This is a genomic window from Vibrio sp. St2, from assembly GCF_947311885.1.
Taxonomy (GTDB): Bacteria; Pseudomonadota; Gammaproteobacteria; order Enterobacterales; family Vibrionaceae; genus Vibrio; species Vibrio coralliilyticus.
The window spans coordinates 1-43185 of the sequence record NZ_CAMZNA010000019.1; the positions used below are offsets into that span (position 1 = coordinate 1).

A 43185-nucleotide genomic window follows, 5' to 3' on the forward strand; every position below is an offset into this window, starting at 1 on the left:
GTGAATAGCGCAGCTTGGTAGCGCATCTGGTTTGGGACCAGAGGGTCGGGGGTTCGAATCCCTCTTCACCGACCACTATTAGATAGAACCCCAGTCGAAAGACTGGGGTTTTTTCGTTTCTGTTCTATCCATATTTTCACGTCTAATCTCTTTGATTGAGAAATCCTCTCGCCTCTCCATTTCTGTCATGCATCAAAACATCGACAACCACTAATGCTTTCTTATTTATTGAAGGGCAAATATGGAGATTGCGTTCTTAGATTAAAAGCGGGGCTCTCGCTTCTGAGAGCATCATCATTCCATATTGAGCGGGTGGCGTTTGCTATCCGGCGGACATAAAGAAGATATTGGTTTCTTGCATCCGGATACAAGCGTTTGAATAAGTGCAGTTATGGTTCTCTTTATGCTTACTGTGTCACCTTGAACACTCAGTTTCTTGGTCGTGACACTCTTTCTACCAACAGTCATATATTCTACGTATGCACTAAATAGTTAAGCAGAAATTCCACCTATGCTCGATCTGATTATTGATCATTAATCATGGCAATTTTTGCTATTGATTTACTATTTATCTGAACTAAAGTTTTATTATTGTCGATTTGTATGGTCTAAATTACTAACTATTTAGTTAATTATAGTGGTATGTTTTTATTTTGTTAAATGACTCCATTGTGTTTTTTGTGAATTTTTATTCTTGATTATTTATAACGTCAAGGCCTAAGTCATAACTGGTGGTGCTTATAAATAAGGGTTTTTAGAGGGTATTGGCAACAGGTTTGACCAACCGATGATATAACCTAATTGCATATTTATTTTCATAAGCTGCTTGATATTTGTTCAAAATCGACTTTTTATACTATGTTTGTTGCTTTTCTGTGAATTTTTTGCCAAATTGATGACCTTATAAATTGCCAGAACGGTGTACCCAATTTTATCTAAATTGATTGGGTGGACAGGCTGGCTTGAATGGATTCACTTTTCAGACAGGGCAGAAAACTGCCAAAGCAGTAGAGGTCTGGTAATGTCACTTTTAGAAGTTAAAAATCTTCGAATCGAATACCCATCACGCCACGGTGTGCATGCAGCAGTTAAATCTCTATCGTTCAACATCGAACGAGGAGAAATTGTGGGCGTTGTGGGTGAGTCTGGTGCTGGTAAATCGACAGTCGGTAATGCCGTCATTGATTTGTTGAGCCCACCTGGTCGCATCGCCAGTGGTGATGTTTACTTAGACGGTGAGCTGATCTCAGGCTTATCGGCAGAAGAAATGCGCCAGGTTCGAGGCTCAAAAATTGGATTTATCTTCCAGGATCCAATGACCTCACTTAACCCGCTTTTTACTGTCGAACAGCAGTTGAAAGAAACCATTCATGCCAACATGAAGGTGACGGATGAAGAAGCGTATCAGCGCGCTCTATCTCTGATGCAGCAAGTGGGTATCCCTCAACCGGAAAACCGTCTCAAGCAGTTCCCACACCAATTCTCTGGCGGTATGCGCCAACGTGTGGTGATTGCGATTGCACTGGCTGGTGAGCCGGATCTGATCATTGCCGATGAACCTACGACGGCACTGGATGTATCCATTCAGGACCAAATCCTGAGTTTGATTCGCGAATTGTGTATTAAGAACAACGTGGGTTGTATGTTGGTAACGCACGACATGGGCGTGGTTTCTAACGTAACAGACCGTGTTGCGGTAATGTACCGAGGCGACCTAGTTGAATTTGGTAATACAGCCAAAGTGCTTGGCGACCCAGATCATCCATATACTCGCAGCCTGATTTCTGCGGTACCGCGTTCCGATGTAAAACTCGATCGCTTCCCACTCGTGAGCTATATAGAAGAAGCGCACGAAATGGAACCGTTGGATGTGAAGAATCACTGGTTAGGTCAAAGTCAGGATCACCGTGATTACACAGGCTCATTATTGACAGTAGAGAACGTCAATCTTCGCTTTACCACCAAGGATTCATTGTTTGAAAGCCGCCGTGAGTATGTACAGGCATCGAATAATGTCAGTTTTGAAGTCTTCGAAGGGGAAACCTTTGGCTTGGTAGGCGAATCGGGTTCGGGTAAGTCAACCATTGCACGTGTGATTGCGGGTTTGTATCAGCCAAACTCGGGTAAGGTGACCTTTGAGGGTATTGATCTAACGTCTCTGAAGTCAGAGAAAGAACGTCGCCCTCTACGCCGTCAAATGCAGATGGTGTTCCAGAACCCATACACTTCAATGAACCCGCGGATGAAGATCTTCGATATCATCGCTGAGCCAATTCGTTTCCACAAGCTTACTAGCAATGAAAACGAAACGCGCCAGATCGTGCACGATCTTCTTGATCACGTTGGTCTGGGCAAGATGGCGGGTGTGAAGTACCCACACGAATTCTCAGGTGGTCAGCGTCAGCGTATTTCGATTGCGCGTGCACTGGCAACCCGTCCACGTCTTCTGATTTGTGATGAACCGACATCAGCGCTTGATGTATCGGTACAGGCACAGATTCTGAACTTATTAAAAGATTTACAAGATGAGTTAAATCTAACCATGCTGTTTATCAGTCACGATTTACCCGTAATTCGCCAAATGTGTGATCGAGTGGGTGTGATGCAAATGGGCACGCTACTGGAAGTGGCGCCGACCGAACAGCTCTTTAGATCACCTCAGCACGAATACAGTCAACAACTGATTTCATTAATGCCTGAATTTACAGGCTTAAGAGAAGAAGTAAAAACGGCGTAAGTCGTAGACATTACCCGATGCATTTGGGTGACAAAAACAGAAGCAAATACAACAACTAGGGATGAATCCCGCATAAGGAGTTATGCAATGAAAACCATGAAAAGCAAACTAGCAGTGGCTTTAATGGCAGCTGGCTTAAGCTTTAGCGCAGCAGCGGCAGATATTACAGTAGCTTATGATGCTGACCCAGTGTCTTTGGATCCGCATGAGCAGCTATCTGGCGGTACACTGCAAATGTCTCACATGGTGTTTGATCCACTAGTTCGTTACACACAAAAGTTAGATTTTGAACCTCGCCTAGCAGAGAAATGGGAACGTGTAGATGACACAACTTTCCGCTTCCAGCTTCGTAAAGGCGTGAAGTTCCACTCTGGTAACGAACTGACGGCTGATGACGTAGTTTGGACGTTTGACCGTCTGAAAGACTCTCCTGACTTTAAAGCGATCTTCGAACCATACGAGAAGATGGTAAAAGTAGACGACTACACGGTTGAGCTAGTATCGAAAGGTGCTTACCCGCTGGTTCTACAAACCGCAACGTACATCTTCCCAATGGACAGCAAGTTCTACTCTGGTAAGACCGAAGATGGCAAAGACAAAGCGGAAGTGGTGAAGCACGGTAACTCGTTCGCTTCAACTAACGTATCTGGTACTGGTCCATTTATCGTCACTCAGCGCGAGCAAGGCGTAAAAGTGACGTTCGAGCGCTTTGGCGATTACTGGGATAAAGACACGGGTAACGTAGACAAGCTAACGCTAGTGCCAATTAAAGAAGACGCAACACGTGTTGCAGCACTTCTTTCTGGTGACGTTGATATGATTGCACCGGTTGCACCAAACGATCACAAACGTGTGAAAGGTGCGAAGAACGTAGACCTAGTGACACTACCTGGTACTCGTATCATCACATTCCAAATGAACCAAAACAGCAACGAAGCACTGAAAGACGTTCGTGTTCGTCAGGCGATTGTTCATGCGATCAACAACGAAGGCATCGTGAAGAAGATCATGAAAGGCTTCGCAACGGTTGCTGGTCAGCAAGGTCCTGAAGGCTACGCTGGCTATGAAGCGGATCTCGTACCACGTTACGACCTGAAGAAAGCGAAAGAGCTAATGAAGGAAGCGGGTTACGAAAACGGCTTCACGCTAACAATGATGGCGCCAAACAACCGCTATGTAAACGACGCGAAAATTGCTCAGGCTGCGGCGGCAATGCTGTCTAAGATCGGTATCAAAGTAGATCTGAAGACCATGCCTAAAGCACAATACTGGCCAGAGTTCGATAAGTGTGCGGCTGACATGCTGATGATCGGTTGGCACTCAGATACAGAAGATTCTGCGAACTTCTCTGAGTTCCTAACGATGACACGTGACGAAACAACAGGTAAAGGCCAGTACAACTGTGGTCATTACTCTAACGCTGAAGTTGATAAGCTGGTTAACGCATCTAACGTAGAGACGGATCCAGCGAAGCGTGCAGAAATGCTACAGAAAGTAGAAGCAACGCTGTACAACGAAGCGGCGTTTGTTCCTCTACACTGGCAGAACCTTGCTTGGGGTGCAAAATCTAACGTTGATATCGCGCCAATCGTGAACGCGATGAACTTCCCTTACTTCGGTGACTTGGTGGTGAAATAACCCCCTCACAGAATTAAGTAGGATTATTGGCACCCTTATCGGGTGCCAAAACTTAATTTTTTGGTGCTTAGCTTTGTTTCAGTCGGGTTAGGTGCCATTTTTCAGACTGAAAATGCGACCGGAGTACTTCTGGTTTAGCAGACTGAAATCTACGGAAAGTTAAAGGGGCAAGGAATGTTTTCGTTTCTGGTCAAGCGCCTGTTTCAGGCACTGATAGTGATGTTTGTGATCAGTTTGGTGGCGTTTGCCATTCAGGATAATCTGGGTGACCCATTGCGTGAGCTTGTTGGTCAGTCGGTTTCTGAAGCGGAGCGTCAAGCTCTGCGTGATGAGCTCGGCCTTAACGATCCCTTCATTACTAAATACACTCGCTTTGTTGGCGCTGCGCTGCAAGGTGACTTAGGTACTTCTTATTTCTTCAAGCGCCCTGCGGTTGAAGTGATTCTTGATAAGCTGGTTGCGACACTAGAGCTAGTGTTTGGCGCCACGGTTATCATCATCGTTTGCTCGATACCCCTCGGCGTTTACTCCGCGATTCACCCGAAAAGTATATTTACCAAAGTGGTGATGGCGTTCAGTAGTGTCGGGATTTCCATACCGGTCTTTTTGACCGCGATTATGCTGATGTATGTCTTCTCAATTGAGCTCGGCTGGCTGCCGTCCTATGGGCGGGGAGAAACCGCCAATGTGCTCGGCTGGGAATCCGGCTATTTTACTCTTGATGGCTTAGCGCATTTGATTCTGCCGTGTATTGCACTGGCGTCTATCATGCTGCCGCTTTTCATCCGTCTGGTGCGTTCAGAAATGCTGGAAGTGCTGAGTTCGGAGTACATCAAATTCGGTAAGGCGAAAGGCCTAGCGCTGAACAAGATCTACTACCAGCACGCACTGAAAAACACCATGCTGCCAGTGCTGACTGTTGGTGGTGTGCAAATCGGTACTATGGTGGCCTACACCATTCTGACCGAAACGGTTTTCCAATGGCCAGGTACTGGTTTCCTTTTCCTTGAAGCAATCAACCGTGTAGACACGCCGTTGATCACCGCCTACGTTATTTTCGTTGGCCTGATCTTTGTTGTGACGAACACTATCGTTGACTTGCTATACGGCATTATCAACCCGACCGTTAACCTGACAGGCAAAGGAGCATAATCATGAGTCAGACAGCAACTGCTCCGTCTCATTGGGAGCGTTTTAAACAATCGGACTTCCTCTACTATTTCAAACGTGACAAAGTGGCGATGGCCAGCTTTACCGTGTTCATGTTATTCCTGGTGATGGCGATTGCCGCACCAATACTGTCACCGACAGACCCGTATGATCTGGCATCCATTGATATCATGGACTCAGAGTTGCCACCATCTTGGATGGAAGACGGCGACGAGCGTTTTGTTCTGGGGACCGACGAACAGGGTCGTGACATTCTATCGACCATTCTGTACGGCTCGCGCCTGTCATTGACCATCGGTTTTCTGGCGGTTGGCCTACAGTTAGTGTTAGGTATCGTCATCGGCTTGTCTGCGGGCTACTTTGGTGGTCGTGTAGATAGCTTCCTAATGCGTTTTGCCGATGTACAGCTTTCGTTCTCTACCATGATGGTTGCCATCATCGTATCGGCCATATTCAAAGCCAGCTTTGGCAGTGACTTTTACAGTCAATATGCCGTTGTGATGCTAGTGGTGATCATTGGTGTCGCAGAATGGCCGCAATACGCGCGGACTATTCGTGCCTCGGTACTGGCTGAGAAGAAAAAAGAATACGTGGAAGCGGCACGTGTGATGGGCTTTAAAGCACCACGCATCATGTTCCGCCACATTCTGCCGAACTGTTTGTCGCCTATCTTGGTGATCTCGACGGTTCAGGTGGCAAATGCCATCATGTCTGAAGCGGCACTTTCTTTCCTTGGTTTAGGTCTTCCGGTCGACCAGCCATCATTGGGTGCTCTGATCAGCATTGGCTTTAACTACATCTTCTCCGGTGCATGGTGGATTACTGCTTTCCCAGGTGTGGTTTTGGTGACATTAGTACTGGTTATCAATCTTTTGGGTGACTGGTTGCGAGATGTATTTAACCCGAAAATTTACAAAGGGTGATCCAAGCCTAAGATTTGATTATAAATATCTCACTACACTAAGAGCCGTAACATGTTACGGCTCTTTTTTTGCATCGACATTTTCTCAACAGTGAGCCGTCAATAATGTCACTATATCGATCACGATATGGACATCGAATTAAAGGTTTGAATTAAGAGTATGGGAATGAGAATGGCCGTTAAATCTAAGCGACCTTTAGTAACACTCATGAGCCTCGCAATATTGGCTTTGCCAATGTTGTCAGCTCCGACATATGCTGAAGAATTTTTGTGTGATGCAACTCAGGCGTCTAGCGACACCTTGCCTGTGCTGGATGCAGCTTGCCCGATAGGCAAAGGGATGTGGGGAAAACAGAAGCCAAAAGGTCAGGCGTCTTATTTCTGGATCCAGTGTGGTGTGTACGGCAAACCTCTGGCTTTGCCTGAAGCGAAGAAAATCTATCAACACATCAATTCGGATGTGTGGGCAAAACCGGAAGGTAAAGCCTATCGCTGTCTGATTGGTCCATACACAGACTTTGCCGAAGCAAAACAAGATCTGGCTAAAGTGAAGAAGCTGCCAGAGTATAAAGAGGCCTTCGTCCGTGAAGTGGTGAAAGGAGCGCCGACGGCAAAAGTCGCACCAGTGACGAAGCCTGCAGCCAAGCCTAAAGTGGCACAACAGCAGACAACAGTGATACCGGCACCAAGCCGACCTGAACCTAAGGTGGTGCCAAAAGCAGAGCCTAAGCAAAAGCAGGATAAAAGCGTGTCGATTCGTCAACACACCACCATCAATGGGGTCGAGTACAAGGTGCCATACGCTCTATTTGGCAACGACCAGTTCTATATGGAACATGAATTGCCATGGAATCGCATGGACTATGAAATGGCGTATAAGACCTGTTACCGAATGGGAATGCGTCTGGCAACAGCAAAAGAGTGGCAATCTTTGTTGGATGCGAAGGTGATGTCACGAGACAAGTGGCCAATGCACTTACCGTACTGGGGCGCAGAGCGTACTGGACTGTTTTATAGCGGTAAGGTCAATCAGTTGAAAGGCACATCGCTGTTGAATGTCATGTGCGTAAAGTAATCGAAAAACCAGTGGCTCTGCTACTGGTTTTTTTCTTCAGCTTCTTTGAGTAAGTCGAGGTACTTTTTCTCAACAAAGTCTTTCTCTTTGGTAATGTGGTGCAGCTGCTGTTGCACCGCTTCCAGCTGAGCTTTGACTTCTCCGACGTCACCTTTCTCTGCGGCTTTTTTCTTGTAGGTGTCTATGATGCCAAGCAGTTGCTGTCTTTCATGCTGGTATTCTTTCTCTAGTTTATTAAAACCGCCCGCCTCACTGATCTGGACATATTCCTGCTCCAACTGTTCAAACTGTTTCTCTAGCTGCTCTTTCTCCTGTTGCAGGCTTTCGACGGTATCTGACTGTTTAAGAAGTTTATTTTTAGCGGTTCTCAATCCCTTGATGCTGCGGCTGAGGTCGCCTTTGAGCTTTTTAATCAACTGATGCGATTTACTCAACTTCTGGTTGAGTTCTTCAATGGATTCCTGATCTTGAGCGCTTAACCCCCCGTCATTAGCGGATTTTATTTGTGATACCTGCGCTTCCAGCGCCTGCTGGATAATAATGAGGTCATTGAGAGTGTCGCTGTTCTCAGCGGTGTAATTCAGCGCACTATCGACCGATTGCTGGCACAGTTCGTAGGTATTGCGGTCCATATCTTTGCCATGAACGACCTCTCGAGCGAAGTGGCGAAACTCGCGAAGTATCAACAATAGAATCACAAACCATACCAACAAAATGAATAACCCCATGTCGACCGCCAGGGCAATGAGATTTTCTGTGGTGAGAAGAGGCGCTAAATCCATGAACTCATTCCATGTTTTTGAATCCTAATAGAGTGTAAGTTTAGTTGTCATAACAAATTGTGCCTATAATTTAGACAGTCCCCAGCAAGAGTAGAATGCGATTTGTGAAGATTCTGATTGTCGATGACAGTAAAGCCACATTAGAAATCGTCAGGCGAGCCTTGGAAAATTTTGGCTACCGCCGCTTGTCTATTCAGAAAACCGACAGTGCACTTGATGCTCTTGAACAGGTTAAACAATGGCAGCCAGAGATCGTCCTAACCGACTGGTACATGCCAGACATGACGGGGCTGACCTTAATTGAGGAAATCAAAAAGCTTGAACTGGGCGTCAAGATGGGCATGATTACTACGGTTGACGACCAACTGCAGCTTAATCAAGCCAAAGCGGCAGGCGCGAGTTTTGTTTTGTCCAAGCCCTTTGATGACAAAGAGCTGCACCGCAAACTCTTACCACTGGTGCAAGGAGCTGAAGAGAGCGAAAGGGCGCTGGAAAACATCAACGATGTGCAGAAAGAGCTCGCTCTGCCTAAGTTGTCTCAGCTCGAAAAGCTGATGAAACGTGAAATCAGCGATCGCCTAGTGCTGAACAATATCCGTCAACAATCTTTTGATGAGAGTAAAATCCCGTGCCTGCTTGCCGTGTACGAGGATGGCGAAACGCAAAGGCCGCGCGCGGTGGCTATTCTCGACATCTATGCGATTTGTGTATTCTCGCGCAGCAATTCCGCAATCAGTAAGCAAGACCTGCAAAGAGCGATTCATAGCAAGCTGGTAAGCAAAGACATTCTCGATACCTGCCAGCGAGTGCTCGACAAGTCTTCCCTTGCGTTTCTCGACAGTAACTCACGAAAAAGCCTGCGACTGAAAAACGTCAGTTTCATCCCATCCGCGTTTGAAAAGCTCGAAGCTTTGTACAGTAAAGAAGCTGACAAGAGGGTCGACTTCTCCTGTCAGCTGGAAGATATGGCGCAGGGTAAAGTGACCCTGATTGGCTTTTAGTTTATGAGTCAGTGTTGAGTTGGGTGGTTGACATAAACTGGGTTGGAGTAGAACCACAAGTCCTTCCACGCCATGGTTGCAATGTCTGATTGGTCTTTGTGAAGATCAGAGATTGGATTACCTTGAGCATCCACGTATTTATCGGTGCCTTTCGGAGTATTTGAGCCACGTAAGCGCAGGTAATAAGGGTTCTCTTGTGCTGGAACGGTAAAGCTCAGTGATACTGTGTTTCCTTCTCTTGACCAGCTTTCGGTTCCGCTTTCGAAGCTCTGAATGACTTTGGCCAGATCTGTGTATGGCTGGTTATACATTTCATCACCGGGTAGTAATACCTGATTGGTAATGGTGCCTATAATGACATCGACGAACTCGACGTTAACCGCGTCACCATTATTATTCGTTTCTGGCATAGTAAATTGAATATTCACTGTGGCTGGCTGAGTGTGATCGATCGCTTGAACTTCGCCCATCTCAGCTTTGCGGCCGTCTTGGGTTACATGGAAATCGAGTTGTGTAATCAGATCACCATGTGTCGCAAAAGATTTGCCGCTTTTTATTGCATTGATAATGCCTTGAGGTGATTCTTCAGTCAGGTACAAGTGCGTTTTACTGTACTCACCAGGCCAAAAATCTTTCAGCATGCTGTGAAAGTCACTTCCGACGAAAATCGAAAACCTATGACCTTCTGACAGCAAAGCATCCCAGACACCGCCAACTTTTGCTGTCATATAATCGAAGCCTCCATAGGTTGTGCCATGGTAGGCTTTATATTCCTTGCCTTGGATATCGGTCATCATGATTGGTAGGGTCATTTCATAAGAGCCGCGAGCAGCTGGATTACGCTGATGTCCAGGCGCGCCTTCCATGCCTGCAAACACATTCGGTCCGGTTGCCAGCATCTCGCGGATAATCTCAATACGATACTCGTGCTTGCGCGATGGGTGGTTTAGGGTAAAAAAGCTATTGGTTGGATGGTTTTGTTGTAGGTAAGCCACGCCATCCAGCATGTTTTGCTTGTCTGCTCCACCCTCAGATTGATCGCTTGGGTTACCCTTGAAGTATTGGTTATGGAAACTATTGAGCTCAGTGGAGGTATGGTAGCCTTCATCGATAAATAGCGTGGTGTGCTCATCTACGTACGGTGCAGTCCATTCCATCCCTTTTAATAGCAGCTTATCGCTAGCCAGCTCTTGTTGACGATAATTGTTCAGATGCTCCAGCATTATATTGGAGTTAAAGGCGTACTCGCGTTCGTGTTTGGCGTGTTCAAAGTTGTCTTTGGCATAGTCGTGGTTGTGTGGCTCTTGTTGATTGTTCCAATCTACGATAAACGAACCTTGCCGCGCCATTCGCCACATATTATCTGATGAGATTTCAAAGCTCTTAAAGCCTCCGTGGTCGGTGGAAATCAGGTAGTCCATACCGTATTTGTTATAGCCGATGTCCAGCACGGAGGTAATCAAGTTATGGCCATCTGATGCCGTCGAGTGAATGTGCATGTCACCCGTCACCCAGCGTCCAGTTGGTGTCGTTTCAGTCTTAGCTGTTTCATCTTCACAGCCGGAAAGTAGGGCCAAGAGCAAAAGGAGGGCTGTGTTGTGTTTGTTGATTTTCATAGGAAGAAATCGCTAGCAGATCGTCAAAAGCCGCAGAGTCTATTGTCTGAATATGAAAGTTAGGTTGCGAATACATTTCAACGCTCAGACTCATTATGAATCATTCTAAACAGCGTACTGCCCAACGATAGGATAGGGTGGATGTACAGTAATTAATTATTGGTGGGAGTTATGGTGTGACGAAGTGGGTTGTTTAATGGTGATGTATTATTTGATGTAAATATCTTTATCTATTTGTTAAATAAAATGTTTTTAATATTTTCCTTGGAAGCTTTTGTGCATCTCAATGTGATTTTTCTGCTTTTACCTCAATTATTGATAACCCGTTTAATTCGGCCTTACTTTTTGTAGTAAAACAAAATGCATAGGGTATGATACGCATATTGTTTTTTGCTGATAATACTAACAAGTCATGGATGTACGTAACGCTGACATGGAAGCGATGTGCCATGTATTCAAACGCTATGTTGAGTACATGGGAGTCGATCAGACGGTGTCTTTCTCTCGAGTGGATACACAACTTGAGCAAGTAAAAACCGTGTCGACTAACTATTCATGGCATCTGGCTTATTGGGGCGACGAGCTGTATAAAAACCTCCATTCGCGTCTCAAGCCGGGCATTAACCTGTGGAACAGTCAAGGGGCCCACAATTTCCGTGAGTCAGCGAAAGCGAGCCATAACCGCGTCGATATAGTGACCAATCAGGGCTCACAGTACGACATCCTCTCCATCTCTTTGCCAATCACGCCGTTACCTTGCGATGTGGTCAGTCAGGCGATTGCGTTCCGTCCTAAGGTCAATCACCTTGCGCTTGAATGCTGGAGTGATAAAGAGATACAGATCCCGATTGATAGCTTGTCAGCCGCCAATTCAGTTCAGTCGAATTATGACGAAGAGAAGCCGTATGTGTTCGGCAATCTGACGCTGACACACGATGAACTCACCAGCGTGCGTTACTTTCTTGAGATGAAAACCTTTCAAGAGGCGGCTTTGCTTCGAGGTTGCCAAGAGGCGGAAGAAGCGCGGCGACTCTATATCATCAAATGCAAATTGGGCTGTGAATCTCAGCCAGATTCGGTCTTCTTTAGAAAACTGGTGGAACATGGAGTGACAGTCGCATGTCTGGACAGTTTCATCACGTATCGTTAACGGTCAGCGATTTAGTCGCCAGCCAAGATTTCTATGCATTGTTTGGTTACCAGCTTGAACGAAGTTATCGGGATGAGCAGGTCACCATTCATATATTGGAAAACCAAGGCTCGAGAATCGAGCTTTTTCATTTTTGTGGGGACGTTTCAGCCCCAGTTCCTGAATCATTGATCGCGTTAAAAAGAGTGGGCATCACCCATTTCGCTTTGCGTGTGAATGATCTTGAAGCCTTTCATAGAAAATTATCGGAAGTCACCAACATCACTACTATTTACAACGCTAGGCTAGGTAGTTTCCGTTACTTTTTCTGTTCAGACCCCGATGGAAATCAATTAGAACTTATAGAGGAGTAAAACAGAATGTCACTCACCTGGAAACAGCGCACCAGTGCTGTCCTTGGTAATGCCATGGAGTTTTATGATATCGCTGTATTCGCATCGATATCTATGTACATTTCCCAGCTATTTGCCACCCAAGGCATTGAACACTCAGAGCTGGTGGTGTGGGGCGTATTTGCCCTGAGATTTTTGATCCGACCTTTTGGCGGCGTTGTGATTGGCCGCTACGCCGACAAATACGGGCGTAAACGAGCACTGGTTTTTTGTAACCTTCTGACTGGCTTAGCTACGGTATCGATGGCATTTGTCCCAGTCGACACGGTCGGGCAGTACGTTGTGGTTGTGTTCTTGTTCTTCCAAATGATTCAAGCGTTTAGCTTTGGTGGCGAATACCCAACCCTAATCAATTACCTTCTCTACGATGCGAAGAAATCAGAACGCTCACGTGTGAGCAGCTTGATTGTTGCGAGTTCTATTGTCGGTGTCATCATTTCTCTTCTTATCGTTGCAGGCTTAGAGCATTACTTAACGGCAGAAGAAATGAGCGCTTGGGGCTGGCGAGTACCGTTGTTAGTAGGTGTCGCGAACATCATCGTAAGCTTGTATTTGCGTCTTTCTCTGCCTGAATTGCCTAAAGCTGAAGCGGTAGCAAGTAAGTCGAGCCGTCAGATCATTGCCAAAGTATTTTGTATTTCCATTCTTGGTGCGGTGGTGTTCTATGTTCAGAACCTAGCGAGCGGTATCTTGGGTAAAGCGATGGGTATTGAGAACCTCGCACTGATCAACTCGTCAGTGCTGGTGGTATTGCTGTTCGTATTTTCGTTTGTCATCGACAAACGTTCTTCACCACAACAAGCATTTAAAGTCGGAGCTTTGTTTATGCTGTTTGCAGCGGTCCCTTTGTTTGCGCTGCTTGGTTCCAGCGAATTTATCTGGCAAGTGTTAGCAGTGTTGGGTATCAGTACGTTGGCAGCGATTATTTTAGGTAACTTGGCCGCGCTGTTATGGCAGCAATCTGCTAACCAAACCACCAGCTTAGGTATTGGTTATAACATTGCATTGTCTATCTTTGGTGGCCTAACACCACTGATCGTGACAGAAGCAATGCTGCTTAGCTCCGCCTATGTGGGTGTCTATGTTGCGATCGCGACATTACCGGGGTTAGCAGTGCTGTATCGCTTTACGGCCACCGCTCATCAGGAACCTGTGCAGTCGTCGTAACACGTTGAGACGTTTATTTATCTAATACGAAAGGCTCTAGGCATCTGCTTAGAGCCTTTGTTTTAGGTGATAGTCTTGTGTTCTCGAATTGTCTTACACTTGTTAGCTTACTGAAATATATCAAAAATCATCAAAGTAAATTTGACTCTCTTTGAGCTTTATTCCGTGTCTTTCCTTGTAATTCCGTTCTCTTCGAGCAGGTAACTCATTAACTTTTCGTTCCGCTTTTCACTTTTGGTGAGAGGCTCGCTGTGTAAATAAGGAAGGGAATACAAATGAGAAGAGAAACGAACGGTAAGAATCCTCGCGTTTGGGGGAGTATAGCTGTATTGGCCATGGCTCTAGTTGGGTGTGATGAACAGGAGTTCGAGTTTTCTGCGCAAGTCTATAGCCCTATTAGTGGCCTTGCTGCGGGTGACTACGCTGAGTCGGGTGAAATCTACGACTACAATACACTTGCCGTATTCGATGAGAAAAACAAACCTGGAGATGAAAACAAACCAAGATTCGCCATGGTTGAACGTCATGGTTCCAACGCCAGTATTATTCCAATCGACCAAAGCCAAGTCTCATGGCCCCTAGAGCAGAAGCGTGGCAATGATATTGAAGCCATTTGCCAACTCAATGAGACATATTATTTGGCTGCTGAAAGCAGTTTTTACAAGGGTGATTATGGCAGATTGTTTTTATTAGAAAGAGAGCCGTCTCAGGGTGGTTTAAGTACAGGGCTGCGTTTGGTCGCTACTTATTCTCAATCCTCAAACCCAGATGAGCTCGACGGTATTTCTTTTGAAGGTTTGGCATGTGCACCGTCTAACGACGATGATGACTCTTACAATATCCTGCTAGGCGATAGAAATTCAGGCGGGCTGTATTGGGAAAACATTCGTCCCTTACAAGATATAGCTGCTACTGGTGTGATCCCTTTAGTATTAAAAAAAGTGGGAGTTATTACCGCCCCCTCATCATGGTCTACAAGCCGAGATATCTCCGATCTCTATTTTAGTTCTTCCTCACATCGACTATTTGGTGTGGCGTCGTATGATCCTGAAGATAAAGCATTGGATTCGAAACAAAATGCGCAACCTCATTCAATGATGTATCGGACGAGTCACTCTTTTCATCTCGAGGACATGGCATTTATGCAAAGTATGGCGAGTAGCGGAGGTAACGAGTCGCTGCTTATTGAGCCAGTCCATTCATTTCCTAATCATAAGGTTGAAGGTATCACGGCTTTTGGAGCGACTGATGGTATGTTCTATGGGTCAGATGATGACACAACAATCAATGAATACGGCTTAGTAAGCGTAGAGTAAGTATTTACTTACATCCTGGGGCCAAATAAAAAGCAGGCCATTGGCCTGCTTTGTCGTTTGGTTATCACTAGTCAGTGATTAACGCATAGTCACGAACTCTTCAGAGCCCGTTGGGTGGATAGCCACCACAGAGTCGAAGTCTGCTTTGGTTGCGCCCATCTTCATTGCAACGCCGAAGCCTTGGATCATTTCATCTACCGTGAAGCCGATACCGTGTAGGCCGACTACGGTTTCTTCTTCACCGGCACAGACTAGTTTCATCTTACATGGTTGACGATGCTTAGTGACCGCTGTGTACATTGCGGTAAAGCCTGACGTGTAGACTTTAATGTTGTCTTTGCCGTACTTCTCTTCAGCTTCTTGGGTTGTCAGGCCGATAGTACCGATTGGCGGGTGGCTGAATACCACCGTTGGTACTAGGTTGTAGTCCATCTTAGCGTCAGGTTTGTTGTTAAACAGGCGCTCAGATAGCTGACGACCCGCTTTAACTGCCACTGGCGTTAGCTCGATACCGCCTTCCATGATGTCGCCGACACAGTAGATACCAGACACGTTGGTCTGCTGGTATTCATCGACTTTGATATAACCGCGGTCATTAGTTTCAACACCCGTTGATGCTAGGTTGATAGCATCGGTTGCTGGATGACGACCAATAGCCCAGATCAGCGTATCGACGTTTTGAGTATTGCCGTTTTCTAGGTGAAGCGTCAGGCTGCCATCGGCTTCCTTAACCACTTCTTTTGGCACTGAGTGGGTGTGTAGTGTTGGGCCTTCCGCTTCCATCACTTCAACCAGAGTCTCGATGATCATTGGATCAAAGCTGCGTAGCGGTGATTCTTTACGACAGAATAGGTGAGTGTCTGTGCCAAGAGCGCTAAGTACGCCGGCAATTTCAACGGCGATGTAACCAGCACCAATAACCGCTACGCGTTTTGGTTGCTCGCTCAGCTCGAAGAAACCGTTTGAATCGATACCGTGCTCTGCACCTGGGATGTTAGGAATCGTTGGACGACCACCTACAGCGATTAGGATGTGATCTGCGGTGTAGTGCTCACCGTTAACTTCAACGGTTTTCTCGTCAACAAACTTAGCGAAGCCTTTAATAACATTGACTTTGTTGTTGCCAAGTACGCGATCGTAAGACTGGTGAATGCGACCGATGTATGCTTGGCGACTTTCAACCAGTTTGCTCCAGTCAAAGCCTTTCACGTCAACGTCAAAACCGTAGTCTTCAGCGTACAGGTTCATCGCTTCAGCCACCTGAGCACCATGCCACATGACTTTCTTCGGTACACAACCTACGTTTACACACGTGCCGCCTAGATCCTGAGCTTCAATCAGCGCAACTTTAGCACCATACATCGCTGCTCGGTTTGCTGAAGCAATACCACCACTACCGCCACCGATACAGATATAGTCAAAATGAGTCGCCATTACTTTCTCCAATTATTGCGGGATTAAGGCGCTGTGCGACATGTGTTGCCCAGTCGCAAGCTCCCTGCGAGTTTTAATTCATTGTCTTTGATATGGAGGATAGATCGGTTGAACTCAATCTACCCTGTTTAATTTTTCTTCGGCCTGCGCTGTACATTGAGCGCGAGTGTCCGTTATTCCGGTACAATCCAGTCTACTTTGAAATGACCGGTTGCAGGCGCAATTGCTTCTTTGAGGAAAGGCAGAATGGCGTTCATCTGGCTTTCCAGCTTCCATGGCGGATTAATCACAATCATGCCTGACGCGGTCATTCCGTGTTCATTGCTGTCCGCCGCAACACCCAGCTCAATTTGTAAGATCTTACGGATGCCAAGACCTTCAAGACCTTCAATCATGTCTTCAATGTCGCAGCGATTAACGACCGGATACCAAATAGCATAGATCCCCGTGGCCCAGCGTTTATAGCTCTGATAAATCGCTTGGACGACATCACGGTATTCTTTTGCCAGTTCGTAAGGTGGGTCAATCAGTACCAGACCACGACGCTCCTGCGGCGGTAAGCTCGCCTTCAAACGCTTGAAGCCATCTTCCTTATAGATGCTGACCTGACGGTCGCGATGAAACTCCTGCTCCAGTAACGGGTGGTCACTTGGGTGAAGTTCCGTTAATACCATGCGGTCCTGCGGACGCAAATGCGCGTGAGCGACACGCGGCGAGCCTGGGTAGTAACGCAGTTTGTCACCGTTGTTCAGTGTCTGAATCGATTCAAGGTAGCTTTGGATTTCTTCTGGAATCTCAGTTTGTTGCCAGACACGCGCGATACCGTGTTTGTATTCACCTGTCTTTTCTGACCATTCGTGGGTTAAGTCATAGCGACCCACTCCTGAGTGGGTATCATGGTAAACAAATGGCTTATCTTTTTGCTTGAGCGCGTTGAGGATAAGGCTTTGAACAATATGCTTAACCACGTCAGCATGGTTGCCTGCGTGGAAACTGTGGCGATAACTTAACAAAATGACACTCTCTAACTGGTGACAACACCGGGTAATTTAATAGCTGTAGTATACGTCACTATTGAAAATTGCTGAACCTACCTATATTTACTATTTAAGACGAACGAGAAATAACAAAGACGAACCCGTCAGTTCGCTTTTTGCCAATAAAAGGAATGCTTTATGTCTAATCCTCTTCTGAGCTTTACCGATTTGCCCCCGTTTTCTGAAATCAAACCTGAACATGTGAAACCAGCCGTTGAACAGGCGATTGCAGACTGCCGGGCGAAAATCGATCTGGTACTGGAAGGAAACAGCGACCCAAGCTGGGAAAGTGTCGTTGCACCGATTGAAGAAGTGGATGATCACCTAAGCCGCCTTTGGTCACCTGTGAGCCATATGAACTCGGTGATGAACAGTGATGAATTGCGTGAAGCGTATGAAAGCTGCTTACCTCTATTGTCCGAATACGGCACTTGGGTAGGGCAGCACAAAGGCTTGTTTGAAGCATACAAAGCGATTAAAGCGAGCAAGGCATTCGCTGGGCTGACTCAGGCACAGCAGAAAACCATCACAGACTCCCTGCGTGATTTCGAGTTGTCAGGCATCGGTTTGCCAGCCGACGAGCAGCACCGTTACGGTGAGATCAGCAAGCGTATGTCTGAGTTGGGTTCTAAGTTCTCCAACAATGTGTTGGACGCGACCATGGGTTGGACCAAACACGTTGAAGATGAAAAACAATTGGCAGGTATGCCGGAGTCTGCTCTGGCAGCAGCCAAAGCGGCGGCTGAATCCAAAGAGCTGGATGGTTACCTGCTAACGCTGGATATCCCATCTTACCTTCCTGTGATGACTTACTGTGACAATCAGGAATTACGTAAAGAGCTGTATGAAGCTTACGTCACCCGCGCCTCGGATCGTGGCCCGAAAGCGGGCGAGTGGGACAACAGTGAAATCATTAACGAGCAGTTGAAGCTGCGTTATGAAATCGCCCGTATGCTGGGTTTCAATACCTTCAGCGAGAAGTCTCTGGCGACTAAGATGGCAGAAAACCCATCGCAAGTGTTGGGCTTCCTCAATGACCTTGCCAACAAAGCCAAGCCGCAAGGCGAGCGTGAAGTTGAAGAGTTGCGCCAGTTTGCTAAGAGCGAGTTTGGTGTTGAAGAACTCAACCTTTGGGACATTGCTTACTACAGTGAAAAGCAGAAGCAGCACTTGTTCCAGATTTCTGACGAAGAGCTACGCCCTTACTTCCCAGAACAAAGAGCCGTCAGTGGCTTGTTTGAAGTCCTAAACCGCGTATTTGGTATGAGTGTCAAAGAGCGAGAAGGCGTTGATGTTTGGCATGAGTCAGTACGATTCTTTGATATCTTTGATGCCAACGATCAGCTTCGAGGCAGCTTCTACCTTGACCTGTATGCGCGTGAGCACAAGCGTGGTGGTGCATGGATGGACGAGTGCCGTGTGCGTCGTATCAATGCGAAAGGTGAGCTGCAATCGCCAGTGGCATATCTGACCTGTAACTTTAACAAGCCGGTTGGCGACAAGCCTGCGCTGTTTACTCACGATGAAGTCGTGACTTTATTCCATGAGTTTGGCCACGGTATTCACCACATGCTGACTCAGGTCGATACCGGGGCAGTTTCAGGCATTAACGGTGTACCGTGGGATGCGGTCGAGTTGCCAAGTCAGTTCCTAGAGAACTGGTGTTGGGAAGAAGAGGCGCTAGCGTTTATCTCTGGTCACTTCGAAACGGGCGAACCACTGCCAAAAGAAATGCTGGATAAGATGCTGGCAGCGAAGAACTTCCAGTCGGCGATGTTTATTCTTCGTCAACTCGAGTTCGGTTTGTTTGATTTCACGTTGCACACTGAGTTTGACCCTGAAATCGGTCCTCGCGTACTGGAAACACTGGCGGATGTGAAATCTAAAGTCGCTGTGTTGCCAAGTCTGGAGTGGAACCGATTCTCGCACAGCTTTAGCCATATCTTTGCTGGTGGCTACAGTGCAGGCTATTACAGCTACCTGTGGGCAGAAGTGCTTTCTTCAGATGCTTTCTCACGCTTTGAAGAAGAAGGCATTTTTAATACCGATACCGGTAAGAGCTTCCTAAACAACATTCTCGAAATGGGCGGCAGTGAAGAACCAATGGAGCTGTTCAAGCGATTCCGTGGTCGTGAGCCGCAAATCGATGCCTTGCTGCGTCATTCAGGGATTCGTGTTTAAGCACTGATATTTGAAACTAAAAACGCCCTCCAATTAGGAGGGCGTTTTCGTATGGGTTTTAGCCTTGTAACTTACTCTTAATCAACTTATCCAGAGAAACTAAGCCCGGTCCCCAGACTACGACGTTGAGAATCATCAAGCCCCATAGCTGATGGTCGTAGAAGCCTTTCTCCCATAGCAGCGGGTAGGAAACGACGGCAATGATATTGAATACGAACAAGATGGCCGCCATTGGACGGGTCAACAGGCCGAATGCTAAGAACGCAGGCAGAATAAGCTCGGCAGCGGTACCCATGTAAGCTGCCAGCTCCCAAGGCAAAATCGGCACCTGATATTCGTACTCAAATAGGTACAGAGTACTGTCCCAAGAAGCAATTTTAGTCAGGCCAGAATTGAAAAAGACCCAGGCAACCCAGAGTCGACAAAACAGTAGCAGCAGTGGCACAAAGACGCATTGGGCTTTGTCGACTAAGGCGTCGTAGCTCTCGATCATGTTTTTTATTGCGTTAGACATAGTAACAATCCTTATTCTTATTGGGCGAGAGAAAACCCAGAAATTAACTGGTTCTCCAGTAGTACTCCCAGACAAGGCAGGTGCGTTTCAGGGATTTCCCCTAGCGTGCAACCTGAGCTGAGATACTGAAGCAGTTCAAAAGGCAGCTGATCGAGCGACATAGTCCAACATTGACCGTCGGGTTGACTGATGATCACGCCATATTCGGCCTGATTGAGCGTCAGCTGTTCGAAATCATTATTCTCAATGGCCAGACGCAGCGAGTACACCGCGTAGGGCGAATGAAAAGGCAAAGTGCCGGGCGAAAGATGAAAATGGATGTAAGGCTGCTGCTGTTCTGCGACTTCCGCCAAGCGAGCAATTGGTAGAATAGCCTCTGGTGTTTTGACACCCCCTTGAAGCTGTTGAGAGACATCGATCTGCCATTCAAAACGTGCCACATCCGCCGCATAAGGTGCCGCTTCAACCACAGCAGGGAAAGCTTCTATGGTGGTCGCGAAATGTTCACCATAGTAAGTCACGTCACCAGAGTAAAGAGGGTGGTCGAGAACATGCTGACGAGCCAGTTGCTCAAAGCACTCTTCACCCACCAGTGCCAGTACCATAGGGTAAGTGGCCTGAAGTACTTCGCTTAAGCTGATGATGAAATTGTTGCGGTAAATCTGCATTCGCTCGTCGGCACTGAAAGTATCAGAGCAGATATCACAGGCATCACCCGTTGCTTGATAGTGTAGGGCACTGGCGAAGTTTTTTTGCAGCTCTGCTAGAGATTGAGTCATGACGCCTTTCTCCCCTGCAGAGCGTCAAACTGAATTAGCCTCTCACTGGCTTTATGACATTCTGCCAGTAACACGTCAGGCTGGGGAATATCCAGATCCCATTCAATCAGCGTATGGCGAGGGCCTTGAGTCGCCAGCCATTGTTCGTATAGTGTCCACACTTCATCAGAAACAGGCTGACTGTGGGTATCAATCCAGATTTCACCTTTTTCCAACTGCTTAATCGTAAAGCCTGCCAAATGAATTTCATCGACTTTATCGGCGGGAATCGCGTTGATGTAGGTCTGGCTATCGAAACCGTGGTTAAAGGCGGAAACGTGAATATTATTGAGATCGAGCAGCAGTCGGCAGTCGGTGCGTTTCTGTACCTCAGTCAGAAACTCCCATTCGACAATCGTAGAGTGAGCAAACTTCACATAGCTCGATGGGTTTTCTATCAGCATTGGGCGCTGAATATAATCCTGAACTTCGATGACATTGCGGCAAAACACCTCCAAAGCTTCTTCTGTATAAGGCAGTGGCAGAAGATCATTGAAATAGTGGCCGCCATTTTCGCTCCAACTGAGATGATCGGAGACCAAAAATGGGTTGACCTCATCAATGAGCGATTTGAGTTGTTTAAGGTGATTGGGATTGACTCTTTCAACGCTGCCCAGTGATAAACCAATGCCGTGACAGCTGATCTGGTAGTCATCCATCAGTTTGCGCAGGCTTTGTCTAGCTGGTGAGTAGGGCTGAAAGTAGTTTTCACTGTGGATCTCCAGCCAAGATAAGGCGGGCTTATTGTCAGTGAAATAATCGATATGAGGAGAGCGCAGTCCTACACCCACCTGGTCGTGGTAGTTGTCCTTATTCACGAACTCTTCCTATGCGAGTAAAACAAAAATAAAGGCGACCGGGTTGAGCCTAGGTCGCCTTATCCAATCTATTAAGAAGACTGAGTGCTACCGCCAGCTAGCTTGCCACATAGTCCTTTAGGAACGACTACGAAGGCATCTTTCTGGTTATCTTCTTTTGCAGTACCTGCACAAGAACTGGTTTTGGTTGCACAATCATTTTTACCTGCTTTTGAAACGCCGTAGCATTTCTCTTTCTCTGCAGCAACAGCAGGTGCTGCAGTGAGCATTGTGCCACCTAGAGCTAGTAGACCAGTAACAGCAGCAGTAACAGCAAGATTAGACTTTTTCATAGTAATTTCCTCAGACTTTTCCTTTCTTAGTGAATACCCAAGTAATCTCCGTCAAAACGGTTCTTTAGAGGTCACTTGGGTATTTTTCACAAGCTAATTCATCAACTTGCTTAATTAAAAGGATAGAAAAAGCGCAAATAAACTTTCAGAAAAATTATAAAAAAACGCCTTGTTATTGGTTTTGTTTATTTAAGGCTATGTTTTTTAAAGAAAATGCAACATAAAAAATTTGTGTTTTTTCTTCTGAAATAGGCAGGGTGTTTAGGTTATAATCGATTTTCATGTATAGATAACCAGTAGCTGAACTCATAATGGATCCTTCATTACTTCTTGACGGCCTTAACGATAAGCAGCGTGAAGCCGTTGCCGCTCCACTTGAAAATTTACTTGTCCTAGCGGGCGCGGGGAGTGGTAAAACCCGGGTGCTGGTGCACCGTATCGCGTGGCTGATGTCGGTGGAGCAGGCGTCTCCTTTTTCCATTATGTCGGTGACGTTTACCAATAAAGCCGCAGCAGAAATGCGAGGCCGTATTGAAGAGCTGATGATGGGCAGTGCTTCTGGGATGTGGAACGGCACCTTCCACGGTATCTGTCATCGTATTCTGCGCGCGCATTACCTTGATGCTAAGTTGCCGGAAGATTTTCAGATCATCGATACGGATGACCAGCAAAGACTGCTGCGTCGTCTCATCAAAGCGCAAAATCTGGATGAGAAGCAGTGGCCAGCACGTCAGGTAAGCTGGTGGATCAACGGCAAGAAAGACGAAGGTCTGCGTCCAAATCATATTGATGCTTACCACGATCCTGTGACCAAAACCTATCTGCAGCTCTATACGGCTTATCAGGAAGCGTGTGACCGAGCTGGTTTGGTCGATTTTGCCGAAATTCTTCTGCGTGCTCATGAGTTGTTGCGTGATAACAAATTTGTCCGCGAGCACTATCAGGCACGCTTTAAACATATCTTGGTCGATGAGTTCCAAGATACCAACAACATTCAGTACGCCTGGCTGCGAATGATGGCTGGTCCAGAATCACACGTGATGATTGTTGGAGACGATGACCAGTCTATATATGGCTGGCGCGGTGCTAAGATTGAAAACATTGAGAAGTTCACCCGCGAATTCCCAAGTGTAAATACCATTCGTCTGGAGCAAAACTACCGCTCGACCAAAACCATCCTTGAAGCGTCCAACACTCTGATTGCCAATAACACCGAGCGTATGGGTAAAGAGTTATGGACTGATGGCGTCGAAGGTGAGCCTATCTCGGTTTACTCTGCTTACAACGAGTTGGATGAAGCCCGCTTCGCGGTCAACAAGATTAAGGAATGGCAGGAAAAAGGTGGTGCACTGAATGATGCCGCCATGCTTTATCGTAACAACGCCCAGTCTCGTGTACTGGAAGAAGCGTTAATTCAGGCTGGCCTGCCATATCGTATCTACGGTGGTATGCGATTCTTCGAGCGTCAGGAAATCAAAGATGCGCTGAGTTATCTAAGATTGATGGCAAACCGCAATGACGACGCGGCGTTTGAGCGTGTGGTTAATACACCAACACGTGGGCTCGGAGACAAAACCTTAGAGACGATTCGTTTTGCAGCGCGGGATCGTGGTTGCACCATGTGGCAAGCGAGTGTTGCTTTGCTGGATGAGCAAGTTCTGGCTGGTCGAGCGGCGGGGGCGTTAAGCCGTTTCGTTGAGCTGGTCAGCGCGTTGGAAGATGATACCTGTGAAATGTCTCTGCATGAGCAGACGGACCACGTGATCAAATACTCCGGCTTGTTCGCTATGTACGAGCAGGAAAAAGGCGAAAAATCCAAAGCACGTATTGAGAACTTGGAAGAGCTGGTAACGGCAACGCGCCAGTTCGAAAAACCAGAAGAAGCGGAAGAGATGACCTTGCTTACGGCGTTCCTGACTCACGCTGCGCTTGAGGCGGGTGAAGGGCAGGCTGATGAGTTCGAAGATGCGGTGCAACTGATGACCTTGCACAGTGCAAAAGGCCTGGAGTTCCCACTGGTGTTTATGGTCGGGGTCGAAGAGGGAATGTTCCCTAGTCAGATGTCTGCTGAAGAAGCGGGGCGATTGGAAGAGGAACGTCGACTTTGCTATGTGGGGATGACGCGGGCGATGGAGAAACTCTACATCACTTATGCTGAGATGCGTCGCTTGTACGGTCAGGACAAGTATCATAAACCGTCGCGATTTATTCGTGAATTGCCAGAAGGCTGCTTAGATGAAGTGCGTATGAAAGCGCAGGTCAGTCGCCCGGCAAGCTCGGGGCGTTTCAGTCAGACTGTGGTCAAAGAGAGTTTCAATGAAACTGGCTTTAGCCTAGGTGCAAGGGTGATGCATCCAAAATTTGGTGAAGGGACGATCATCAATTTTGAAGGCAGTGGCCCACAGAGCCGAGTTCAGGTCGCATTCAATGGTGAAGGCATCAAATGGTTGGTGACGGCTTACGCTAAGTTGGAAAAGCTCTAATTTTATCTTGCTCACACTCTGACGGTTAAATTTTGCTCTTATGTCGAGCTTGTTTAAATAATAGGCAGGCAACGTCTGATAAGAGGAAATTGCTATGTCGTTCAAACAGTTGGCGAACCACCAACAAGATCTAACTGCTGAACTTAATGCCATTGCTCAGCAGTTTGGTCTTCACTCTCTATTGATCATGGAATCGACACCAGGAACCATGATTGTTTTTGCTGCTAACCAACAACCCATTTATCACGCCGGAGATGCAGGGCCTAAGAGTGTCCAGCCTGGCTGTCATGAGCTCTACTGCGAGCGGGTTGTGGATACCCAATCCCCTTTACTTGTCGCAGATGCGGTGGCAGATGAAGAGTGGCGAGGCAACGAAGATCTGGTGAAGTTTGGTTTAGGTGTCTATTACGGATTGCCTATCATGCATCGCGGTGAAGCGATTGGTACCGTGTGTGCACTGAATGACAAAGCGTTCGATTTTGCTGTGGGAGAGCCTAGTGCTATTGAGCGCTTAAATCTGCTTAAGAGTAAAATTGAGCAGTTGTTATAGAATGAAAAAGAGCGGTGATGAGCCGCTCTTTTGGATCTTGAGGGACTTAGATAGCAGCAAGTGCTGACTGGTAATCCGGTTCTTCAGTGATTTCGCTGACAAGCTGTGAATGAGTGATCAAGCCTTCTTCATTTAGGCAAACAACCGCTCGTGCTGTTAGGCCTGCCAATGGGCCTTCTGAAATAGCGACACCGTAGTCTTGAGCGAACTGTGGTGAACGGAACGTTGAGGCATGCTGAACCCCTTCAATACCTTCAATCTCGCAGAAGCGACCCGCGGCAAATGGCAAGTCTGCTGAGATACAAACTACCACTGTATTGTCTTTTCCTACTGCCTGCTCATTAAAGTGACGAACGCTCTGAGCACATACTGGCGTATCTATACTTGGGAAAATATTCAGGATGACTTTTTTGCCTTTCAGCGACGATAGCGTCAGCTCAGACAAATCGCCGGCTGTCAGAGCGAAGTCTGCTGCCTGAGTACCTTTTTGTGGAAATTCGCCTGATACCGGAACTGGGTTGCCCTGAAATGTTACCTTGTTCATTTTTTCTTCCTTATTGATAGTGTTTATCGTGATTGAACTTACATCACGACGTTAACCTAGCACGTGGTTGGTGGGGAACAAAAAAAATGTCAAAAGTTAGATGCGAGTATATCTTGATGAATTTTTAGAGACGCAGATAAAGAAAAACCCCGAGGGCTTGCGCCCATCGGGGTTATAGTCTTACTCGCAGCAATCCGGCTACTAGAAGTGCTCCATGCATCAAATCCTTGATAGTATGCTGATGTCCTTCAGCTTAGTCCATTCATCGCCATCCTAGCGGTGTCCTTGACCCTATCCTGGTCTGCTAACAATCCTCGTTAGCTCACTTCGCTTGTTCCTTGAGCGGTGTCCTTTTCATCATCCTGATGATAAGTCCTTTCCTCGTCCAGAGGTGTCCATTTCCCATCCTTAGTAGCAACCATCCTAGTTACTATTGAGTCCGTTCAATGTCCTATTCGCTATCCTTGCCGATTGTTCATCCTGAGCAACCGTATCTTCTTCCTGAAGATTACCAAATCCGTGGTAATTCCTGTTCCGTGTCAGCATCCTTCCGACAGGTTTAATATTACGTTTTTGACGGTTTTCAGCAATAGCACAGATTTTGACTTATTGAATAAAAGTTTGGTTAAAATTAGAACGTCTTCTTTTATTACAATGACATACGCGTCGTAAGTTGTAATCTTCTCACTAAAAAAGCTATTTTTGCTCACCAGCCTGTAAGAGATCTCGCACAAGCTGGTGAGCAGATCGACGCTATTGGCCGATAGCGGCACCTTCGCGTCTTGGGTCTGCGGCGCCTTCTAATTCATTATTTTTGAATAGAATTGCGTGTAAGCCAGAATTCAAGTCACGAATATTCACTTCGAAGCCCATTTTTTCCAGCTCCGATTTGAACTTTTCTGCACCTGTACCTTGCTCAATATCTAATGTACCGAAGCGATTTAGCAGGTGTGGCTGGTTGATGGCTTGTTGAATATCCATATCCCATTGCGTGTGAGCAATGATCGCTTGGGCAACATAACCGATGATGCGGCTGCCACCCGGAGAACCGATCGCCATGTAAGGTTTGTCGTCTTGCATGATGATGGTCGGTGCCATTGAGGAGCGAGGGCGTTTGCCCGGCTCTAAGCGGTTGGCGATAGGGTAGCCATCTTTGTGGGTACGGAACGAGAAGTCGGTCAGCTCGTTGTTGAGCAGGAACCCATTGGTCATCAAGCGTGAACCAAACGCGTTCTCAATCGTGGTGGTGATCGACACCACGTTGCCCTCTTTATCAACCACATTGAAATGGCTGGTGGATGGCAATTCGATGGATTCATCACGGCTTTGGCGCTGAGCGTAGTCCCAAGGTGGTGTGCCCGCCGGTGCTGACTCCAGTGCTTTCCCTGGCGTGATCAGTTTCGCGCGCTGCTTAAGGTAGTCTGAATTGATCAAACTTTGAGTTGGCATAGGGACAAAATCTTCATCGGCCATGTACATGCCGCGATCCGCAAAGGCTAAGCGTGAAGCATCGGCGATAACTTGCCAGGATTTGGCGTTTTCAGGACCCCAGTTTTTGAGATCAAATTGCTCTGTCATCGCCAGAATCTGACCCACGGTAAGGGCGCCAGAACTTGGTGGACCCATTCCGCAGATGTCGTAACTTTGATACGCGGAACAGACAGGTTGACGCTGTTTGATTTGGTAAGCATCGAAATCGGCTTGCGCTAGTACGCCCGGGTTGCCAGCGGCTGACTGAACGGTGTTGATAATATCGCTAGCAATCTTGCCTTGATAAAAGGCATCCGCACCACCTTTGGCGATGGCTTCGAGTGTCGCCGCGTATTCAGGGTTCTTAAGTAATGTGCCTTGCTGTTTGGCAGAGCCATCACTATTAAAGAAGTAGGCTTTTGTGGCAGGGAAACGCGACAGGCGCTCTGCATCTTTCTCAATTAAGGTTGCTAAACGAGGGCTAATGGTAAAACCGTTCTTAGCGACTTCGACCACAGGCTCAATGAGCTTTTTCCATTCAAGCTTGCCGTATTTCTGATGAGTATCCCACATCAGTTTTACGGTACCTGGCGTACCGACAGAACGGCCACCTACGACGGCATCGTAAAACTGCATCGGTTCGCCCTTCTCATCTTGGAAAAGGCGAGGGGTTGCGGCTAGAGGCGCAGTTTCACGGCCATCATAAGTCGTTAACTGCTGCTTTTTGGCATCCCAGTAAACCAGGAACGCGCCGCCACCAATCCCCGAGGATTGCGGTTCAACCAGACCCAGCATGAGCTGAGTGGTGACCATAGCATCGATAGCGTTACCGCCTTGCTTGAGGATATCAGCGCCCGCTTGTGTCGCGAGCGGGTTGGCGGCGGTGACCATCCAGTCTTTGGCCTTAACCAGTTGCTTTTGTTCTAAGCCACTACTGTGTTCTGGGGCAACTGAATCGGCAGCCTGATTCGCGGCAGCACCAACGGACGTTAATAATAGGCACGTCGTTAGGAAAGTACGTTTCCACTGCATCTTGTTCTCCTTGTTATTTATGCAGCGACAAGAGTGACAGTGGAGTAACTTTGAGTCTAAGGATTTGTTATGAAAATGTAATCTCGAATCAAATTTTAGACACTTGAGAGCAGGGCGGACAGGGATTGCCACAAAATGCTTAGGCCGATAAGTGTGAATAGGACGCCACAAAGGCTATCGATATATACGGCCAGAGAATGAATTTTTCTCTGCATACGTTGAGTTGATAAGGCCCAAGCAAGAAATGAGAACCATAGCAAAGAGAGCCCCCAAAGAATGACCAATGCCATTCCTTTACCGCTCAGTGACATGCTGGCTGGCACTAAGCTCGACATCAGGCTGACAAAGAATACCAACGCCTTTGGGTTGAGGATGTTAGTGGCGAAGCCGCGCGAAAAAGCCTGACGCTTGTTGCTCAGTAATAAGCTGGTTTGAGCGGGTGGCTCGTCGTTTTGTTTGTTATTACGTAGTGTTGACCAACTGGCCTTGAGTGCGCTGTAACCCAGATAGAACAAATAACTACCACCGGCGAGTTGCAGCACCGCGAATAAAGTCGGCTGCTGGTGAACAAGGTAGCTGACGCCCGTTAGGCTCAGTACAGAGTGAAGCAGAATGCCAAACGACAAGCCAAGCGCAATGTATAAGCCCGTCTGGCGACCGTAACGTGTTGCGTTTTGTACCACTAGCGCAAAATCCGGCCCAGGGCTCATTAAAGCGATAAAGTGGACAGTGGCTAACGTGGCAAGAATGGTCAGTTCGTTCATGGTAATACTCTTTGATAATTGATGACCGGATTGTGCCCTGTTCCAAAGCATAATAATTGTAAATTATTGGCACTGAACCTTAGAAGGGGGAACACCATAAGTGGCTTTAAACGCTTTGCTGAAATGGGCTTGGTCGTAGAAACCAATCTGGTGCGCCACTTCGGTACCGCAGACACCGCTTTTGAGCAGTTTAAACCCCTGCTCTAAGCGCAGGCGGCTCAGCCAGGCGTAAGGTGTCAGACCAACTTTGGCTTTGAAATGGCGCTGAAATTGCGTTGGGCTGAGGTCACACAGCTGGGAGAGTTGTTCAAGTCTGACCGGCTGCGCCAGATTCTCCATCAGATAGTCTTTTAACGTTGAGACTGACTGATTACCTAGCGGGACGATAGGCTTTTGCTCCAAAGCACCATAATGAGTGAAAAGCTGTTCAAAGCCTTCGTAAGGTAGGCAGTCTTTCGCCAGCTGACTGAGTTGGTTATCGGCTAACGCACTGTGCAGATGAGCGAGAGGATTGAAGATGCGCGAATCGGAGACAATCAACTGATTGAATTGGATCTGAGCCTTGCTTTGCTTCAACTCTGCTAATTCACTGAACCACTCCGGCTCGACGGAGAACACACGCACTTGATAGCCGCTGTCGAGCATAGAGCGCCCGTCATGCAGTTCATCCGGTGGCATGATGACGATTTGCCCGGCGCCAACATTGTGGCTCTGACCTTGATAATGGAATTTTTGCTGGCCGTGTGTGATCAACCCGATATGAAAATCAAGATGATAGTGGCGCTGAAAGGCAAACTTCTGATAGTTGGCTTCAATCAGGCTAATCTCTTTATTCTGTGTCGTGTGATAGTTGACCTGGTCCATAAAACAAAAAAGCTTGGTGAAATTTTCACCAAGCTTATATCGACTGTGTCACATTGTCTTGTAAAAAACGATCACTTTGCCGTTGCCGCTTTACGTGATTGCTTGCTGGTTTTAAGACCGTCGAAGCTAAAGACCACTAGCGCGCCCCAGATAAAGGCAAAGGTGATGGCCTTGTCTGTGGTAAAGGCCTCGCCGTACACCAGTACCGCCAGCAAGAACATCAGGCTTGGGCCAATGTACTGGAAAAAGCCCAGAGTTGAGAGCTTAAGGCGTGTAGCAGCTCCAGTGAAACATAGCAAAGGCAAAGTGGTGATGACGCCTGCGGAGATCAGCAGCAGATTCAGGTTCATTGGGTTAGCTGCAAAGTCGGAAGTCGGAGAATCGGCAATCCACAATAAATACACTGCTGCGGCAGGTAGCATTACCAGTGTTTCTATGAATAGGCCCGTTTGAGCATCTAGGCTGACTTTCTTACGTAATAGTCCGTAAAAACCAAATGTCAGTGCAAGCGCAATGGCGACGGTAGGCACAGAACCAAAAGCGATCAGCTGCACCATCACACCGCAAGCTGCAAGTGCCACAGCAAACCACTGCAATTTACGTAGCCGCTCACCTAAGAACAACATACCGAGCAACACATTAATCAGAGGGTTGATGTAGTAACCGAGACTGGCATCCAGCATGTGATTGGCATTTACCGCCCAGATAAAAATCAGCCAGTTCACTCCCACGAGTAGTGAGGTAGAAACCAGGAACAGCATTTTGGTTTTGGAGCGAATCACATCTCGTACACCACGCCAGCGACGACCTACATGCAGCAATACCGCTAATAGAACAAAAGACCACATCACTCGATGGCTGAGGATTTCAAACGGTGAAACCTCACTGATGGCTTTAAAATAGATCGGTGCAATGCCCCACATAGTGTAGGCACCTATGGCGAGAAGGACGCCTTGCCGTGCTCTTTGCTGTTCTTCTGGTGTCATTGACGTTTACTCAAAGGATGGATTTTTGCAAAAGGAAGCATCCAGTATACGAATGAGTCAGTTAATCACCTAGCAATTTGCGGTTTTATTCACATCCGATCACTACTACAATGTGCCCTTTGCATTTCCCCACTCTTTGCTCAATCGAGATATCAATGACCGCGACACTGCTTGCCGAACAATCTGATCCTTCACCGACTCCACAAAGCGTACTGGAGGATGTGTTTGGTTATCAGTCGTTTCGAGATGGTCAGCAAGAAGTCATTGAAGCAGCCGTAAACGGTCAGGATAGTTTGGTCATCATGCCGACTGGTGGCGGTAAATCACTCTGCTATCAGGTTCCGGCCTTAGTTCGTGGCGGTTTAACACTGGTGATTTCTCCTCTGATATCACTGATGAAAGATCAGGTCGATCAGCTTAAAGCAAATGGTGTTGCGGCAGAGTGTGTCAACTCTTCCATGCCACGCGATGAGTTGATTTCGGTCTATAACCGGATGCAGTCAGGCCAGTTGAAGCTAGTATATGTGTCACCTGAGCGCGTGCTGATGCGTGATTTTATCGAGCGTCTTGAAAGCCTGTCGCTGTCCATGATCGCTGTTGACGAAGCACACTGTATTTCTCAGTGGGGACATGATTTCAGACCTGAATACGCGTCGCTCGGCCAGATCAAACAGCACTTTCCTCATGTACCTTTTATGGCGCTGACGGCAACGGCCGATGATGCAACGCGTAATGACATCATGCATCGGCTGCAATTGAACGAGCCGCATATCCACTTAAGCAGTTTCGATCGCCCGAACATCCGTTACACCTTAGTTGAGAAACACAAACCAATTTCTCAGGTGATCCGTTTTCTCGACACGCAGAAAGGCAACTGCGGCATCATCTATTGTGGTAGCCGTAAGAAAGTTGAAATGGTGACGGAAAAACTGTGCAACAACCATATTCGTGCTGCCAGTTACCATGCAGGCTTAGATGCAGACGAGCGCGCTTATGTGCAAGAAGCGTTTCAGCGTGATGATATCCAAATTGTGGTCGCCACTGTGGCGTTTGGTATGGGGATCAACAAACCTAACGTGCGCTTTGTGGTTCACTTTGATATTCCGCGCAACATTGAATCCTACTATCAGGAAACTGGTCGTGCAGGTCGGGATGGCTTACCTGCGGAAGCGATGATGCTGTATGACCCAGCAGACATCAGTTGGCTAAGGCGGATGTTGGATGAAAAAGACGATGGGCCACAAAAGCAGGTTGAAGCGCATAAGCTCAATGCGATGAGTGCTTTTGCTGAAGCGCAGACGTGTCGTCGTCAGGTGCTGTTGAATTATTTTGGTGAGTATCGTGAGCAGCCTTGTGGCAACTGCGACATCTGTTTGGATCCGCCCAAGCATTTTGATGCCACTGAACAGGCACGTAAAGCGTTGTCTTGTGTCTACCGAGTTAATCAGAGCTTTGGTATGGGGTATGTGGTTGAAGTCCTGCGTGGAATGCAGAATATCCGCATCCGTGAAAATGGCCACGACAAGCTCACTACCTATGGTATCGGGCGTGAAAACAGCCACGACTACTGGGTGAGTATTTTCCGTCAGTTGATCCATAAAGGGATGCTGTTCCAGAACATTACTCGCAACTCGACCTTACAGCTTACCGAAGAAGCGCGCCCTCTATTGCGTGGAGATACTGCTCTTGAATTAGCCGTGCCTCGTCTGGACACCGCTGCGAGAGCCGCTAAGTCCGATAAACTCACCAGTAAAAACTACGACAAAAAGTTGTTTGCCAAGTTGCGTAAGTTACGCAAAGCGATTGCCGATGAAGATGGCTTACCACCGTACGTGGTGTTCAGTGATGCCACCTTGATTGATATGGCGGAAATTTTGCCAACCTCTTATGGTGAAATGCTAGCGGTCAATGGAGTAGGGCAACGTAAGTTAGAGAAATACGCGGATCCATTCTTAGATTTAATTCAGGAGCACATTACTCATCATGGTTGATTCAGTGCAGCAAACGGAATTTGGTTTACTTGAGTATCAAGCGCAAGAAGGGCGTATCATTATTCGAGCTCCGCGTTTTGATTTTGATAGTTTTCCTCAACTGGCCGATAAGCTGATAAAACTCCTCTCTGCGTCTGTGATTGAAAAGCAATGGGACGCCGACATTCATTCGTGGTTGATTGATTTTGAGGGGTGTCAGCTGTTTCTCAAGTCCGAACATTACAGTGAAAGCATCTGGTTAGAAGCGTTAGCCATCGAAGACAGCAAAGAAGAGCTAGACTACCTTGCGGGCTTGTTCCAACGCGGTTTTTAACTAAGTCAACGATTGCATAAAGTCTAGTTGTTGCGACTCATGTTGGTTAATGTATAATCGCCCGCCGCGGTATTTATCATATTTGAAGTTTCACTTGTTTAGATGGCTTGAGCCTCTGTTATTGGGACTTTGACTGTGCTGAATATCGAATCTAAATTCATTTAACATTATTGGTAAGAGTCTTTCCGTGGCTTGGAAGAGATTCGCTTTGGGTTCCCTCACCCCCAAACCAAACTAAAAAGGTATCGCATGAGTAACTTTACCCCTGCGCAGCAGCGCAAAGCCCTTTTCTTGTTAGTTCTGTTCCACCTGATCATTATTGCATCGAGTAATTATCTGGTTCAGCTTCCATTTACTATCTTTGGTTTTCACACCACGTGGGGCGCCTTCACTTTTCCGTTTATCTTTTTGGCGACCGACCTGACAGTACGAATTTTTGGTGCTCAGCTTGCGCGTAAGATCATTTTCTTGGTGATGTTACCGGCGCTGGCAGTATCCTATGGCTTATCAGTATTGTTCTTTGAAGGACAATTTCAGGGCTTCGCCCATTTAGGTGAGTTTAATCTGTTTGTTGCGCGTATTGCGATTGCGAGCTTTATGGCGTACTTGCTAGGGCAAATCCTAGATGTGCATGTATTTAATCGCTTGCGCCAGATGAAGCAGTGGTGGATTGCCCCAACGTGTTCTACTTTGTTTGGTAACGCGCTGGATACTATCGCTTTCTTTGCCATTGCATTCTACCAAAGCCCAGATCCATTTATGGCTGAGCACTGGACAGAAATCGCGCTGGTGGATTATGGATTCAAATTGGTGATCAGCTTAGGTCTGTTTGTGCCTATGTACGGCGTACTGCTGAATTACTTGGTTAAGAAGCTCACTGCCGTTAATCCTGACTTTAAAGTGATTGGCGCCAAGTAAGGTTCGCTCCTTGAAAACAAAAAAAAGCCCGACAAGTTATCTTGTCGGGCTTTTTATTTGTTCTTTAGTTAGCTGGCAATGATGCTCAAAGGCCAGCCAATGTCACTTTGACGGTTGGCTTCAATTTCTAACTCCGCCGCAGTTAGGGGGTTAGCTTTCAGCCATTGGTCAGCAACCGTCAGCGTGAGCTTATCGCCTTGTGATTGAAGCGCGATGTTCGGCTCCAAATCCGGATTGCGTCGATGAGTTAGCAAAACCGCGAGACGTAGCAAACGTAATACGCGTTTGGCGCTGTTACCTGACAGCGCATGTTGCTCTGGCAGAGAAGTCAGTTGTTCGCGATAACGACGTGATACTTCACCAAGGAAGTGCTTTTGTGCTCGTGTATAACCCGGTAAATCAAGGTTTTGTAGCAGGTAGGCACTGTGCTCGCCGCCTTTCTTGAAATCAATTGTCAGACCGATTTCATGCAGCTTCGCCGCTGTCTCTAGCAATACGCTGCCCTGAGCTTCTGTAATCCACTCGGCTTCACATTGCTCAAGCAATTTACTGGCTAAGGTTGCTACTTGTTGACCGTAAGCGGTATCAATCTGGTAGCGGGTTTGAACGCTGGCAATTGTGCGAGCACGAATGTCGTCTTGCTTGAGTTCATCGACCATTTCATATACTAGGCCTTCGCGCAGTGCGCCGCCTGCCAGTGTCATCGAATCAATTTCAAGCAGTTCAAAGATAGCGATTAGAATCGAAAGGCCGCTTGGGAAGACCAATGCGCGTTCCAGTGTTAGCCCTTCAATCTCTAGCTCTTCCAAATGATCCGCCAGCATAGCTTGTTTTTGCAGACGTTTGAGTTTGGCGTGAGTAATGACTTCGTCCATACCTTGCGCCAGCATAATTTCCTGCAAAGCCTGAACCGTACCAGAAGCACCGACACACACGTCCCAACCAATTTGAGTGTATTGCTCAAGGATAGGTCTCAGCGTATCTTTAGCGGCTTCTATTGCATTGTTAAAGTTGGTTACGGTGAGCTGACGGTCTTTAAAGTGACGCTCTAGCCAAGTAACACAACCCATTTTCAGGCTGGTCAGCGCTTTGGCTTCAAAACCTTCACCAATAATAAGCTCGGTACTGGCACCGCCAATATCGACCACCAAACGGCGACCGCTGCCGCCAGATGTATGGGCAACCCCTTTATAGATAGTAGCTGCTTCTTCTTCGCCACAGATGACTTCAATCTTGTGACCAAGAATCTGGTTCGCTTTCTCAAGAAAGATACCCACGTTGGTGGCAGTGCGCAGTGTTGCGGTGCCCACAATGCGGATATTTTGCGTTGGGATATCTTGAAGTCGCTCTGCAAATAGACTCAAGCAGTCCCATCCGCGTTGCATGGCTTCCTGGCTTAAAGCGTTGTTGTCGTCTAACCCTGCGGCAAGACGAACCTTACGTTTAATTTTTGCCATAGTCTGAACGCTGCCATCAATGTGACGCACAACGAGCATGTGAAAACTGTTCGACCCGAGGTCGATGGCAGCGTAGAGCGGGGAAGAAACTGCTTGGCTCATAGACGACTTAAGAATCCTTTTGGTGACGTTGACGAGAGCGGTTGTTGTTACGACGGTTGCCTGAGCGTGAGCCACCAGTATTGGTGCGACGTTGTTGCGGACGGTTAGAACGCATACGTAGCGGTGCTGGTAGATCTTCGATCAGTGCACTTGGGTCGTAATCTGAAACAGGAATGGTGTGCTCAATGTACTCTTCAATTGGCGGTAGGTTGATGGCGTAGTCTTCACAAGCAAAGCTGATGGAATGGCCACTTGCGCCTGCACGACCTGTACGACCGATGCGGTGTACGTAATCTTCGCAATCGTCAGGTAGGTCGAAGTTAAACACGTGAGTCACTTGAGGGATGTGAAGCCCACGAGCTGCTACGTCTGTTGCCACTAGCAGGTCAACCTCACCTTTAGTGAACTGCTCTAAGATGCGTTCGCGCTTCTTCTGCGGTACATCGCCAGTCAATAGGCCTACACGGTGACCATCAGCCGCTAGGTGACCCCATACGGATTCACACTTGTGTTTGGTATTGGCAAAGATGATCGCACGCTCTGGCCACTCTTCTTCGATAAGAGTCTGTAGTAGAGACATTTTGTGTTCGTTAGACGGGTAAAACAGCTCTTCCTGAATGCGGTGACCTGTTTTGACTTCTGGCTCCACCACAACGTGTTCTGGGTTGTGCATATGTTCGAAAGCCAGCTCTTGAACACGGTATGACAGAGTCGCAGAGAACAACATGTTCAAGCGCTCTTTTGGTTCTGGCATACGACGGAATAGGAAACGAATGTCTTTGATGAAACCAAGATCGAACATGCGATCCGCTTCATCAAGCACAACAGCCTGAATATTGTTCAGGTTGAAGACACGCTGCTTGTAAAAGTCGATGATGCGACCTGTGGTACCGATCAGCACGTCCACACCTTGCTCTAACTTAGCAAGTTGCTTGTCGTAGCTCTCGCCACCGTAAGCTAACGCAGCTTTAATGCCGGTTTCTGCAACCAGAGGTTCAGCATCATTGTAAATCTGAATGGCCAGCTCACGGGTCGGTGCCATGATAATCGCACGTGGTTGAGTCGGTTTGCGACCTTCGTGCTCTGGAGTGTTCAGCAGATGGTTAAAAGTAGCAGTCAAGAAAGCTAGGGTTTTTCCTGTCCCTGTTTGAGCCTGACCTGCAATGTCTTGGCCGGTGAGCAGTACCGGCAACGCCAAGGCTTGAATTGGGGTACAAAACTCGAACCCTTTTTTCTCCAAACCTTCAATAACTTGGGGGTGTAAACCCAAATCGGCGAACTTTTGCTCTGTGATATGCGTCTTTTTCATGGCTATAGAATATCAGCTTAAGCTTGCAATACGAAAGTAAATACATTCCAATAGGGCATCTAAATACTGGTTATCATCCAACCAGTTCCGAAAAAACACATTGGAGTGGAAGATGAGTGATAAGATTTTGCAGCTAACTGATGACGGTTTTGAAGCCGACGTACTAAACGCTGCAGGCCCGGTTCTTGTTGATTTTTGGGCAGAATGGTGTGGTCCTTGTAAGATGATTGCTCCTATCCTGGACGAAATCGCCGAAGAGTACGAAGGCAAACTCACTATCGGTAAACTGAATATCGACCAAAATGCAGGTACTCCACCTAAATTTGGTATTCGTGGTATCCCAACGTTACTACTTTTCAAAGATGGTGGCGTGGCAGCAACCAAAGTAGGCGCGCTGTCTAAGACTCAACTAAAAGAGTTTTTGGACGCTAACCTATAATTGAGTTGTTCTGATAAGACCGTGCATTCACTTCAATGCACGGTTTTGTTTTTGAAGCCTAACAAAATCTAGACTAGGCTAGTATTTAGTGCTAATTTATCGCACGTTAAATAAACAAGTTTCTCTTCTTGGTCGATCCTGTGACCAAAATTCATCTTAACTAAATAACAGATCCTATTTTGACTAAAAAAGTATCCACCACAATGAATCTAACAGAACTGAAGAACAGACCTGTGTCTGATCTTGTCAAACTTGGCGAAAGCTTAGGCCTTGAAAACCTGGCGCGTCTAAGAAAGCAAGACATTATCTTCGCCATCCTTAAAGCACACGCGAAAAGTGGTGAAGATATTTTTGGCGACGGGGTTCTGGAAATACTTCAAGACGGCTTTGGCTTCTTGCGCAGTGCAGACAGTTCTTACTTGGCAGGCCCAGATGACATCTATGTCTCTCCAAGTCAGATCCGTCGTTTCAACCTACGTACGGGTGATTCCATTGCAGGTAAGATTCGTCCACCGAAAGATGGCGAACGTTACTTTGCTCTGTTAAAAGTCAATACAGTTAATGATGACAAGCCAGACAACGCGCGTAACAAGATTCTATTTGAAAACTTGACGCCACTGCACGCAAACGAGCGTATGGTGATGGAGCGTGGTAACGGTTCGACTGAAGATATTACTGCACGTGTTCTTGACTTGGCTTCACCAATTGGTAAAGGTCAGCGTGGTCTGATTGTTGCTCCGCCAAAAGCGGGTAAAACAATGCTGCTGCAGAACATTGCTCAAAGCATTGCTTACAACCACCCAGAGTGCGAGCTAATGGTACTTCTTATCGACGAACGTCCAGAAGAAGTAACCGAGATGCAGCGCCTAGTTAAAGGTGAAGTGGTTGCGTCAACGTTTGATGAGCCAGCGTCTCGCCACGTACAAGTTGCTGAGATGGTTATTGAGAAAGCAAAACGTCTTGTTGAACACAAGAAAGACGTGGTTATCCTGCTTGACTCTATCACTCGTCTGGCACGTGCATACAACACAGTTGTTCCTTCATCAGGTAAAGTTCTGACTGGTGGTGTGGATGCAAACGCACTACATCGCCCTAAGCGCTTCTTCGGTGCGGCACGTAACGTAGAAGAAGGCGGTAGCCTGACGATTCTAGCAACAGCTCTAGTTGATACTGGTTCTAAGATGGACGAAGTTATCTACGAAGAGTTTAAAGGTACAGGTAACATGGAAATCCACCTGAACCGTAAGATCGCTGAGAAACGTGTTTTCCCTGCCATCGACTTCAACCGCTCGGGCACTCGTCGTGAAGAACTTCTGACTAAGAATGAAGAGCTTCAGAAGATGTGGATTCTGCGTAAGATTGTTCATCCAATGGGTGAGATCGATGCGATGGAGTTCCTTATCGATAAGCTAGCGATGACCAAGACCAACGATGAGTTCTTTGACGCCATGCGTCGCCAGTAAGAATTTGTGACTCCAAACGCCATCGACTTTGTCGGTGGCGTTTTTGTTTGCATTCTCATTTGATTGGCCTCACAATGAGCGAGAATGTTAAGAGGAGGTTAACATGCAACAAGGAATGTTGTCGTCGGTTCTCCTATGCACATCTTTATTGATTGGAGCACCAACGGTTGCTGCGAAGGAAATGCAGCCCGAAAAAGCTGAGCTGTTACTTCAGGATCAACAGATTCATCTGAAAGTCGCAGAACTGCTCCAATATGCTGTCGAAGATAATATCGACTCACTCAATTTCGCTCTCGAAAGACTGTCGCTTCCTCAACAAGAAGTGGCGCGTTTCCTACTGCTCAAAAAGATTGAAGATCAAAACGTCATCTTGACGCCAAAAATGGCTTTGTTCGTCGAGCACCAAAAAGCTATGGTTCCAACCTATCAGGTGTTGGAAAGAGGTGATGGCTACGAGTTTTCCATTCCTGCCTTTAACTATCCTGCCATCGCCAGTCGTTTACTGAAACATTGGCAGCAAGATCAGTCGACACTTGAGTTTGTGTTGAGCGCAGAACGCGGCGAGTTGGAGCTAAAGCAGTGGTTATCGGGTAGTGATTACCAAATCCAAGCGCGTGAAGCGTTACTGATTCGTGAGTTAGACAGTTTATCGCCAGAAGCGGTACAAGGTTTAGTGGTTCAACTTACTGGAGAGGCTGTGACCAGTTGGCTGCCATCTTCACAGGTGATGGTGCGTCTAGCACAAGTGAGTGAAAACCCTGATGTATACAAACTGCTTTGGCTGATGCGTGCCGATTTTCAAAGCCAATCCGAGCTTAGCCGTTTGGCAAAAGTAGGCGATAAATTCTCTGTGAATCAGATCATGCTCGCTTCTCATAACCCGAGTCTTAAAGAACAAGCCATTAAAGAGCTCACTCGTATCAAACCCATGACGGATGAGGTCAAAGCGTTTTTGATCGACCGAATGGCAATTCGTGATGAAGCTTCAATGGTAGCGACAGAGCTAGCGAATCAGGGCTACACCTCATGGCTAGAAGAGTTAGCTAGCCATAATCAAAAAGTACGCAGCAGCGCGATTTTGAACGTGTTATCACAATAAAAATAACCTTATAGAAAAGAGGGATCGGAAGATCCCTCTTTTTGTTATACTGCTTGGACTTTAATCAGTCACAGAAGACCTATGAGTTTTAAGGATTTACGCGACTTTATCGCTCACCTTGAGCAGGAAGGGAAGCTTAAACGCATTTCCGAGCCTGTCGATCCACATTATGAAATGACAGAGATTAGCGACCGTACTTTACGTGCAGGTGGCCCGGCATTGTTGTTTGAAAACCCCATTGGCTACGATGTGCCTGTGCTGACCAACTTGTTTGGCACTCCTGAGCGGGTAGCGATAGGTATGGGTCGTGAAGACGTCAAAGATCTGCGTGAAGTGGGCAAATTGTTGGCTTATCTCAAAGAGCCCGAACCACCACGTGGCTTTAAAGATGCGTTAGAGAAACTTCCTGTTTTTAGACAAGTCTTGAACATGCCTGCCAAAAGGCTACGTAAAGCTGCGTGTCAGGAGATTGTCTGGCAAGGTGACGAAGTTGATCTCGACAAAATCCCTGTGATGAGTTGTTGGCAAGATGATGTTGCGCCTCTGCTTACGTGGGGGCTGACTGTGACTCGAGGGCCACATAAAAAGCGCCAGAATCTTGGAATTTACCGCCAACAGAAAATTAGTAAGAACAAAATCATCATGCGCTGGCTGGCACACCGTGGTGGTGCCCTGGATCTGCGTGACTGGATGGAAACCAACCCGGGAGAGCCTTTCCCTGTTTCAGTCGCATTTGGTGCTGACCCAGCCACTATTTTAGGTGCAGTAACACCAGTGCCTGATACCTTATCCGAGTATGCGTTTGCGGGTTTGCTTCGCGGCAGCAAAACTGAAGTGGTTAAATCTGTAAGTAATAACCTTGAAGTGCCTGCCAGTGCAGAGATCGTGCTTGAGGGTTACATCGACCCGAATGAGTATGCGGACGAAGGGCCCTACGGTGACCACACTGGTTATTACAACGAAAAAGAAAAACACCACGTTTTTACCATTACGCATATCACCATGCGTAAGGACCCGATATATCACAGCACTTACACAGGACGTCCGCCAGATGAACCTGCTGTATTGGGTGTAGCGTTAAACGAAGTGTTTGTTCCGATCCTGCAAAAGCAGTTTCCCGAAATAGAAGATTTCTATTTGCCACCAGAAGGGTGTTCGTACCGCATGGCGGTAGTGACAATGAAAAAGCAATACCCAGGGCATGCTAAGCGAGTCATGATGGGGGTATGGTCTTTCCTTCGCCAGTTCATGTATACCAAGTTCGTTGTAGTGTGCGATGAAGGTGTTAATGCGCGCAGTTGGGATGATGTCGTGAAGGCCATGTGTGAGCATATGGAACCTGTTCGCGATACCTTAATGATTGACAACACGCCTATTGATTCTCTCGATTTCGCCTCACCAGTAGTGGGACTTGGCTCTAAGATGGGCTTGGATGCAACGATTAAATGGGATGCCGAAAAGGCTTCTGACCCAGAGTTAACATCCGCAAGCCAAGCAGCGATTACGGATGAGCAGTTACAACAACTTCGTCAGGCATTCCCGGAAATTGTTGATATTGCTTTACCAGAATCTGCTGGCGCCGATCGCTTCATGGTGGTCTCGATGAAGAAAACACACGCTATGCAATCGAAAGCGGTGCTTAATGGTGTGTGGGAGTTTCTCAAGCAGTATACGGATGCCAAGTTTGTTATTCTCTGCGATGATGACGTCGATGTGCACGATTGGAATGACATTATTTGGGCGATCACCACCAGAATGGATCCTAATCGTGACACCTTACAAATAGAAGCAAAAGAAGGTCGCAGTTCTAAGTTAGGTTTGGATGCGACCAACAAGTTTGAGGGAGAAGTCCAGCGAGAGTGGGGCATCCCAATCAAGAAAGATTCTCAGTTAGTTGCGCAGGTCGATGCAAAATGGAGTAAGCTGGGAATATTATGAGCCATTTGGTGACCTTGCAGCCGCAGAATATACAATTCGATGTGCAGGAAGGGGAAACGGTATTGGAAGCTGCTCTCAACAATAACATCAGCTTCCCAAACCGTTGCCAAGTGGGAGCGTGCGCAGCGTGTCTGTGTCGGAAAATAGAAGGTCGAGTCACTTACCAGCTTGAGCCAATGCTCACAGAGAAAGAGCAGCAACAAGGCTGGGTGTTTGCTTGTCAGGCCTTCGCAGAAAGTAATTTGGTACTTACTTTTGAGGAGTAAGTAAGAGGAATAACATGACCATCCAATGTAAAGTAAAGTCTATTGAGCCGTTAGCTTGTAATACCCATCGAATTCTGTTGCATCCAGAGACGCCAGTCAGCTTCAAAGCTGGTCAGTATCTAATGGTTGTGATGGGAGAAAAAGATAAACGTCCATTCTCTATTGCAAGCAGCCCTTGCCGTCATGAAGGCGAGCTAGAGCTTCACATTGGTGCAGCAGAGCATAACGCGTATGCTCTTGAAGTTGTCGAAGCGATGCAAAACGCATTGGAAAATGATGGTGACATCAGTATTGATGCGCCTCATGGCGATGCCTGGGTTAAAGAAGAGAGTGAACGTCCTCTACTTTTGATTGCTGGTGGTACAGGATTTAGTTACGTGCGTTCGATACTGGATCACTGCGTAGCTCAAAATAAAACCAATGAGATCCACCTTTACTGGGGTGGCCGAGATGAACGCCAGCTATATGCTAAGGATGAACTGGATGGTATCGCAGCACAGTTCAGCAACGTGCATTTTATTCCAGTAGTAGAAGAAGCGACTTCTGACTGGCAAGGCAAAGTTGGAAACGTGCTTCAAGCTGTTAGTGACGATTTTGATTCTCTTGCAGAATATGACATCTACATTGCTGGACGTTTTGAAATGGCGGGTGCGGCTCGTGAACAATTTACCCAGAACAAAGGTGCAAACAGCGACCGTATGTTTGCTGACGCGTACGCATTCATTTAAAACTGAATGAAATAGATAGATAAAAGAGGGCTTTTTGCCCTCTTTTTTGTTGTTTTGAACACATTTTCAACGAACGATGAGTTTTTTCAATTTTTTTTGAAAAAGGGCTTGCGCAATCAGAAGGACTCCCTATAATGCGCTTCCACTGACACGGCAGACGCCACAAGGCTTCAGCAGTGTTAGAGAGGTGAAAAGCTTCTGAGAAAATAAGTTTGAAAAAGTGTTTGACTCTTCAAATTATCTCGCTAGAATGCACCTCCGCTTTGAGAGAAAGTTTCTTGAAAAGCACAGCTCTTTAACAATATAAACCTATCAATCTGTGTGGGCACTCGTTGATGATAATCCAATTAGATACTTCGGTATCAAATT

At 47.0% G+C, this 43185-nt stretch carries 38 protein-coding genes; 22 read left to right on the top strand and 16 right to left on the bottom strand.

All coding sequences use genetic code 11. From position 1 onward, the window contains the following. Positions 1–1021 precede the first annotated feature (1021 nt). The 5 genes from QMA41_RS24575 (at position 1022) to QMA41_RS24595 (ending at position 7542) form a co-directional block, all read left to right on the top strand. Positions 1022–2737, top strand: a complete 1716-nt coding sequence (locus tag QMA41_RS24575; protein WP_038514362.1) for an ABC transporter ATP-binding protein — start codon at positions 1022–1024, stop codon at positions 2735–2737. A gap of 87 nt (positions 2738–2824) precedes the next feature. After that, positions 2825–4375, top strand: a complete 1551-nt coding sequence (locus QMA41_RS24580) for an ABC transporter substrate-binding protein (protein ID WP_064488959.1) — start codon at positions 2825–2827, stop codon at positions 4373–4375. Positions 4376–4549: 174 nt separating this feature from the next. Continuing rightward, the gene (locus tag QMA41_RS24585; protein ID WP_006957610.1) at positions 4550–5527 is read left to right on the top strand and encodes an ABC transporter permease; all 978 of its coding nucleotides are present in this window, start codon (positions 4550–4552) and stop codon (positions 5525–5527) included. Between the two features lie 2 nt (positions 5528–5529). After that, a complete protein-coding gene (locus QMA41_RS24590) occupies positions 5530–6468 on the top strand; it encodes an ABC transporter permease (RefSeq protein WP_019277613.1) in 939 nt (312 codons plus the stop codon). Between the two features lie 171 nt (positions 6469–6639). Continuing rightward, entirely contained in the window at positions 6640–7542 is a 903-nt protein-coding gene (locus tag QMA41_RS24595; RefSeq protein WP_281630819.1) for an SPOR domain-containing protein, read from the top strand. 20 nt (positions 7543–7562) lie between these two features. Here the strand turns inward: QMA41_RS24595 and QMA41_RS24600 are convergent, their stop codons facing one another. After that, entirely contained in the window at positions 7563–8324 is a 762-nt protein-coding gene (locus QMA41_RS24600; RefSeq protein WP_019277611.1) for a hypothetical protein, read from the bottom strand. 104 nt (positions 8325–8428) lie between these two features. Between QMA41_RS24600 and QMA41_RS24605 the strand changes: the two genes are divergently transcribed. Next, the gene (locus tag QMA41_RS24605; RefSeq protein WP_281630835.1) at positions 8429–9325 is read left to right on the top strand and encodes a response regulator; all 897 of its coding nucleotides are present in this window, start codon (positions 8429–8431) and stop codon (positions 9323–9325) included. 8 nt (positions 9326–9333) lie between these two features. Here the strand turns inward: QMA41_RS24605 and QMA41_RS24610 are convergent, their stop codons facing one another. Then, on the bottom strand, positions 9334–10941 hold the full coding sequence (locus tag QMA41_RS24610; protein WP_281630820.1) for a hypothetical protein: 1608 nt from the start codon (positions 10939–10941) through the stop codon (positions 9334–9336). Positions 10942–11353: 412 nt separating this feature from the next. Here QMA41_RS24610 and QMA41_RS24615 point away from each other — a divergent pair, with 412 nt between their 5' ends. The 4 genes from QMA41_RS24615 to QMA41_RS24630 all read left to right on the top strand — a co-directional run bounded on the left by QMA41_RS24615 (position 11354) and on the right by QMA41_RS24630 (position 14966). Then, a complete protein-coding gene (locus QMA41_RS24615) occupies positions 11354–12091 on the top strand; it encodes a hypothetical protein (RefSeq protein ID WP_281630821.1) in 738 nt (245 codons plus the stop codon). Further along, positions 12061–12444 carry a VOC family protein gene (locus QMA41_RS24620; protein WP_281630822.1) on the top strand — a complete coding sequence of 128 codons (384 nt, stop codon included), beginning with the start codon at positions 12061–12063 and terminating at the stop codon, positions 12442–12444. Before QMA41_RS24615 ends, QMA41_RS24620 begins: the two co-directional genes overlap by 31 nt. A gap of 6 nt (positions 12445–12450) precedes the next feature. Next, a complete protein-coding gene (locus QMA41_RS24625; RefSeq protein WP_281630823.1) occupies positions 12451–13650 on the top strand; it encodes an MFS transporter in 1200 nt (399 codons plus the stop codon). Between the two features lie 275 nt (positions 13651–13925). Further along, positions 13926–14966: a hypothetical protein gene (locus QMA41_RS24630; RefSeq protein WP_281630824.1), complete on the top strand. Its 1041-nt coding sequence runs from the start codon at positions 13926–13928 to the stop codon at positions 14964–14966. 78 nt (positions 14967–15044) lie between these two features. Here QMA41_RS24630 and gorA read toward each other — a convergent pair whose 3' ends face one another. Next, complete coding sequence (gorA, locus tag QMA41_RS24635; protein ID WP_171750218.1) at positions 15045–16400, bottom strand: glutathione-disulfide reductase; 1356 nt, start codon at positions 16398–16400, stop codon at positions 15045–15047. A gap of 173 nt (positions 16401–16573) precedes the next feature. Further along, positions 16574–17413, bottom strand: coding sequence for a 23S rRNA (adenine(2030)-N(6))-methyltransferase RlmJ (locus tag QMA41_RS24640; protein WP_281630825.1), 840 nt, complete (start codon positions 17411–17413; stop codon positions 16574–16576). Between the two features lie 162 nt (positions 17414–17575). Here QMA41_RS24640 and prlC point away from each other — a divergent pair, with 162 nt between their 5' ends. Continuing rightward, positions 17576–19618 carry an oligopeptidase A gene (gene prlC / locus QMA41_RS24645; RefSeq protein WP_281630826.1) on the top strand — a complete coding sequence of 681 codons (2043 nt, stop codon included), beginning with the start codon at positions 17576–17578 and terminating at the stop codon, positions 19616–19618. A 58-nt stretch (positions 19619–19676) separates the two neighbouring features. Here the strand turns inward: prlC and QMA41_RS24650 are convergent, their stop codons facing one another. From QMA41_RS24650 to QMA41_RS24670, 5 genes are all read right to left on the bottom strand, one after another. Beyond that, positions 19677–20132 carry a DoxX family protein gene (locus QMA41_RS24650; RefSeq protein ID WP_021458614.1) on the bottom strand — a complete coding sequence of 152 codons (456 nt, stop codon included), beginning with the start codon at positions 20130–20132 and terminating at the stop codon, positions 19677–19679. A gap of 17 nt (positions 20133–20149) precedes the next feature. Then, positions 20150–20911: a DNA-binding domain-containing protein gene (locus QMA41_RS24655; protein ID WP_038514389.1), complete on the bottom strand. Its 762-nt coding sequence runs from the start codon at positions 20909–20911 to the stop codon at positions 20150–20152. Next, on the bottom strand, positions 20908–21768 hold the full coding sequence (locus QMA41_RS24660) for a DUF692 domain-containing protein (RefSeq protein WP_038514392.1): 861 nt from the start codon (positions 21766–21768) through the stop codon (positions 20908–20910). Before QMA41_RS24660 ends, QMA41_RS24655 begins: the two co-directional genes overlap by 4 nt. A 71-nt stretch (positions 21769–21839) precedes the next feature. Beyond that, complete coding sequence (locus tag QMA41_RS24665; RefSeq protein WP_006957632.1) at positions 21840–22100, bottom strand: DUF2282 domain-containing protein; 261 nt, start codon at positions 22098–22100, stop codon at positions 21840–21842. Positions 22101–22272: 172 nt separating this feature from the next. Beyond that, complete coding sequence (locus QMA41_RS24670) at positions 22273–22410, bottom strand: hypothetical protein (protein WP_171346512.1); 138 nt, start codon at positions 22408–22410, stop codon at positions 22273–22275. Between QMA41_RS24670 and uvrD the strand changes: the two genes are divergently transcribed. Further along, positions 22409–24583: a DNA helicase II gene (gene uvrD / locus QMA41_RS24675; protein ID WP_029236297.1), complete on the top strand. Its 2175-nt coding sequence runs from the start codon at positions 22409–22411 to the stop codon at positions 24581–24583. The genes QMA41_RS24670 and uvrD overlap by 2 nt on opposite strands. Before the next feature lie 94 nt (positions 24584–24677). Further along, entirely contained in the window at positions 24678–25133 is a 456-nt protein-coding gene (locus QMA41_RS24680) for a GAF domain-containing protein (protein WP_281630827.1), read from the top strand. Positions 25134–25179: 46 nt separating this feature from the next. Here the strand turns inward: QMA41_RS24680 and tpx are convergent, their stop codons facing one another. The 5 genes from tpx to rarD form a co-directional block, all read right to left on the bottom strand. Next, a complete protein-coding gene (gene tpx / locus QMA41_RS24685; RefSeq protein ID WP_281630828.1) occupies positions 25180–25677 on the bottom strand; it encodes a thiol peroxidase in 498 nt (165 codons plus the stop codon). Positions 25678–26430: 753 nt separating this feature from the next. Next, the gene (gene ggt / locus QMA41_RS24690; protein ID WP_281630829.1) at positions 26431–28179 is read right to left on the bottom strand and encodes a gamma-glutamyltransferase; all 1749 of its coding nucleotides are present in this window, start codon (positions 28177–28179) and stop codon (positions 26431–26433) included. 95 nt (positions 28180–28274) lie between these two features. After that, a complete protein-coding gene (locus tag QMA41_RS24695) occupies positions 28275–28943 on the bottom strand; it encodes a LysE family translocator (RefSeq protein ID WP_045987460.1) in 669 nt (222 codons plus the stop codon). Positions 28944–29006: 63 nt separating this feature from the next. Beyond that, positions 29007–29807, bottom strand: coding sequence for an AraC family transcriptional regulator (locus tag QMA41_RS24700; RefSeq protein ID WP_095665800.1), 801 nt, complete (start codon positions 29805–29807; stop codon positions 29007–29009). Positions 29808–29878: 71 nt separating this feature from the next. After that, entirely contained in the window at positions 29879–30793 is a 915-nt protein-coding gene (rarD, locus tag QMA41_RS24705; RefSeq protein WP_281630830.1) for an EamA family transporter RarD, read from the bottom strand. 155 nt (positions 30794–30948) lie between these two features. On the opposite strand from rarD, the gene recQ reads away from it, so the two are divergent. From recQ to QMA41_RS24720, 3 genes are all read left to right on the top strand, one after another. Beyond that, complete coding sequence (gene recQ, locus QMA41_RS24710; protein ID WP_277684591.1) at positions 30949–32784, top strand: ATP-dependent DNA helicase RecQ; 1836 nt, start codon at positions 30949–30951, stop codon at positions 32782–32784. Continuing rightward, positions 32777–33097 (top strand): DUF3630 family protein, encoded by a 321-nt coding sequence (locus QMA41_RS24715; RefSeq protein ID WP_006957641.1) that lies wholly within the window; start codon positions 32777–32779, stop codon positions 33095–33097. Before recQ ends, QMA41_RS24715 begins: the two co-directional genes overlap by 8 nt. A 249-nt stretch (positions 33098–33346) precedes the next feature. Next, positions 33347–34015, top strand: a complete 669-nt coding sequence (locus tag QMA41_RS24720; protein WP_043006646.1) for a 7-cyano-7-deazaguanine/7-aminomethyl-7-deazaguanine transporter — start codon at positions 33347–33349, stop codon at positions 34013–34015. Between the two features lie 68 nt (positions 34016–34083). Here the strand turns inward: QMA41_RS24720 and gppA are convergent, their stop codons facing one another. Both gppA and rhlB read right to left on the bottom strand, forming a co-directional pair. After that, a complete protein-coding gene (gppA, locus tag QMA41_RS24725; protein ID WP_281630831.1) occupies positions 34084–35574 on the bottom strand; it encodes a guanosine-5'-triphosphate,3'-diphosphate diphosphatase in 1491 nt (496 codons plus the stop codon). Positions 35575–35581: 7 nt separating this feature from the next. Then, positions 35582–36883: an ATP-dependent RNA helicase RhlB gene (gene rhlB / locus QMA41_RS24730; RefSeq protein ID WP_281630832.1), complete on the bottom strand. Its 1302-nt coding sequence runs from the start codon at positions 36881–36883 to the stop codon at positions 35582–35584. A 112-nt stretch (positions 36884–36995) separates the two neighbouring features. On the opposite strand from rhlB, the gene trxA reads away from it, so the two are divergent. From trxA to fre, 6 genes are all read left to right on the top strand, one after another. Continuing rightward, positions 36996–37322 carry a thioredoxin TrxA gene (gene trxA, locus QMA41_RS24735; protein ID WP_006957645.1) on the top strand — a complete coding sequence of 109 codons (327 nt, stop codon included), beginning with the start codon at positions 36996–36998 and terminating at the stop codon, positions 37320–37322. 203 nt (positions 37323–37525) lie between these two features. Beyond that, on the top strand, positions 37526–38785 hold the full coding sequence (gene rho / locus QMA41_RS24740) for a transcription termination factor Rho (RefSeq protein WP_004745495.1): 1260 nt from the start codon (positions 37526–37528) through the stop codon (positions 38783–38785). Between the two features lie 103 nt (positions 38786–38888). Continuing rightward, complete coding sequence (locus tag QMA41_RS24745; protein WP_281630833.1) at positions 38889–39884, top strand: hypothetical protein; 996 nt, start codon at positions 38889–38891, stop codon at positions 39882–39884. A gap of 81 nt (positions 39885–39965) precedes the next feature. Then, positions 39966–41822 carry a 4-hydroxy-3-polyprenylbenzoate decarboxylase gene (gene ubiD, locus QMA41_RS24750; protein ID WP_281630834.1) on the top strand — a complete coding sequence of 619 codons (1857 nt, stop codon included), beginning with the start codon at positions 39966–39968 and terminating at the stop codon, positions 41820–41822. Continuing rightward, a complete protein-coding gene (locus QMA41_RS24755; protein WP_021458071.1) occupies positions 41819–42088 on the top strand; it encodes a 2Fe-2S iron-sulfur cluster-binding protein in 270 nt (89 codons plus the stop codon). Before ubiD ends, QMA41_RS24755 begins: the two co-directional genes overlap by 4 nt. A 14-nt stretch (positions 42089–42102) precedes the next feature. After that, positions 42103–42816 (top strand): NAD(P)H-flavin reductase, encoded by a 714-nt coding sequence (fre, locus tag QMA41_RS24760; RefSeq protein WP_019277585.1) that lies wholly within the window; start codon positions 42103–42105, stop codon positions 42814–42816. The last annotated feature ends 369 nt before the right edge of the window (positions 42817–43185 follow it).

Excerpts from the sequence above, each read along its gene's own strand:
- QMA41_RS24590 (WP_019277613.1), top strand. The coding sequence starts at position 5,530 with ATGAGTCAGACAGCAACTGCTCCGTCTCATTGGGAGCGTTTTAAACAA.
- QMA41_RS24745 (WP_281630833.1), top strand. The coding sequence starts at position 38,889 with ATGCAACAAGGAATGTTGTCGTCGGTTCTCCTATGCACATCTTTATTG.
- ubiD (WP_281630834.1), top strand. The coding sequence starts at position 39,966 with ATGAGTTTTAAGGATTTACGCGACTTTATCGCTCACCTTGAGCAGGAA.
- QMA41_RS24670 (WP_171346512.1), bottom strand. The coding sequence starts at position 22,410 with ATGAGTTCAGCTACTGGTTATCTATACATGAAAATCGATTATAACCTA.
- QMA41_RS24655 (WP_038514389.1), bottom strand. The coding sequence starts at position 20,911 with ATGACTCAATCTCTAGCAGAGCTGCAAAAAAACTTCGCCAGTGCCCTA.
- QMA41_RS24665 (WP_006957632.1), bottom strand. The coding sequence starts at position 22,100 with ATGAAAAAGTCTAATCTTGCTGTTACTGCTGCTGTTACTGGTCTACTA.
- QMA41_RS24585 (WP_006957610.1), top strand. The coding sequence starts at position 4,550 with ATGTTTTCGTTTCTGGTCAAGCGCCTGTTTCAGGCACTGATAGTGATG.
- QMA41_RS24680 (WP_281630827.1), top strand. The coding sequence starts at position 24,678 with ATGTCGTTCAAACAGTTGGCGAACCACCAACAAGATCTAACTGCTGAA.
- recQ (WP_277684591.1), top strand. The coding sequence starts at position 30,949 with ATGACCGCGACACTGCTTGCCGAACAATCTGATCCTTCACCGACTCCA.
- gppA (WP_281630831.1), bottom strand. The coding sequence starts at position 35,574 with ATGAGCCAAGCAGTTTCTTCCCCGCTCTACGCTGCCATCGACCTCGGG.
- QMA41_RS24715 (WP_006957641.1), top strand. The coding sequence starts at position 32,777 with ATGGTTGATTCAGTGCAGCAAACGGAATTTGGTTTACTTGAGTATCAA.
- QMA41_RS24600 (WP_019277611.1), bottom strand. The coding sequence starts at position 8,324 with ATGGATTTAGCGCCTCTTCTCACCACAGAAAATCTCATTGCCCTGGCG.
- gorA (WP_171750218.1), bottom strand. The coding sequence starts at position 16,400 with ATGGCGACTCATTTTGACTATATCTGTATCGGTGGCGGTAGTGGTGGT.
- QMA41_RS24580 (WP_064488959.1), top strand. The coding sequence starts at position 2,825 with ATGAAAACCATGAAAAGCAAACTAGCAGTGGCTTTAATGGCAGCTGGC.
- trxA (WP_006957645.1), top strand. The coding sequence starts at position 36,996 with ATGAGTGATAAGATTTTGCAGCTAACTGATGACGGTTTTGAAGCCGAC.
- QMA41_RS24575 (WP_038514362.1), top strand. The coding sequence starts at position 1,022 with ATGTCACTTTTAGAAGTTAAAAATCTTCGAATCGAATACCCATCACGC.
- tpx (WP_281630828.1), bottom strand. The coding sequence starts at position 25,677 with ATGAACAAGGTAACATTTCAGGGCAACCCAGTTCCGGTATCAGGCGAA.
- rhlB (WP_281630832.1), bottom strand. The coding sequence starts at position 36,883 with ATGAAAAAGACGCATATCACAGAGCAAAAGTTCGCCGATTTGGGTTTA.
- ggt (WP_281630829.1), bottom strand. The coding sequence starts at position 28,179 with ATGCAGTGGAAACGTACTTTCCTAACGACGTGCCTATTATTAACGTCC.
- QMA41_RS24610 (WP_281630820.1), bottom strand. The coding sequence starts at position 10,941 with ATGAAAATCAACAAACACAACACAGCCCTCCTTTTGCTCTTGGCCCTA.
- QMA41_RS24720 (WP_043006646.1), top strand. The coding sequence starts at position 33,347 with ATGAGTAACTTTACCCCTGCGCAGCAGCGCAAAGCCCTTTTCTTGTTA.
- QMA41_RS24650 (WP_021458614.1), bottom strand. The coding sequence starts at position 20,132 with ATGTCTAACGCAATAAAAAACATGATCGAGAGCTACGACGCCTTAGTC.
- QMA41_RS24695 (WP_045987460.1), bottom strand. The coding sequence starts at position 28,943 with ATGAACGAACTGACCATTCTTGCCACGTTAGCCACTGTCCACTTTATC.
- prlC (WP_281630826.1), top strand. The coding sequence starts at position 17,576 with ATGTCTAATCCTCTTCTGAGCTTTACCGATTTGCCCCCGTTTTCTGAA.
- QMA41_RS24700 (WP_095665800.1), bottom strand. The coding sequence starts at position 29,807 with ATGGACCAGGTCAACTATCACACGACACAGAATAAAGAGATTAGCCTG.
- QMA41_RS24630 (WP_281630824.1), top strand. The coding sequence starts at position 13,926 with ATGAGAAGAGAAACGAACGGTAAGAATCCTCGCGTTTGGGGGAGTATA.
- QMA41_RS24595 (WP_281630819.1), top strand. The coding sequence starts at position 6,640 with ATGGCCGTTAAATCTAAGCGACCTTTAGTAACACTCATGAGCCTCGCA.
- QMA41_RS24615 (WP_281630821.1), top strand. The coding sequence starts at position 11,354 with ATGGATGTACGTAACGCTGACATGGAAGCGATGTGCCATGTATTCAAA.
- fre (WP_019277585.1), top strand. The coding sequence starts at position 42,103 with ATGACCATCCAATGTAAAGTAAAGTCTATTGAGCCGTTAGCTTGTAAT.
- QMA41_RS24755 (WP_021458071.1), top strand. The coding sequence starts at position 41,819 with ATGAGCCATTTGGTGACCTTGCAGCCGCAGAATATACAATTCGATGTG.
- rarD (WP_281630830.1), bottom strand. The coding sequence starts at position 30,793 with ATGACACCAGAAGAACAGCAAAGAGCACGGCAAGGCGTCCTTCTCGCC.
- rho (WP_004745495.1), top strand. The coding sequence starts at position 37,526 with ATGAATCTAACAGAACTGAAGAACAGACCTGTGTCTGATCTTGTCAAA.
- QMA41_RS24620 (WP_281630822.1), top strand. The coding sequence starts at position 12,061 with ATGTCTGGACAGTTTCATCACGTATCGTTAACGGTCAGCGATTTAGTC.
- QMA41_RS24625 (WP_281630823.1), top strand. The coding sequence starts at position 12,451 with ATGTCACTCACCTGGAAACAGCGCACCAGTGCTGTCCTTGGTAATGCC.